Below are 56,650 nucleotides of genomic sequence, written 5' to 3' on the forward strand. Positions count from 1 at the left end.
CCGACGCCGGTGAGGCGATCCTGGTTCCCGGCGCCTCCGCGCTGGTGCTGCTGGCGCCGCTGAGCCTGGCCGTACTGGCGCTGGGGGCGGCGCTGTCGATCTCCGGCCCGGTGTTCCGACTGGTGTTCGGCGTGCTGGCGGGGGCGTGCTCCGTGTTCCTCGGCTGGTCGACGCTGCAACTCCTGCTCGCGATTCCCGAGTCGGCGATCGCGCCGACGGTGACCGAGGTCACCGGGCTCGCGGGCCCCGCTGCGCTGTCGGGCGTCGTCGAGAGCGTCATACCGTCGGCATGGCCGGTGATCGCGCTCGTCGGGTGGGTCATCCTGCTCGGCTCCTCCGTGCTGGTGCTGGTCACCTGGCGCCGCTGGAAGGCCGGGGGGCGCCGCTACCGCACGACGGCCGACGACGCTGCCGTCCACGACGGCCCGGTCGACGCGATCGATTCGTGGGACGACCTGTCCCGTGGCACCGACCCGACGCGCTGACCCCGATAGACTGACACCCGATCCCGCTGTCGTCCCCGGAGGAGAACATGACCAACCCGATCGCTGACCCCGGCCACGGACACTCGCCGGCGGCGTGGACCGCCGTGATCATCATGCTCGCCGGTTTCACGATCGGCACGCTGGGCTACTGCCTGGCGGAGTTCAGCCCGATCTGGGTCGCGTTCATCTGGGTCGGCGTCGCACTGATCCCGATCGGCGCTGCCGTCGGGTGGGTGCTCGCCAAGGCCGGTTACGGTGTGAGAGGCCCCAAGTACTCGCCGAAGGCGCACTGATGGTCCTCGCCGACCTCACGGCCGGCGCTGTCGCCGACGCAGAGCGTCGTTCTCTGACCCGGCCGCTGGCCGATGTCGAGCGGGTCGCCCTCGCACGCCCAGCGGCGAAAGACGCCCTCGCGGCCCTCGCTCCGGCCGACCGGGTCAAGATCATCGCCGAGGTGAAGCGCGCGAGCCCGTCACGCGGTGCTCTGGCCGCCATCCCGGATCCGGCGCTTCAGGCATCGCTGTACGAGACCGGAGGGGCGTCTGCGATCAGCGTCCTCACCGAGGAGCGCCGATTCGGCGGCAGCCTCGCCGACCTCGAGGCCGTGACCGCCCGCGTGTCGGTGCCGGTGCTGCGCAAGGACTTCATCGCCACGCGCTATCAGGTGCTCGAAGCCCGAGCGGCCGGCGCCGACCTGGTGCTGCTGATCGTCGCCGGACTCGACCGCGACGTGCTGCGTGAGCTCTTCGGATTCATCACCGAGCTCGGCATGACCCCGCTGGTCGAGACGCATTCCGCAGACGAGTTGGAGGTCGCGATCGACCTCGGTGCGCCGCTGATCGGGGTGAACGCCCGCGACCTGACCACCCTCGAACTCGACCGCGACCTGTTCGGCCGACTGTCGGACCGCATCCCCGCGACCGCCGTCAAGATCGCGGAGTCCGCGGTGCTCACCCCCGATGACGTCGCCCACTACCGCGCGGCCGGTGCCGACGCGGTGCTGATCGGCGAGGCGCTCGTCACCGGCGACCCGATCGCCACTCTTGCTCGCTTCCTGGAGGTCTGATGAGTCTGCGTGACCAGCACGGTCCGTATTTCGGCGACTTCGGCGGACGGTTCATGCCCGAATCGCTGATCGCCGCGATCGACGAACTCGCCGCGGCGTACGAGGAGGCCGTCGCCGACCCGGCGTTCCGTTCCGAGCTCGCCTCGCTGCTGAGCTCTTACGCCGGTCGCCCCTCGGCCATCACCGAGGTCCAGCGCTTCGCGGAGCATGCCGGCGGTGCGCGGGTGTTCCTCAAGCGCGAGGACCTCAATCACACCGGCTCGCACAAGATCAACAACGTGCTCGGACAGGCCCTCCTCACCAAGCGCCTCGGCAAGACCCGCGTGATCGCCGAGACCGGGGCGGGCCAGCACGGCGTCGCCACCGCCACAGCGGCCGCCCTGTTCGGACTGGACTGCACGATCTACATGGGCGAGGTCGATACCGAGCGTCAGGCGCTCAACGTCGCGCGCATGCGTTTGCTCGGGGCCGAGGTCATCGCGGTGACCTCGGGTTCCCGCACGCTCAAGGACGCGATCAACGACGCCTACCGCGACTGGGTCGCCTCGGTCGAGAACACCAACTACATCTTCGGCACGGCCGCGGGTCCGCACCCGTTCCCCGCGATGGTGCGCGACTTCCAGAAGATCATCGGAGAAGAGGCCCGTGAGCAGCTGCTCGCCGAGGTCGGACGCCTGCCGGATGCCGTCGTGGCGTGCGTGGGCGGCGGTTCCAATGCAATCGGCATGTTCAACGCCTTCCTCGACGACGAGGGCGTGAAGCTCTACGGCGTGGAGGCCGCCGGCGACGGCGTCGACACCCCGCGTCACGCGGCATCCATCGAACGCGGGCGCCCGGGCGTGCTGCACGGCGCGCGCACCTACGTGCTGCAGGACGACGACGGCCAGACCGTCGAATCGCACTCGATCTCGGCCGGGCTCGACTACCCCGGCGTCGGACCCGAGCACTCGTGGCTCTCCGATATCGGCCGCGCGGAGTACATCCCCGCGACCGATGACGAGGCCATGCAGGCGCTCCGACTGCTGAGCCGGACCGAGGGGATCATCCCCGCGATCGAGTCCGCGCACGCGCTGGCCGGTGCGATGCGCATCGGGCGGGAGCTCGGACCCGACGCCATCATCGCCATCTGCCTCTCCGGGCGTGGCGACAAGGACATGGACACCGCCGCCCGCTACTTCGACCTGTACGACCGCGCCGCGCTCGAGCACGACGTCGCCGAGGAGAGCCCCGTAGAGGAAGCCGTCTCGAAGGGGGAGCCGCAGCTATGAGCCGTGTCGAAGACGCGATCGTCCGCGCACACGACGCGGGCCGCAGCGCGTTCGTCGGATACCTGCCCGTCGGCTTCCCCGACCTGCAGACGAGCATCGACGCGGCAATCGCCCTCGCCGAGAACGGCGTCAACATCATCGAGCTGGGCCCGCCCTACAGCGACCCGGTCATGGACGGCGCGGTGATCCAGGAGGCCACGACACAGGCTCTGGCAGCCGGTTACAAGACAGCCGATCTCTTCACTGCTCTCCGTGCCATCACGGCCGCCACCGACGTCCCGGTGCTGGTCATGACGTACTGGAACCCGGTGCTGCAGTACGGCGTCGACCGCTATGCCGACGATCTCCTCGCCGCAGGCGGCGCGGGCCTCATCACGCCCGACATCACACCCGAGGTGGCCCAGGAATGGATCGCCGCGAGCGAGCGGACCGGTCTCGACCGTGTCTTCCTCGCCGCGCCCACCTCGTCCGACGAGCGCCTTGAACTCGTGGTGAAGTCGTCCACCGGATTCGTCTACACGGTCTCGACCATGGGCATCACGGGGGAGCGCACCGAGCTCGATCGCGCCGCCCGCACCCTGGTCGGACGCCTGCGCGCGCACGGCGCCGTCCGCGCCTGCGTCGGCATCGGCATCTCGACCGCGGAGCAGATCGCCGGCGTCTCGGAGTACGCCGACGGTGCGATCGTGGGCACGGCCCTCGTCCGCGCCCTGCGCGACGGCGGCATCCCCGCTCTCGCCGAGGTCACCCGCTCCTTGGCGTCGGGCACCTCGTCCGCACGCCCCGTTCCCTCGAACTAGGATCGCACTCATGTCCTTCCCGCTTCACAGCAGCTTCAGCGGCGTGCTCGCCAGCATTCCGAGCCCGCCCGTGTCCTACATCGATCTGGGCCCGCTGCGGATCCACTTCTACGCGCTCTGCATCATCGCCGGCATCATCGCGGCCGTGATCCTCACGAACCACCGCCTGACCAAGCGCGGCGCAGAGCCGTGGGTCGTGATCGACATCTCGATCCTCGCCGTACCGATCGCCATCATCGGCGCGCGCATCTTCCATGTGCTGACGCACCCGAACTTCTACTTCGGCGAGGGCAAGAACACCTGGAACCCCTTCGAGCCCGGCTCTGTCTGGGCGATCTGGGAGGGCGGCATCGCCATCTTCGGCGCGCTCATCGGCGGCGCGGTCGGCGCCTACCTCGGGTGCCGGTGGACCGGCATCCGCTTCTGGACCTTCGCCGACGCGCTGGCCCCCGGACTCCTGCTCGCACAGGCCATGGGCCGCTTCGGCAACTGGTTCAACCACGAGCTCTTCGGTCTTCCGACCGACCTGCCCTGGGGACTCGAGATCGAGTCGACCAACTCCGCCTTCCCGCCCGGGCTTCCCGAGGGGACTCTGTTCCACCCGACGTTCCTCTACGAGGTGCTCTGGAACGGTCTCGGCGTCCTGGTGCTGCTCTGGGTCGGCCGCAAGCTCTACTTCCAGTGGGGTCGTCTGTTCGCGATCTACCTGATCTGGTACAGCGCGGGCCGCGTCGTCTGGGAGTCCATCCGCATCGACCCGAGCGAGATCATCCTCGGTCTGCGCAGCAACGTGTGGGCCGCGATCATCGGCATCATCGTGGGTCTTGCCATCCTGGTGGTGCAGGGCCGGCGTCACCCCGGGCTCGAGCCGTCGCCGTACCAGCCGGGACGCGCGCGGAAGGATCTGGACGCTGATGTACAATCGCAGGACAATCCCCACGAATTCGTGGACGTGAGCGAGCCTCCGTCCGAAGAAGTCACTGCCGGAGCCCCTGCCACAAGCACTGGTCCCACACGCACCGCTCCGTCGAGCGAGGCCGGTTCCCGATAAGCCGCCCTCGTGGCGGAGAACATGAACTGAACGAGCGGGCCGACGTCGTCCCCGGTGTCACTTGAGTATCTGAGGACGGTAACTGGTGTATTTCCAGCCACCTTACGGCGCGTCAGGCGCCTACCCCCCGAAGCAGGGCATGTACAACCCGGCGTTCGAGAAGGACGCCTGCGGCCTGGCCATGGTCGCGACGCTCCGCGGCACCGCGGGGCATGACATCATCGCGCTCGCCCTCGAGGCGCTGCGCAACCTGGAGCACCGCGGGGCCATCGGCTCCGACGCCGGCACCGGTGACGGCGCGGGCATCCTCACGCAGATGCCCGACGAATTCCTCCGTGCGGTGGTGAGCTTCGAGCTCCCGCCGATGGGGGAGTACGCGGCCGGTCTCGCCTTCCTGCCGCGGGATTCGAGTCAGCGTCGCCAGCAGAAGGCGGGGATCGAGCAGATCGCACGCTCCGAGGGCCTGCGCGTCCTCGGCTGGCGCGAGGTCCCCACGATCAACGAGCACCTCGGCAAGCTCGCCGATGAGGCGCGCCCTGCGTTCGAGCAGCTCTTCGTGAGCGCCGGTGGCGCGACCCACGCTGACGCACCGCTGACGGGGATCGCACTCGACCGCGTCGCCTATCGTCTGCGCAAGCGTGCCGGACACGAGCTCGGCGCCTACTTCGTCTCGCTGTCCAGCCGCACCCTCGGGTACAAGGGCATGGTCACCACGCTCCAGCTCGAGCCGTTCTACCCTGATCTGCAGGACGAGCGTTTCGCCTCGGAGCTCGCGGTCGTGCACTCCCGCTACTCCACGAACACCTTCCCGTCGTGGCCCCTCGCGCAGCCGCTGCGCATGCTCGCGCACAACGGCGAGATCAACACCGTCGGCGGAAACCGCAACTGGATGCGCGCGCGTCAGTCGCAGCTCGAGTCCGAGCTGCTCGGCGACGTCACACCGCTGCTGCCCATCTGCACCGACGGCGCGAGTGACTCGGCGTCCTTCGACGAGGTGCTCGAACTGCTGACCCTCACCGGTCGCAGCCTCCCGCACGCCATCATGATGATGGTCCCCGAGGCCTACGAGAAGCAGTCCGATATCTCGCCCGAGCTGCGCTCGTTCTACGAGTACCACTCGAACCAGATGGAGCCGTGGGACGGCCCCGCCGCCCTCATCTTCACCGACGGCACGCTCGTGGGTGCGACGCTCGACCGCAACGGTCTGCGTCCCGGCCGCTGGACCGAGACGACCGACGGTCTCGTCGTGATCGGCTCGGAGACCGGGGTGCTGCACTTCGAGCCCGAGCGCATCAAGCGCCGCGGCCGCCTGCAGCCGGGCAAGATGTTCCTGGTCGACACCGCTCAGGGGCGGATCGTCAGCGACCAGGAGATCAAGCAGGATCTCGCGACGATGCACCCGTGGCAGGAGTGGCTCGACGCCGGTGCCGTCCGGCTCGCCGATCTGCCCGAGCGCGAACACATCGTGCACCCGCCGGCATCCATCACCCGCCGTCAGCGCACCTTCGGCTACACCGAAGAGGAAGTGCGCATCCTGCTCACCCCGATGGGGCAGACCGGCGCCGAGCCGCTCGGCGCGATGGGGTCCGACACCCCGATCGCCGTGCTCAGCAAGCGCCCGCGGCTGCTCTTCGACTACTTCACGCAGCAGTTCGCGCAGGTGACGAACCCGCCGCTGGACTCGATCCGCGAAGAGGTCGTCACGAGCCTCAAGCTGGGGCTCGGTCCCGAGCGCAACCTGCTGTCGTGGGGTCCCGAGCACACCCGCACGGTGTCGCTCGACTTCCCGGTGATCGACAACGACGAGCTCGCGAAGATCCGCCACATCGACAAGGCTCTTCCCGACCGCTCCAGCGTCACGATCCGCGGTCTGTATCACTTCGACTCCGGACCCGACTCGCTGCAGGACCGACTGACCGAGATGTGCGACGAGGTCGATCAGGCCATCGCCGACGGCTCAGAGTTCATCATCCTGTCGGACCGGGATTCGAACAAGGATCTGACCCCGATCCCGTCGCTGCTGATGGTCTCCGCGATCCACCACCACCTGATCCGGCGCGAGAACCGGATGAAGGTCGGTCTGATCGTCGAGGCCGGCGACGTGCGCGAGGTGCACCACGTCGCGACCCTGATCGGTTACGGCGCGTCGGCGATCAACCCGTACCTGGCCATGGAGACGGTGGAGCACCTGGTGCGCACGGGCTACATCACCGGGATCACGACGGAGAAGGCCGTCAAGAACCTGATCTACGCGCTCGGCAAGGGCGTCCTCAAGATTATGTCGAAGATGGGCATCTCGACCGTGTCCTCGTACGCCGGCGCACAGGTGTTCGAAGCCGTGGGCTTGGGCCATGAGTTCATCGACGCGTACTTCACGCGCACCGAGTCCAAGCTCGGCGGCATCGGGATCCAGGAGATCACGGCCGAGAATCAGGCACGACACGACTACGCCTACCCGGAGGATGCCGCGGCTCGCGCCCACGAGCGTCTGTGGACCGGCGGCGAGTACCAGTGGCGTCGCGACGGCTCGCCGCACCTCTTCAGCCCCGAGACGGTGTTCAAGCTGCAGCATGCGACCCGTACCCGCCGCTACGACATCTTCCGCGAGTACACGAAGATGGTCGACGACCAGGCTTCGGAGCTCAAGACCCTGCGCGGGCTGTTCCAGTTGCGCACCGGCACCCGCAAGCCCGTCCCTCTCGACGAGGTCGAGTCGGTGTCCTCCATCGTGAAGCGCTTCTCGACCGGGGCGATGAGCTACGGCTCCATCTCCCGCGAGGCGCACGAGACGCTGGCGATCGCGATGAACCGCATCGGCGGCAAGTCCAACACCGGTGAGGGCGGCGAGGACGACGACCGTCTGGTCGACCCCGAGCGTCGCAGCGCGATCAAGCAGGTCGCCTCCGGTCGGTTCGGCGTCACCAGCCTCTACCTCACCGAGGCGGATGACATCCAGATCAAGCTCGCCCAGGGTGCCAAGCCCGGTGAGGGCGGTCAGCTTCCGCCGACCAAGGTGTACCCGTGGGTGGCACGCACGCGGCACGCGACCGCCGGCGTCGGACTCATCTCCCCGCCGCCGCACCACGACATCTACTCGATCGAGGATCTCAAGCAGCTGATCTTCGACCTGAAGCGCGCGAACCCCGAGGCTCGCATCCACACCAAGCTGGTGAGCCAGTCGGGCATCGGCGCGGTGTCGGCCGGTGTCGCGAAGGCTCTCAGCGACGTCATCCTGGTCTCCGGGCATGACGGCGGCACGGGCGCCAGTCCGATGAACTCGCTCAAGCACGCGGGAACCCCGTGGGAGCTTGGTCTCGCCGAGACCCAGCAGACGCTCATGCTCAACGGCATGCGCGACCGCGTGGTGGTGCAGGTCGACGGCCAGCTGAAGACCGGACGCGATGTCATCATCGGCGCGCTGCTGGGTGCGGAGGAGTTCGGCTTCGCCACGGCTCCGCTCGTGGTCAGCGGCTGCATCATGATGCGCGTCTGCCACCTCGACACGTGCCCGGTGGGCGTCGCGACGCAGAACCCTGCGCTGCGCGAGCGCTTCACCGGCAAGCCCGAGTTCGTCGTGAACTTCATGGAGTTCATCGCCGAGGAGGTCCGAGAGCTGCTGTCGGAACTCGGCTACCGCTCGATCGACGAGATCGTCGGACGCGCCGACCTGCTGCAGGTCAACGAGGCGGTCGAGCACTGGAAGACGGAGGGCCTCGACCTCACGCCGATCCTGGAAGGGCCGGCATTCCCGGCGGGCGAGCCGCGTCGCAGCGCTCGCACGCAGGACCACGAGCTCGACAAACACTTCGACGTGCAGCTGATCGACATCGCCGCGGGTGCGCTCCTGAACGGAGAGCCCGTCGTCGTCGAGCTGCCCATCGCCAACACCGAGCGAGCGGTCGGCACCATGCTCGGGCATCAGGTCACCTCGCGTCACGGAGCCGCAGGGCTTCCGCGAGGCACGATCGACGTGACCCTTCATGGCACGGCCGGTCAGTCGCTCGGCGCCTTCCTGCCCCCGGGCATCGTGCTCCGACTCGAGGGCGACGCCAACGACTACGTGGGCAAGGGGCTCTCCGGCGGCGACATCACCATCCGTCCGCCGCGGGCGTCGACCATCGCCCCCGAGGAGAACGTCATCGCCGGAAACGTGATCGGCTACGGCGCGACCTCCGGCACGATGTTCATCTCGGGCGTCGTGGGCGAGCGGTTCCTCGTGCGCAACTCCGGCGCGACGGCGGTCGTCGAGGGCGTGGGCGACCACGCGCTCGAGTACATGACCGGTGGTCTCGCCGTGATCTTGGGCTCCACCGGGCGCAACTTCGGCGCCGGTATGTCCGGGGGAGTGGCGTACGTTCACGCCCTTGACACCGCCAAGGTGAACGCGCAGTCGCTCGGCAGCGGCGAGCTCCTGCTCGAACAGCTCGACCGCGCCGATCTCGAGGTACTGCGCGGACTGCTGGTCGAGCACGTCGAGCGCACCGCCTCTCCGCTGGCGTCCGACCTGCTCGCGCGGTTCGAGACGACGGCTTCCGAATTCGTGAAGGTCCTCCCGCGTGACTTCGCCGCCGTGCGGAACATGCGCGAAGAGGCCCTCGCTGAGGGGATCGACCCCGACGGCGACATCGTGTGGAACCGCATCCTGGAGGTGACCGGTGGCTGATCCCAAAGGTTTTCTGAAGGTCACCGAGCGTGAGCTGCCACCACGGCGGCCCGTGCCCGTGCGCATCATGGACTGGAAAGAGGTCTATGAGCCCGGTGACCAGGCGGTCCTGAAGCGTCAGGCCGGACGCTGCATGGACTGCGGCGTGCCGTTCTGCCACTCCGGGTGCCCGCTGGGCAACCTGATCCCGGAGTGGAACGATCTGACGTGGCGCGGCGAGGGTCGCGCGGCGATCGATCGCCTGCATGCGACCAACAACTTCCCGGAGTTCACCGGTCGCCTGTGCCCCGCTCCGTGCGAGAGCTCCTGCGTGCTGGGCATCAACCAGCCCGCCGTCACGATCAAGCAGATCGAGGTCTCGATCATCGACGAGGCCTTCGCCAAGGGCTGGGTCGAGCCGCAGCCGCCTGCGCGTCTGACCGGCAAGACGGTCGCGGTCGTGGGGTCCGGCCCGGCCGGCCTCGCTGCCGCGCAGCAGCTCACGCGCGCCGGTCACACCGTCGCCGTGTTCGAGCGCGACGACCGCATCGGCGGCCTGCTGCGCTACGGCATCCCGGACTTCAAGATGGAGAAGGGGCACCTGGAGTCCCGTCTGCGTCAGATGCAGGAGGAGGGCACCCGCTTCCGTGCCGGTGTCGAGATCGGCAAGGACATCTCCTGGGCCGACCTGCGAGCCCGCTACGACGCCGTGGTGATCGCCACCGGGTCGACGGTCCCGCGTGACCTCTCCATCCCCGGTCGCGACCTCGACGGCGTGCACTTCGCGATGGAGTACCTCGTCGAGTCCAACCACGCAGTCGCCGGCGACAAGGTCTCGGAGCAGATCACCGCCGAGGGTAAGCACGTCATCGTGATCGGCGGCGGCGACACCGGTGCCGACTGCATCGGTACCGCGCACCGCCAGGGCGCTCTCAGCGTGACGAACCTCGCGATCGGCAAGCAGCCGAGCTCTGAGCGTCCGGAGAATCAGCCCTGGCCGATGATGCCGACCCTGTTCGAGATCGCGTCGGCGCACGAGGAGGGCGGCGAGCGGATGTTCCTCGCCTCCACGGTCGAGTTCCTCTCGAACGATGTCGGCGAGGTCCGTGCTCTCCGCGTCGCCGAGACCGAGTACATCGACGGACGCCGTGTGCCCAAGAGCGGCACCGAGCGCGAGATCCCCGCCGACCTCGTGCTGATCGCGATGGGCTTCACCGGCCCCGAGCAGGACGGCTACACGGAGGACACCCTCCCGCAGCTGACGGACCGGGGCGCCTTCCAGCGCGGCTCGTCCTACGAATCCACTGTGCCGGGCGTCTTCGTCGCCGGCGACGCGGGTCGCGGTCAGTCGCTCATCGTGTGGGCGATCGCCGAGGGCCGCGCGGCGGCTGCGAACGTCGATCGCTTCCTGATGGGCACCACCGTTCTCCCCGAGCCGGTGCGCCCGAGTGATGTCGCGCTCGGCCTCCAGCCCGCGTAGGCTGAGCCGCGGCACCTCGCCTGATTCACCTTCCCCCACTTTTACTCTGGAGATTCCTGTTGAGACGCGCGAAAATCGTCGCCACCCTGGGCCCCGCAACTTCCACCTATGAGACGGTGCGTGCACTGATCGATGCCGGTGTCGACGTCGCACGCCTGAACCTCAGCCACGGTGACTACTCCGTGCACGAGAACAACTACGCCAACGTGCGCCGTGCCGCGGATGACGCCGGGCGTGCCGTCGCCATCCTCGTCGACCTGCAGGGCCCGAAGATCCGCCTCGGCAAGTTCGAAGACGGCCCCTACGACCTCGCGGTCGGCGACATCTTCAAGATCACGACCGAGGACATCATCGGCAACCGTGAGATCTGCAGCACCACGTTCAAGGGTCTGCCGCAGGACGTCAATCCCGGTGACTTCCTGCTCATCGACGACGGCAAGGTCCGCGTCGAGGTCGTCGAGACCGATGGCGTCGTCGTGACGACCAAGGTCATCGTCGCCGGAGCCGTCTCGAACAACAAGGGCATCAACCTTCCCGGTGTCGCCGTCAACGTCCCCGCGCTGAGCGAGAAGGACGAGGACGACCTGCGCTGGGGGCTGCGCATCGGCGCCGACCTGATCGCGCTCTCGTTCGTGCGCAACGCCTCCGACGTGTCGCGCGTGCACGAGATCATGGCTGAAGAGGGCGTCAAGGTCCCCGTCATCGCCAAGGTCGAGAAGCCGCAGGCCGTCGACGCGCTCGAGGAGATCGTCGACGCGTTCGACGCCATCATGGTCGCCCGTGGTGACCTCGGCGTCGAGCTGCCCCTCGAAGCCGTGCCGATCGTGCAGAAGCGCGCCGTCGAACTCGCGCGTCGCATGGCCAAGCCCGTCATCGTCGCGACGCAGATGCTCGAGTCGATGATCAACAGCCCGGTGCCGACCCGTGCCGAGACCTCCGACGTCGCCAACGCCGTCCTCGACGGTGCCGATGCCGTGATGCTCTCGGGCGAGACCAGCGTGGGCGACTACCCGGTCGTCGTGGTCGAGACCATGGCCCGCATCATCGAGTCGACCGAGGAGCACGGGCTCGAGCGCATCGCGCCGCTCACCACCAAGCCGCGCACCCAGGGTGGCGCCATCACCCTGGCGGCGCTCGAGGTCGCGGAGTTCGTCGAGGCGAAGTTCCTCTGCGTCTTCACGCAGTCGGGTGACTCCGCACGCCGCCTGTCGCGCCTGCGCTCGCGCATCCCGATGCTCGCTTTCACGCCGGAGCCCGACATCCGCCGCCGCATGGCGCTCACCTGGGGCATCCGCTCGACCCTCGTCGACATGGTGCAGCACACCGACCTGATGTATCTGCAGGTCGACGACTACCTGCTCAGCAACGGCCTCGCGACCGTAGGCGACAAGGTCGTCGTGATCTCCGGTTCCCCTCCCGGAATCGTCGGCTCGACCAACGACATCCGCGTCCACAAGGTCGGAGACGCCGTGAACGGCGCGGCTCCGATCTACAAGGAAGCCACGGTCTGACGATCATCCACAGGGGCGGGACTTCGGTCTCGCCCCTTCGGTGTCCCCGCGTCAACCCCCGTGACCGGGTACCGTGCGTCGGATAGCGTTCTGCCATGAGTTCTGAACGCCGCCGTATCATCGTCGACGGCCTGGCGTTCCGTCTCATCGAGAGTCCGAGGCCGAAGGCGACGACAGCCCCGACCGTCGTCCTGGTCCACGGCATCGGGATGTCTCATCGTTATCTCGCGCGGCTGCACGAGGTGCTGGCGGCTTCCACCCGCGTGGTGTCGATCGACCTTCCTGGGTTCGGCGGCCTTCCCAAGCCGCAGCAGATGCTCGACGTGCCGCGCATGGCGCAGCTCCTCGGCGACGTGATCGCGTCGTTGGGCGACACCGAGGTCGTGCTGGTGGGCCACTCGATGGGCGTCCAGTGGGCGATCGAGACAGCGAGGCGGCGCTCTGATCTCGTCCGTTCCGTCGTCGCGATGGGCCCGGTGGTCGATGATCGGCACCGGACGCTCGGCTCCCAGGCGCGGGCGCTCGGCGTGGACACGCTCGGAGAGACGCCGTCGATCAACGCCATCGTCTTCAGCGACTACGTGCGTTGCGGAGTCCCGTGGTATCTGACCCAACTTCGGCACATGCTCGCCTACCCGACGGAGGACAGGGTGCGTGACCTCGCAGTGCCGCTGCTGATCATCCGTGGTGGGTCCGACCCCGTCGCCGGTCGCGAGTGGTGTCGGCGGCTGCGCGACACTGCTCCGCAGGCGCGCCTCGTCGAGGTTCCTCGGCAGCACCACGTCGTCCAGCAGTCCGCCCCGCGCGCCGTCGCTGCGGCGATCCTCTTCCACACCGCCGGCGACTGGCCGGATGACGACCCGCAGATCGGCGGACGGCCGGATCGCAGGGTCCGGTCGTGAGTCCGTTCCACGCAGTCCGGTCCTGGGCCGCCGACTATCTCTACGCCGGCTACTGGCAGGTTCGTGCGTTCTTCGACCGGACAGACCCCGCGTCGTTCGTCGCCGGCGATGCCGCGCACATCGTCGTGCTGCCCGGGGTGTACGAGACCTGGAAGTTCATGCAACCGCTCATCACTGCAATGCATGAGCGCGGTCATCCGGTGCATGTCGTCGAGGCGTTGCGCCACAACCGCTTTCCCGTCGCCGACATGGCGGTGACCGTCGCGGAGTACCTGGAAGCAGAAGGGCTGACCGATGTGATCCTGGTCGCGCACAGCAAGGGAGGACTCGCGGGAAAGCTGGCGATGACAGGCCGCGCGGCGCATCGGATTCGCTCGATGCTCGCCATCGCGACCCCGTTCGGCGGGTCGCGCTGGGCACGCCATCTCCCCGTGCGCACCCTGAGGGCATTCTCGCCGGATGACCCGTCGATTCGAAGTCTGGCGCTCCAGCTCACGGTGAACGAGCGGATCGTGTCGGTCTACCCCGACTTCGATCCGCACATCCCCGAGGGCAGCGAGTTGGCCGGCGCGAAGAACGTACGGCTCGACACGGGGGGCCATTTCCGCGTGCTGGCGCATCCGCGCGTCATGGCGGAGCTCGCCGTTCTCGCCGAATGAGCCGGCGGGAGAGCTGGGCTCGATTGGCCTCTCACACCTGGGCGCCTTCTGTGAATCCCGAGATCCGGCGCTGGGGCCATCGGGGGAGAGTAGCGTCGGGCGTAGATCCCGACCTCTGAACCACCGGCGCATGCGGTACTCCTGTTCGGGTTCCGATCGGAGGCGGGTGGAGATCATGAAGGTCAACAAGGTCAGGTTCGACGGGCAGACGTTCCTTCTCGACGCGGATCAGGACGTCGACACGACCAAGCGAGCCATCGTCACCGCCATGCGGGAGGGTTCCGACTTCGTCGACTTTCGGACGGTCGGTCACGGCACCATCTCGCTGCTCGTCGCCCCCGGCGTCCCGGTGCGGTTCGAGATCGTCGAGCGTTCACCGGAGGAGCTGGAGCGCTACGAGATCGACCCGCTGCCGCTCGATGGTCCGTGGATCGACTTCGACTACTGAAGATCCGTCGATGTGCCGGCGGTGGGACTCGAACCCACACGCCCTTTCGGACAAAGCATTTTGAGTGCTCCGCGTCTGCCATTCCGCCACGCCGGCTCGTGTGTCGTGCGTCTCCGACTTTAGCGCAGGGGGAGTGCCGGCCACGTCACGCGCCGCATGATCGCCGATGCGCGGGGGCTCTCGACTAGGATGGAGCCGTGACCGAGCAAGAACAGGCAGCCGAGCAGCCCACGTCATCCGCACCCCGACGCGTCGTCGTCGCCGAGGACGAATCGCTGATCCGTCTCGACATCGTCGAGATCCTCCGCGACAACGGCTTCGATGTCGTCGGTGAGGCCGGTGACGGCGAGACCGCTGTCGCGCTGGCCACCGAACTGCGTCCTGACCTCGTCATCATGGATGTGAAGATGCCGCAGCTCGACGGTATCAGCGCCGCCGAGAAGCTTCACAAGGGCAACATCGCCCCGGTGGTGCTGCTGACGGCCTTCAGCCAGAAGGAACTGGTGGAGCGCGCGAGCGAGGCCGGGGCACTGGCGTACGTGGTGAAGCCCTTCACTCCGAACGACCTGCTGCCCGCGATCGAGATCGCACTCGCCCGTCACGAGCAGATCATCACGCTCGAGGCCGAGGTCGCCGACATGGTCGAGCGCTTCGAGACACGCAAGCTCGTCGACCGCGCAAAGGGTCTTCTCAACGAGAAGATGGGCCTGAGCGAGCCGGAGGCGTTCCGCTGGATCCAGAAGGCGTCCATGGACCGCCGTCTGACCATGCAGGACGTCGCCAAGGCGATCATCGAGCAGCTCGCGCCGAAGAAGTAGTGTTCGCGCTCGACACCGAGCACACTCTGCGTCCGCTCCGCGAAGGGGACGGCGCGGCCCTGGCGCGGGCCTATCTCGCGAACCGTGAGCACCTGGCCCCCTGGGAGCCTCTGCGTGAGCGCGCGTTCTTCTCTGTCGATGTGCAGGAGCGCGACGTCGCGCGCAGCGTTGCGGACGCGTCCGTCGGCCGCAGTCTGCGCTTCGTGATCGAGTCCTTCGACGGCGAGATCCGCGGACGGATGAACCTCAACAACATCATCCGCGGCGCGTTCTGGAGCGCCGACCTCGGGTACTGGGTCGATGCGGGGCTGCAGGGCCATGGACTCGCGCGCCGGGCCGTCGGGCATGTGGCCGAACACGCGCGTGAGACGCTCGGTCTGCACCGGCTTCAGGCCGCCACGCTCCTGCACAACGCGGGTTCGCAGCGTGTTCTCGACGCCACCGGGTTCGAGCGGATCGGTCTGGCGCCGCGTTACCTCGAGATCGCCGGACGGTGGCAGGATCACGTGCTGTTCCAGAAGCTCCTGGAGGACGACGGAGAAGAGGCCGACGCGCCGGGCTGAGCGCGCCGCGCCCGTCACCGCGGTCGTTGCCTCCTCGGAACGCAGACCGTGTCGGCAACTGACAACTCCGCGGCCTGGCTCGACGAACTCCAGTTCGACCTGGGAGAGGGGCCCTGCTGGGATGCCCTGCGTCTGGCGAAGCCGGTGCACGAGCCGCACCTGCACGGGCGACACGGGCCTGAGCGGTGGCCCGCGTTCGGACGTGCCGTGCAGGAGGGTGACGTCGCCTCGATCTTCGCCTTCCCGCTGACCGTGGGCAGCCTGCGATTCGGCGCCGTCGATCTGTACTCACGCGTGCCGCTCGACCTCGACGAGGTGCAGACCCGGCATGCGAGCGCATTGGCGTCGGTGGTCGCCCGCCGTGTGCTGCGAGACAGCCTCGCGGCGAGCGAGCCGCACGCGGATGAGGTGCTCTCACCCTTCTCACGGCGGCAGGTGCATCAGGCCACGGGCATGGTGCTCGCACAGCTCGACATCGATGCGGAGGATGCGCGGCTGCTGCTCCAGAGCCGTGCCTTCGCCTCGGAGAGCACCGTGATGTCGGTCGCCGAGGACGTGCTGGCGCGCCGTGTGGTGTTCACCAAAGAACACGGCGCGATCGAGGTCCGCTCATGACAGCTCTCGAACGCGACAGCCGGCTGCTGCGCACCTTCACCCAGCTCGCCGACACGCTGGTCGACGACTACGACATCGTCGAGCTCATGCAGGAGCTCGTGGACACCTGTCGAGCGGAGCTGAACGTCTCCGCGGCGGGCCTCCTCCTCGCGGATGCCGCTGGCGAGCTCGAACTTGTCGCGTCGACGAGCGAGGCGGGGAGTGTCGTCGAGGCGCTGCTGCTCGGGGCCTCGGCGCCCACCGCGTCGGTCGTCTCGATCCCGCTGCGTCTGCGCGACAAGACCATCGGATCGCTGACGCTGCTGCTGGAGGCCGGTGCCACCGCGACGACCGAGGACCTGGTGATCGCACGGGCACTGGCCGACATCGCGACCATCGGCATCCTGCACGAGCGCGCGATGCGCGAGACCGAGGCTCTGAGTCAGCAGCTGCAGCACGCCCTCAACAGCCGTGTCGTGATCGAACAGGCCAAGGGCGTGGTGTCGCATCGGCAGGGTGTGCCGATGGACGACGCCTTCGCACTGATCCGCGCCTACGCGCGAGAGAACGGCGTGCGACTCGGCGAGGTCGCTCGCCGCATCGTGGCGCGACAGCTCACCCTCGACTGACTCACGATCTCATCTGGCGTCACCACCCGCGTCGCCCTGACGGCGGGTAGACTCGGTCACGCGCCCCAGACCCCGGCGATCTCGACTTTCGATCGAACGCGGGGGTTCCCATGAAACGGGTCATCACATCCTTCGGTGCTTTCTGTACCGGAGACGCTGTCGCCGACGCCGTCAGCCGGTACGCCCTGGCTCTCGCACGGGCGCACGACACGGACCTCGTCGAGATCCCGTACATCGACGACGAGTACGTGGCGCGCCGCCTCGAGCTGCGGATCGGGTGGCTTGTCGAGATCGGGATCGTGGCTGAGCCCGGGCACGATCAGGAGCTCCTCGATCCGGGCACCGTGGAGCAGCTCGATGAGCTCAGGCAGGCGTTGGCGCACGGCCGCCCGTCCGAGGACCACGTCTCTCCGTCGTGGTCGTCCTGGGACTACGAGCTCTGATGCCCCGACCGCGACGTCAGGCGGCGGGAGCGTCCTTGATCATGTTCGTGATCCGGATGGTCGAGCAGCGGCGTCCCTGATCGTCACTCACGACGATCTCATGCACGGCGATGCTTCGTCCCAGATGTACGGGCGTACACACGCCGGTGACGACACCCGACGTGGCGGAGCGCGTGTGCGTCGCGTTGATGTCGACCCCGACCGCCAGACGCCCGGCGCCCGCGTGCAGGTTCGCGGCCATGGAGCCCAGCGACTCGCCCAGCACGACGTAGGCGCCGCCGTGCATGAGTCCGACGGGCTGCGTGTTGCCTTCGACGGGCATGGTCGCGACGCAGCGCTCGAGGGTGAACTCGGTGAACTCCATGCCCATCTTCTCGGCCAGTGCACCCATCCCGCGGGCCGTGGCCCACTCGAGTCCCTCGTTTGCGGCGACGTCGCTCATGCATGCTCCTCAGCGGGTGTCTGTGGTCCTCGTTAGGCTGACAGGGTGACGGACTCCGCAAAGCCTACCCTCATGGTCATCGACGGCCATTCTCTCGCCTACCGTGCCTTCTTCGCCCTTCCGGTGGAGAACTTCACGACCAAGGACAACCAGCACACGAACGCCATCTATGGCTTCCTCTCGATGCTGGTCAACCTGATCAAAGCCGAGAAGCCCACGCACATGGCGATCGCCTTCGACACCTCGAGGCACTCGTTCCGCACAGACGAGTACCCCGAATACAAGGCCACGCGCTCGGAGACCCCGCAGGAGTTCCGCGGCCAGATCCCGCTGCTGCAGGACTGCCTCGCGGCCATGTCCATCCCGGTTCTCACGAAGGAGGGCATCGAGGCCGACGACATCCTCGCGACGCTCTCGACGCAGGGAGCCGAGCAGGGGTTCTCCGTTCTCGTCGTGTCGGGCGACCGGGACTCGATCCAGCTCGTCGATGACGACGTGACGCTGCTCTACCCCTCGGTGCAGGGCGTATCACAGCTCAAGCGATACGACCCCACGACGGTGCAGGAGCGCTACGGCGTGCGCCCCGAGCAGTACCCCGACATCGCCGCCCTGGTGGGCGAGACCAGCGACAACCTCCCCGGTGTGCCGAAGGTGGGGGAGAAGACCGCGGTGAAGTGGCTCACGCAGTTCGGCAGCCTCGACGAGCTGCTCGACCGGGCCGGCGAGATCAAGGGCGTGGTGGGCGGCAACCTGCGCGATCACATCGACGACGTGCGACGCAACCGCAAGCTCAACCGCCTGCTGCGCGACGTGGAGCTCGAATACGCGCCGACCGACCTCGCCGTCGCTCCGATCGACGCGCAGGCTGTGCGCGACATCTTCGCCCGGCTGGAGTTCCGCACCCTGCTGCCGCGCGTGTTCGAGGCGGTCGGAGCCGGAGAGGTCGCCGATGATCCCGCCGCGGTCGTCGTGCTGCCCGAGCCTGTTCAGGTCACCACCGCAGACTTCGTCGCCTGGGCTTCGGCCGTCGACGAAGACATCGCCGTGCGAATCGTGACGCAGGGCGGCGTGCCCGTGCGTCTGGGCGCCGCGACCGAGAGCGAACTGCGCGAGACGGACTGGACGCCGGAGGTCGCCGACGAGCTGAAGCAGTGGCTCGCCTCGGATGCGCCCAAGGTGCTTCACGACGCCAAGCCTCAGGTGAAGGCATTGCGTCGTCAGGGTGCCCGCATCGGCGGGCTGGTGTACGACACGAGCCTCGCCGGCTGGCTGCTGCGCCCGAGCTTCCCCGACAAGACACTCGGCGACCTCGTCGAGCGCTACCTCGGCGAGAAGCTGCCCGAGGCCGATCCCTCGCAGCTCGTGCCCGAGACCGAGGGCGCGACCCCTTCGCAGGAGGCCTGGTTCATCCTGCGCGTGGCGAACGCCCTGCGCGAGGACATCCCCGAGTCCGTGGCCGAGGTGCTCACCGACATCGAGCTTCCGACCCTCCTGACGCTCGCCGACATGGAGGTCGCCGGGGTCGCGGTGTCGCATGAAGTGCTCTCGACGTTCTCGGGCGAGCTCGCAACGCGGGCCGATGGTCTGGCGGCCGAGGCGTTCTCCGTGGTCGGCCGCGAGTTCAACCTCGGCTCCCCGAAGCAGCTCCAGGAGGTTCTGTTCGAAGACCTGCAGCTGCCGAAGACGCGCAAGACCAAGACCGGGTACTCCACGGACGCCGCGGTTCTCGCCGACCTGCAGGAGACGCATCCGCACCCGTTCCTCCGCCTCCTGCTGCAGCACCGTGAGGCGACGAAGCTCCGCCAGATCATCGAGTCCCTCGACGCGGCGATCGGAGACGACCACCGGGTGCACACCACGTACGTGCAGACCGGCAGCCAGACGGGTCGACTCTCGAGCACCGACCCGAACCTGCAGAACATCCCGGTCCGAACCGAGGAGTCGCGGCGCATCCGCAGCGCCTTCCAGGTCGGCGAGGGATACGAGGCGCTCCTCACGGCCGACTACTCCCAGATCGAGATGCGCATCATGGCGCACCTATCGGGTGATGAGGGTCTGATCGAGGCGTTCAACAGCGGCGAGGACCTGCACCGGTTCGTGGGCGCCCGGGTCTTCGGCGTCGAGCCGAGCGAGGTGTCTGCCGCGATGCGCACCAAGGTCAAGGCGATGTCGTACGGTCTCGTGTACGGCCTGTCGGCGTTCGGCCTGTCCAAGCAGCTGCGCATCGAGCAGTCCGAGGCAAAACAGCTGATGGTCGAGTATTTCGCGCGCTTCGGCGCGGTGCGCGATTATCTGCGCGCGTCCGTCATGAAGGCGAAGGAAGTCGGCTACACCGAGACGATCTTCGGTCGTCGCCGCCCGTTCCCCGACCTCTCGAGCCCGAACCGCGTGCTGCGCGAGAACGCGGAACGCGCGGCGCTCAACGCCCCGATCCAGGGCAGCGCCGCCGACATCATGAAGATCGCGCTGCTGCACATCCACGACGACCTCCGCGCCGAGGGGCTCGGCTCCCGCGTGCTGCTGCAGATCCACGACGAGCTCGTGGTCGAGGTGGCTCCGGGGGAGTGGGACGCCGCCGAGCGCATCGTGCGCACCCGCATGGGCGACGCCGCGGCGCTGTCCGTGCCGCTCGATGTGCAGGTCGGGCGCGGCCAGGATTGGAACGAGGCGGCGCACTGATCCTGCGCCTTCGAGCGTGCCACCCGCCCCGCGCCGCAGGCACCCTGCGGCGCGGGGATCGGCACGGTTAGGGTGGGTTCCATGACGTCATCCCCGCGCACTCCCACTGCCATCGACAAGGTCGCCGATGAATGGGTCGACACGATCGCCGTGCTCGCCCCGACTCTCGGCACCTACATCGGCCGCAGCGAGGTGAACGACCGTTTCGGAGACCTGAGCCCCGCCGGTCACGAGGAGATCGCCGCAGCGACCCGCACGGCGCTCGATGCGCTCACGGCGCTGGAGCCCGCCGATGCAATCGACGAGGTGACCAAGGCCGATCTGAGCTCCGAACTCCGTCTGGACCTCGAGTTCCACGAGGCGAAGTGGCATCTGCGCGACCTGAACGTCATCGCGTCGGTCCCGCAGGACGTGCGGTCCGCCTTCGATCTGATGCCCACCTCCACCGCCGACGACTGGTCGGTCATCGCCACCCGTCTCGCCGCGGTTCCCCGCGCGCTGCGCGGATACGTCGAGACCCTGCGCACCGGAATCGCCGAGGGTGTGACGCCCGCGCGCCGGCAGGTGAAGGAGGTCGCCACCCAGATCGACCGCTACACCGCGGATGACGGCTTCTTCGCCGCCTTCGTCGCAGAAGCGACATCCGAAGAGGGTCAGCTTCCGGCATCGCTCGCTCGCACGCTGGCCGACAACTCCGCCGCTGCGCGCGTGGCGTACGGCGAGCTTCGACGCTTCCTCACGGAAGAGCTGCTTCCCGCAGCGAACGAGACCGATGCCGTGGGCCGCGATGTTTACGCCCTGCACTCACGCCGGTTCCTGGGCGCCACGATCGACCTCGATGAGACGTACGAGTGGGGGCGTGAAGAACTCGCTCGTATGGTCGCCGAGCAGACGGCGATCGCGAACGAGATCCTCCCCGGTGCATCCGTCGAGGAGGCGGTCGCGCACCTCGAGTCCGACCCCGCCCGAAAGCTCGTCGGCACCGACGCGCTTCAGCGCTGGATGCAGGAGACCAGCGACCGAGCAGTCGCCGAGCTGTGCGAATCGCACTTCGACATCCCTCAGGCCATCCGCACCCTCGAGTGCATGATCGCGCCCACTCAGGAGGGCGGGATCTACTACACGGGGCCGACCGACGACTTCTCGCGACCGGGTCGCATGTGGTGGTCCGTCCCCGAGGGAGTGACGGAGTTCGACACCTGGCGTGAGCTCACGACCGTGTACCACGAGGGCGTCCCGGGGCACCACCTGCAGATCGCGCAGGCCGTGCACAATCGGGCCGAACTGAACTCCTGGCGGCGTCTGCTCGCCGGCACATCCGGGCACGCTGAAGGGTGGGCGCTGTACGCCGAGCGTCTGATGCAGCAGCTCGGGTACCTCGATGATCCGGCCGATCGCCTCGGCATGCTCGACGGCCAGCGCATGCGTGCGGCCCGCGTCGTGCTCGACATCGGCGTGCACCTCGGCAAGCCCCGTCTCGACGGTGACGGCGTGTGGGACGCCCCGTACGCACTCGACTTCATGCGCAAGAACGTGAACATGTCGGACCAGTTCGTGCAGTTCGAGGTGAACCGCTATCTCGGCTGGCCGGGTCAAGCTCCTTCGTACAAGGTCGGTCAGCGGATCTGGGAGCAGGTGCGCGATGCCGTCCAGGCCGCGGAGGGCGACGAGTTCTCCTTCAAGAGCTTCCACAAGCGCGCGCTCGACATGGGCGGCGTCGGCCTCGACACCCTGCGGACGGCTCTGCTCCCGCGCTGAGGGAATGCGCCGACGCCACTTCGTGTTCATGCACCTGAATGGAAAGGGCTGACATGGCTATCGAGTTCGGACTGGACACCTTCGGCGACATCACCCGCGATGCGGATGGCGAGCTCCTGACCGGGGCGCAGACCATCCGCAACGTCATCGCGCAGGCGGAGCTCGCCGACGCCGTCGGCGTGGACTTCTTCGGGGTGGGGGAGCACCATCGCCCCGAGTTCGCGGTGTCGGCACCCGAGATGGTGCTCGCAGCCATCGCGGGACGCACGGAGCGCATCCGGCTCGGCACGGCCGTGACGGTGCTGTCATCCGACGACCCGGTGCGGGTGTTCGAGCGCTTCGCGACTCTCGACGCCGTCTCGGACGGCCGCGCCGAGGTGGTGCTGGGTCGAGGTTCCTTCATCGAGTCGTTCCCGCTGTTCGGCTACGACCTGCGTGACTACGAGGCTCTCTTCGAACAGAAGCTCGAGCTGTTCGTCGAGCTTCTGAAGGAGGAGCCCGTCACATGGTCGGGGACGATGCGCGCTTCGCTCGAGAACGCGAATGTCTTCCCCAAGACCGAGAACGGTCTGCGCACATGGGTGGGCGTGGGCGGGAGCCCGGAATCCGTGGTGCGCGTCGCGCGGCACGGCCTGGGGCTCATGCTCGCGATCATCGGCGGCTCCGCAGCGCGTTTCCGCCCATTCGTCGACCTCTACCACCGCTCGGTCGCCTCTTTCGGCACGACCGCGCATCCGGTGTCGGTGCATTCCCCGGGCCACATCGCCGACACCGACGCCGAGGCGTGGGACTCGGCGTACTCGGGCTTCGAGGCGATGAACAACACCATCGGTCGCGAACGCGGCTGGCCTGCGTACAGCCGAGCGCGTTTCCAGAACGATCTCGGTCCCGAGGGGGCGCTGTACGTCGGATCGCCCGATCGCGTGGCCGCGAAGATCGCCGACACGATCACGACTCTGGGTCTCGGGCGCTTCGACCTCAAGTACGCGACCGGCACGCTGTCGCACGAAGCCATGATGCGCAGCATCGAGCTCTATGGCACCGAGGTCATCCCGCGGGTGCGGGCGCTGCTCGACGCCCGGACCTGAGCCGTCACACCGCGCTGATGCGCTCCGGGGCGGCCGTACGATGAGATTCATGGCCATCTCCGCCCCACCGAGCCGTGCCTCGCTGGCTTCGCGCCTCGACGACCTCCCGTTCACTCGACGCCACTTCCGGCTGCTGGGTGGATCCGGCATCGGCTGGGCTCTCGACGCGATGGACGTGGGTCTGATCTCCTTCATCCTCGCTGCACTGACCCAGCAGTGGGGTCTGACGAAGATGGAAGCGGGGTGGATCGCGTCGGTCGGCTTCATCGGGATGGCGCTGGGAGCGACGCTCGGAGGTCTGCTGGCCGACCGCTTCGGACGCCGGCAGGTCTTCGCGCTCACCCTGCTCGTCTACGGTGTCGCCACGGGGGCGAGCGCGCTCGTCGGGGGAGTCGCGGCGCTGCTGGTGCTGCGGTTCCTGGTCGGACTGGGCCTCGGCGCGGAGTTGCCCGTCGCCTCGACCTACGTCAGCGAGTTCGCGCCCGCGCGCATCCGCGGGCGTCTCATCGTGATCCTCGAGGCGTTCTGGGCCCTCGGGTGGACCGCCGCGGCGCTGATCGCCTTCTTCGTCATCCCGACCTCCGATGATGGATGGCGATGGGCCTTCGCACTCGGCGCGATCCCCACCGTGTACGCCCTGATCGTGCGGTGGGGGCTGCCCGAGTCTCCGCGGTGGCTGGCCTCCAAGGGGCGGATCGCCGAGGCCGACCGCATCGTGTCGGCCTTCGAAGCCGATGCCGGCGTCGTCCGCGGGCCCGAGATCCGCCGAGAGCCGGAGGCCCGTCCGATCGCCGCGACGGCTCGCGCACGCGTGACCACGCTCTGGAACGCGGAGTTCCGCGTGCGGACGCTCTGCCTCTGGGTTGTCTGGCTGTGCGTAAACTTCGCGTACTACGGGGCGTTCATCTGGATCCCGAGCATCCTCGTCGACGCCGGGTTCGACCTGGTGCGATCGTTCGGGTTCACTCTGATCATCACGCTCGCCCAGCTGCCGGGGTACGCGGTCGCGGCCTGGCTGATCGAGAAGTGGGGGAGGCGAGCCACCCTGTCGGTGTTCCTGGTCGGCTCCGCGGTGTCGGCTGTCTTCTTCGGCACGGCGTCGACGGAGGTGGCGATCATCGCCTCTGGGATGGCGCTCTCGTTCTTCAACCTCGGCGCGTGGGGCGCCCTGTACGCGGTGACACCGGAGCTCTATCCGACCTCTGTGCGGGCCACCGGCGCCGGATGGTCGGCGGGAGTGGGGCGCATCGCCTCGATCGTGGCCCCGCTGGCGGTGCCCGTGCTTCTGCTCGCCGGTGGGGCGCCGTTGCTCTTCGTGGTGTTCGGCGCGTGCTTCCTGATCGCGGCGGGAGCGGCCTGGGGTCTGAAAGACCGGGGCGGACTCGCGCTCGACGACCGCTAGGCGTGCCGGGTGATCGGGCCCTCCACGCACACCAATATGCTGGTTGGGTGACAGACGTACGGTACGTGGCCATCGGCGATTCCTTCACCGAAGGAGTGGGCGATCCGCTCTCCGACGGCGGTGAGCGGGGATGGGCGGACCTCGTCGCCCAGGGCTGGGCGAATGCCGCGGGCCAGACGATCCAGTACGCGAATCTGGCCATCCGCGGCAAGCTCGCCTGGCCGATCGTCGATCAGCAGCTGGAGTTCGCACTGTCGCTGCACCCCACGCACCTGTCGTTCAACGGCGGAGGCAACGACATGCTGCGGCCGCGCGCCGACCTCGAGCACGTGGCCGATGCATTCAGCCGGGTTCTGCGTCGCTGTGACGATGAGGGCGTGCGGGTGATCCTGCTCTCGGGCGCGAACCCCAGCGGTCAGCTGCCGATGGGGGACCTCGTGCAGCGGCGGGGGGACCAGCTCTCCGCGGCCGTTCTGCGACGGATCGAGAACCGTCCCGACGTCGTGCGGGCACTGAACTGGCCGGATCGCGAGCTCGCGAAGCCGATGTATTGGTCCGAGGACCGCCTGCACATGAACGCGGCGGGGCATCATCGTGTGGCAGCGCGCGTGCTCGACGCTCTCGGATTCGAGCCGCCGGAGTCCTGGTGGTCGCTGCCGGACCCGCCGCAGGGTGGAGTCGCAGGCTTCGCCTACTACCGCCAGTTCGTCGGTCCCTGGGTGCGGCGACGAGTCACCCGCACGTCGTCCGGAGACGGTCGGGCAGCCAAGTACCCGGTGTGGGTGGAGCGGTCGCCGTCGACGCATGAGTGACATCCAGATGCAGCGGATCGCCGCCGGCCAGGTCACGCTGCACGATGCCCGACGCAAGATCGAGCGCACGGTCACGCTGGAGCCGTTCGAGATCGGTGTGTACCCCGTCACCGAGGAGCAGCTCGCCGAGGTTCTGGCTGTTCCCTCGCGTCACCCCGATCATCCCGCAGCGGACATCAGCTGGCTGCGCGCCGTGCATCTCTGTAACGCCGTGTCGGAGTGGGAAGGTCTCGACACGGTGTACCGCTTCGACGGCGAAGAGGTCGCCTGGGACGCCACCGCTGACGGCTACCGGCTGCCGACCGAGGCCGAGTGGGAGTTCGCCTGCCGGGCCGGTTCACGCGGTCCGCACTACGCACCGCTGGCCGACGCCGCCTGGACCAGCGCTGACGGGGTGAGCGCGCCGCAGAACGTCGGCGGCAAGCTGCCGAATCTCAACGGGCTCTTCGACACGCTCGGCAATGTGTGGGAATGGTGCTGGGATCTGCTCGACCCCGCGCGCTACGACGACTATCGCGTGTTCCGCGGAGGAGGTTTCGCTGACGACGCCTGGAGCGTTCGGGCATCGGTGCGCCGCGGGGGAGGGCCCCGCATGCATCACGAGGATGTCGGCGTGCGACTGGCACGAGGAGCCTTCGACGTGCCCGACGAGGCACAGGGGTGGTCGGCCGCCGCCGATCGCGAGCGCGCGGCGTTCGACGGGCCTGTGCCGACCGGTTGGACTCCGCGCCGCGCGTGAGTCAGGCCGCTCGGCGGTGACGCGGACGCTCGGGGTCCAGTCCCATCCGGATGCGGGTGCGCTTGCGCTCGACGAGGATGAACACGACACCCACGATCCACAGCGGCACGGGCATCAGGAACGCCACACGGAAGGCGTCGAGTCTGTACGTCTCCGGGGTTCCGGCTCCCTGGATGTCGAGCGCGAGACCGATCAGGAAGATCGCGATGAGTGCGGCGATGAACCCGCCGGCGTTCGTGAGCCCGGTCGCCGTGCTGAGACGATGCGAGGGATTGTGCGTGCGGGCGTGGTCGAAGGCGATCATCGACGCAGGACCGCCGGTCGCGATCGCGGCGGCGAGCACGTAGAGCAGCCAGATCGGCGCGGGATCCGGGAGGGCGATCACGACGAGCCACGCCGCCATCTGCACGCCCACCGCAGGAAGCACCAGAGCGAGGGAGCGCTGATTGGGCAGTCGGCGGGACAGGTAGCCGATGACCGGGCCGAGTGCCATGCCGGCGACCACGTAGACCGAGATGATGCCGGCGGCGTGGGCGGTGTCAAGCCCCTGCGCAGCGGTGAGGAACGGCATGCCCCAGAGGAGCACGAACGCGGTGCCGGCGAAGGGCGTGGTGAAGTGGGACCAGAAGGCGAGTCGCGTGCCCGGATGCGCCCATGCCGCTCGGATCCCGACCCCGGTGTCGATGGCCGAGGTGACGACGCGGATCACGCCGGTGTCGGTGTTGACGGTCACGTCGGCGTCACGCTCGGGCGGGTGATTGCGGATCACCAGCGCGACCAGGATCGTGAACAGGACTCCGAGCCCGGCGATGCTGCCGAACGTGACCGACCAGGTGGTCGCGTGCAGCAGGGCGGCCACGGGCACGAGCGCGATCAGCTGACCGGCTTGACCGAGGATGCCCGTGAACTGCACCATCAGCGGACCGCGCTGCGCCGGGAACCACGTGGCCACGAGTCGCAGCACAGCGGGGAAGATCGCCGCGTCGCCGGCACCGAGCAGCACGCGCGCGAGAATCGCGATGCCGATGCTGGGGGAGAGGGCCATGGTGAGCTGACCGGCGGCCATCAGCAGCATTCCGACCGTCATGATCGGTCGTGACCCGAAGCGGTCGAGCAGCACCCCGATCGGGATCTGCATGCCGCCGTAGACCGCGAGCTGCACCACCGCGAACAGGGCGAGAGTCGAGGCATCCGCCTGGAACCGGTCCGCCGCCTCGACGCCCACCGCGCCGAGCGATGTGCGGTTCGTGATGGCCAGCACGTAGGCCGCGACCCCGACGGACCAGATCACCCATGCCCGCCACCCCGGCGTCGACACAGGGGAGAGGGGAACGCGCTGCACCCTTCCACGCTACTCCTGCGTCGACGCGGTCGACGTCACGGGGGAACGGAGAAGGCCCGCTCGACCGGGCGGTCGAGGGGGCCTTCTGAGCGCTGAGCCATCAGCGCAGTGTGTGCATCAGCGCGGTGTGGTGCGGTGATCAGCCGTTGCAGAGCTCGCCGATCGCGAGTGCGGATTCCTGCACGTCGGCCGACACGGTGGCCATCTCGGCAGCGGCAGCCTGGTCGCCGTCGACGAGGACCTTCGAGAGCACGTCGCGCATCGCGCCGAAGTCCTCGTAGACCGCGGTGACCGCGTCCTTGACCTCGGGGTTGCTGATCGACTCGGCGGCGGCACCGATCGCGTCGACGGACTGCGTGAAGGTGTCGACCGTGCCCTGCGGGTCAGCGGCGGCAGCCGACACGTCGAGCGAGCCGAGCTCGCTGGTCGCGGCCTGGACCTGCGTGGCGGCGCTGGCGCACGCGTCGGCGACGCTCTGGTCGGAGCTCGGTGCGGAGCTCTGCTCGGCTGGTGCGGAGCTCTCCGGAGCCGACGTGCTCTCAGAGGCGCTGGGCGAGCCTGAGCAGGCCGTGAGGCCGAGGATGGCGACAGCGGCGATCGTGAGAGCTGCGAAACGACGATTCATAAAGATTTCCCCCTGATCAAGGTGCCGCCATTCGACAGCACCGTTTGGCAAACGGGACACAGTCAACCACATCGGTGTGGAGGCTGCCGGAGATCGGTGCGACCGATCTCCCAGCCGGAATATCGGAATACGCCTCCGAACTGGCATTTTCTGCCGATCAAGCATGTAGATTGCTCAGTGCCAATGCGGCTGCGTCGAGACGCGAGCCACCCACATCATGAATGCCAGGAAAGGCGAGATGTCTGCGCAACATGCAATCGATCGCGTGATTCGAGAGATCTTCTCTCTGTTCGATGCTGACAAAGACGGACGAGTCACTCGCAACGACTTCCTTCTGATGCACAGCAAGGTGACGGATGCGTTCAACATGGATCCGTCCCATCCGAAGGCAGAGGCACTCGCTCAGCGTTACGACGCCGCGTGGCGCCAACTCGCCCTCCTCGATCGAAGCGGCGACGGCAGCGTCACTCGGGAGGAGTACTTCCGAGCCGTAGCAGCCAGGGCAGACTCGCCCCGCCTCGGCAATGGCCTCGATGCGGAGTTCACCATCGCCGATGCAGATGATGACGGCGAGATCGACCTCGATGGTTTCGCGACGTTGATGGTCGCCTTCGGGTTCAGTGAGACAACCGCTCGGGCGGCATTCCGGCGATTGGACACTGATGGATCCGGGAGACTCGACCGTCGTGAGTACGCAGAGGCGTGGGAGACACTGCTCGCGATGCCCGATGGTGCGGCGTTGAGCCTTCTCGAGACCGACGCGTGACTCGCAGAACCAACGACGAAGACGGGAACATCATGCCATTGCTTTTCGCGCTCATGCTGGGCAACCACAACAACAACTCCGCGACCAGACCGGCGACCCCGCCACTGCCACCGAGCGACAAAAAACAGTGAGAGAGCGACCTGTCGATGTGCTCGTCGTCGGGCGTGGTGTCATCGGCCTGTCGATCGCATTCGAGTTAGCGCAACGCGCCCCCACACTGAGTATCGGCATCCTGGGCAGACCCGAACAGCAGGGGAGTGCCTCGTACGCCGCCGGGGCGATGTTGAACACGTTCGCCGAGGTCGGACCTTCCACCCTCCCCACTGCCGCAGGGCGCGCGAAGCTGGAGCTCTGCATTCGAGCTCTAGACCGCTGGGATGAGTGGCTCGGCCGCCTGGAGGCCTTTGCTCGGATCGGGGAGCGGCGCCACCATCGCGTCACCGGTACGAGTGTTCTGCACAACACGAGATCCGGGCGCATCGACGACGACAGCATCAACGCCATTCGGGCAGCCCTCATCGCGTATGACGAGCCGTTCGAGGTCCTTGAGGCCGCAGACATTCTCGGGCTGGATGCGGCGGTGGACGCGCGGCCACTGCAGGCAATCCACATCCCTCGCGAGGGAGCGGTAGATGCTCGTCACGTCCTAGGCGCTCTGTCGACGGCGACGGATCGAGTAGGAGTGCGTTCGATCACCGGAACGGCTGTCAAGGTCGCGGCCGAGGGCCACCGCGTGGCAGGAGTCGTGCTGGCCGACGGCTCCACGATCCGCGCCGAACGAGTGGTGCTGGCCGCCGGCGTGGAGACCGAGAATCTGTTGGACAAGACGCTCGAGCCCGGTTCGATTCCGCTTCTCTACGCCGGGAAGGGGAATGCCGCGCTGGTGAAACGCACGGGCGGAATCGATGTGGATCATGTGGTGCGCACACCGAACAGGTCCGGCTCCTGCGGGCTCCATGTCATCCCGATAGGTGACTCCCGGTACTACCTGGGGGCGTCCAACGTGCTATCCCGGCAGGCTACGACATCGACAGACCTCGGGATGAGTCAGCTCCTGATCCGATCGATCTGCGAGCAGATCGATCGGCGTCTGTTTCATGCGGCCCTCGAGCGCTGGGTGGTCGGGAACCGTCCCGTGACGATTGACGGTTTCCCCCTTATCGGAGAGACGAGCGTAAGGGGCCTGTTCATCGTGACCGGAACCTACCGGGACGGATTTCACACCGCACCGGAAATCGCCCGGCTCGTGGCCGACCATCTGCTCGGCATCTCGGCGCTGTCATCGACTGTCTCCATCTTCGCTCCGGAACGTGCACCGATTCAGACGCAGTCGCGTTCGGAATCCGTCAACACGTTCGCGGCGCACGGTGTCGCTGCGACAGTCGAAGCGAATGCGCGGCTTCCTGAGAACGACACGACGATGGTGGAATACTTCCACCGGTCGTTGATCAACGTCTTCTACGAAGAGCTGCCGGGCGACTTGAGCTTCTCGCCCGAGATCGTCGCGGCGACGATGAGCGGGGAGGGGAAGCCGCACGCTCACCTCCTGCAGTACGTGACGGACGTGGCTCGGCGATGGGGACCGGCACTTCCGATGATCTGACATAATGTGCATTATCGGTGTTGTTACGGGGCAGCAATCGTCATCATCTGAACGCACGGCCGTCGCAGCTCACGGCATCCACGAATTCGTCGCGACGCACCGCGGATCTCACCCCCGTCGTGTAGCTGACCTGCGGAATGACAGCGACTTCCACCGTCGAGGCGGATCGCAGGTCAGCGGCGTCCGCGCAGGCTGCGACCACTACCCATTCGTCGTATCCGGCCGCATCCGAAAACGATGCCGGTACACCGACCCGCGGCGAGACGTCTTGGATCAACAGAGTCGATGCCTCGGGCACCTGGTCTGCCACGAGCGTGAGCGAACGACCCACCGCGTCGTTTGTCGCCATCTGAGCCTGGGCGACGCACCCGGCCAACGACGCATACAGGCAAAGGGCTAGGCCGCTCACCAGAATCTGTTCTTTCAGAGCCCGCACGAGATTCCGGCACTGGAGGGGTTGAACGCCCGAGTGGTGCCGAGACTCACCTCGATCGTTCTTGTCGCCATTTTTCCTCGGGTGATTGTGCAGACGCCCCCGCTCGTCGTGATCTTGCAGTTCGCGATCACACCGCCGACGGCATTCGACTTGGTCATGACATTGAGCACGTTGTAGCGGTACACCGCCGCCTCAGCGGTTTGAGTCGATCCCAGGCTCAGAAGGACCACACACAGGGCGCCCACGAGGGGTGTGTAGCGCAGGCGATTGGCGTCGTTCATCCGCACGGCTGTCTGTTCCATTCATTCTGAGTCCAATCTTGATCCGCAGCTATCCGTGCTTAGACACTATGCGATGCTGTGTGAGGACACATCCCCTACATGTGACGGATTTAGGCACTCTGGAACCATGGAGCATCCAGGGAACTTCTTGTGGCGAGGCGCTATTTCTCGACCGTTGAAGGGGGCGGCTACCACTATTTGGGAGGCCTATGCTTCCGCGCGTGCTCGATCGGAAGCACCGAAACGGTGAGGAAGAGTCGAGGTCACCGCAGGGAGCAGAGCAGGATCGACGCCTCCTCCGGTTCGGTACCGCCAGGATCAGGCGCCGACGTAGGCAGCCAGGTGCTCGGCTGTGACGGTGGACTTTTGGAATACCAGGTCGGCCGGCGTGCCTTCGAACACCACACGTCCGCCGTCGTGGCCGGCGCCGGGGCCGATGTCGATGATCCAGTCGGCGTGAGCCATGACGGCCTGGTGGTGTTCGATCACGATGACCGTCTTGCCGGAGTCGACCAGACGATCGAGCAGCCCGAGAATCTTGTCGACATCCGCGAGGTGAAGCCCAGTCGTGGGCTCATCGAGTACGTAGATGTCACCCTTCCCGCCCATCTGAATGGCCAGTTTAATGCGCTGGCGTTCGCCGCCGGACAGCGTCGACAACGGCTGCCCGAGCGACAGGTAGCCGAGTCCGACATCATCGAGGCGGCCCAGGATTGCCGTGACGGCAGGAATCTTGGCGTCGCCCTCGGAGAAGAACACGCGAGCCTCGGAGACGGGCAGATCAAGGACTTCCGTGATGTCCTTGCCGGCGAGCTTGTACTCCAGCACGGCGGCCTGGAAGCGCTTGCCACCGCAGTCTTCGCACGGGGTCTCGATCGTGTCCATGAAGCCGAGTTCGGTGATGATCACGCCTGCGCCCTTGCAGGTGGGGCACGCGCCCTCGGAGTTCGCGCTGAACAGGGCCGGCTTCACGCCGTTGGCCTTCGCGAACGCCTTGCGGATGGGTTCCAGCAGACCGGTGTACGTGGCCGGGTTGCTGCGACGTGAGCCCTTGATCGCGCCCTGATCGATTGAGACGACACCCTCGCGACGAGCCACCGAGCCATGGATCAGCGAGCTCTTGCCGGAGCCGGCGACGCCGGTGATGACGCTGAGCACGCCCTTCGGGATGTCGACGTCGACGTGCTGCAGGTTGTTCTCCGTGGCATCGCGCACCTCGATCGCACCGACGCCCGTTCGGACCCTCTCTTTCAACAACGCGCGATCCTCGAGGTGCTCCCCCGTGCGCGTGCCGCTCTTCTTGAGCCCCTCGACCGTGCCCTCGAAGCAGATCTCCCCGCCGGCGCTTCCCGCTCCGGGGCCGAGGTCGACCACGTGGTCGGCGATCACGATCGTCTCGGGTTTGTGCTCCACGACCAGAACCGTGTTGCCCTTGTCCCGCAGCTTCAGCAAGAGGCCGTTCATGCGCTGGATGTCGTGCGGATGCAGACCGATCGTCGGCTCATCGAACACATAGGTGATGTCGGTGAGCGACGACCCGAGGTGGCGCAGCATCTTGATGCGCTGCGCCTCTCCCCCGGACAGCGTGCCCGAGGGGCGCTCAAGGCTGAGGTATCCGAGCCCGAGCGTCACGAAGGCGTCGAGGTTCGCGCTCAGCGCGTCGAGGAGCGGCCCGGCCCCGGAAAGGTCCAGCCCTCGAACCCACTCGGCGAGGTCGGTGACCTGCATACGGCAGGCGTCGGCGATGCTGATCCCGGCGATCATCGACGATCGAGCACCCTCGGTCAGCCGCGTTCCGTCGCACTCCGGGCACACCGCGAACGTCGCGACGCGCTCGACGAACGCGCGAACATGCGGCTGCAGGGCATCGAGATCCTTCGACAGCATCGCTTTGGTGATCTTGGGGATCAGGCCCTCGTACGTCATGTTGATGCCCGCGATCTTCACCTTCGTGACCTCGCCGTAGAGGAAGAGGTGGCGTTGCTTCTCGGTGAACTGCGAGATCGGTCTGTCGCCCGGGTAGAAGCCCGACTGCGAGAACCCCTTCACCATCCAGCCGTCGGCGGTGTAACCCGGGACCATGATGGCGCCCTCGTCGAGCGACTTGGACTCGTCGACGATCTGGGCGAGGTCGAGGTCGGAGACCGCTCCCCTGCCCTCGCAGCGCGGACACATGCCGCCGAGATAGATCGCGTCCTTCACGATCTTCTTCTCGCCGCCGGGACCGGTCATGACCCCGCTCGCCCGCTGCGTCGGGATGTTGAAGGAGAACGCCGTCGGACCGCCGATGTACGGGGTGCCGAGCTTGCTGAAGAGGATTCGCAGCATCGCGTTGGCGTCAGTGACCGTGCCGACCGTCGAGCGCGGGTTCGCGCCCAGCCGCTCCTGGTTCACGATGATCGCGGTGGTCAGGCCCTCGAGCACATCGACGTCCGGGCGTGGCACGGACGGCATGAATCCCTGCACGAATGCGCTGTAGGTCTCATCGATCATGCGTCGAGACTCGGCGGCGATCGTGTCGAACACCAGAGAGCTCTTGCCCGAGCCGGACACACCGGTGAACACCGTCAGCCGCCGCTTGGGGATGTCGACGCTCACCTCTTTGAGGTTGTTCTCGCGCGCGCCCTGAACGCGGATGAGGTCGTGGCTGTCAGCGGCGTGCGCGGCGGGAGTGGACATCGGCATCCTTGAGAGTTCGTGGCTGATGCTCAGCCGGTCTGGTTCATACGGAGAAGATTGCCCGCGGGGTCGCGGAACGCGCAGTCGCGGACGCCATAGGGCTGATCCATCGGCTCCTGCACGACGTCGGCGCCGTGCGCGACGAGTCGGTCGAAGAGGCCGTCGAGATCATCGCTCGCGAGAGTGAGCGCCCCGTAGCTCCCCTTCGCGATCAGTTCGAGGATCGTCTGCCTCTCTGCATCGGTGATGCCCGGATCGGTGGCCGGCGGATGCAGCACGATCGACGTCTCGGGTTGCCCCTCCGGCCCGACGGTGATCCAGCGCAGACCGTCATAGCCGACGTCGTTGCGCACCTCGAATCCGAGGGCGTCGCGATAGAAGCCGAGCGCGGCATCGGCGTCGGTGTGCGGGAGGAACGTGTAATGGATGGTGATCTTCATGGGCTCACGCTAGGTGCGCCTCGATGCGCGGCGCTTCTCGATTCCTGATCGGTCGGGTGACCTGCTTCGCCTGGAACACGGGAATGCCCTCGACGTTCGCGGCTCGTTCACGGTACACGCTGGGTGGGACACCGACGAGCTCGGTGAAGCGGGTGCTGAAGGTGCCCAGCGACGAGCAGCCCACCTCGAAGCACACGTCGGTCACGCTGCGATCGCCGCGTCGCAGCAGGGCCATGGCGCGCTCGATGCGGCGCGTCATGAGATACGAGTACGGCGACTCCCCGTAAGTCTCGCGAAATCGTCGGCTGAGGTGGCCGGCCGACAGGTGTACGCCCTGTGCGAGCGCCTCGACGTCGAGGGGCTGCGCATACTCCCGGTCGATGCGGTCCCGCACACGCCGCATGAGCACGAGATCACGGAGGCGGGAGTCGTCGGGCGTCGTCACGAGATGATCCTGCCACGACCGCTCGTGTCGCGAAACGACCTGCGTGACAGGGGACTCCATCTCTCCCCCACAGCCGCGAACGGGAGCGCTACCCTGAAGGCCTAACAGATATTTCCCAGGAAGGGATTTCCCCATGTCTGACGCACTCCCCGGCGCAACACTGTTCAAGTCCATTCGCATCACTCTCGCCGTCTCGGGCGCGCTCGCGCTCATCGCGGGCCTCGTCCTACTCATCTGGCCCGTCAAGTCCGCCGTCATCGTGACCGCGATCTTCGCGTCGTACCTCGTGATCGCCGGGCTCGTCTACATCGGCCTCGGCATCTTCTCCCACGCCCGGAGCGGCTGGGCTCGCGTCGGGCACATCGTGCTCGGCCTGTTCTACATCGCGGCCGGTGTCATCGCCTTCGCGAACCTGACTGCCGCCGCAGCCACGCTCGCCCTCGTGGTGGTCATCTTCATCGGCATCAGCTGGATCATCGACGGCGTCGTGGCACTGTCGTTGCTCGGACAGGACGGGTCCCGCGTCTGGACTCTCCTCTACGCCCTGCTGAGCGTCATCGCGGGAGTCATCGTGCTCTTCTCACCGCTGATCGCCGGGCTGGCCTTCTGGCTGTTCCTCGGCATCTCGCTCGTCGCACTCGGCATCGTGCAGATCGTCCGCGCCATCACGATCGGCAAAGAGGCGAAGGGCCTCGTCGGCGCCACGCGCACCGGAAACCCTGCCTGATCACCGCACGCACAGATAGGCCCCGTCCTGCAGTCCAGGACGGGGCCGATCGCATGTCGCGAACTACTCAGCGGCGAACGCGCTGACGTCGCCGACCAGGCGGGTGTTGTCGGCGGGGACCGGCTCGACCGCAGCCAGAGCGACCTCGGCGGCGAACTCCGACACGTTGTACAGCTTGCCGGCCGACTCACGGCGCTCGGCGATCGCGCCGGGGTTCGCTCGCTCGAGCAGCGTGGCGGTGATCGTGCCCTCGATCATGTCGCCGGAGACGACCGTGAAGCCGATCCCCTTCTCGGCGAGGCCGGGGATCAGCTCGCGCAGGGCGTCTTCGCCCGCGCGCTTCGACAGGGCGACCGGCTCGTACTCGGGCATGGTCGGGGTGGTGCGGATGTAGTGGGCCTGGTGGCTGGTGACGAAGACCACGCGCGCGCCGTCTTCCAGCAGAGGCGTCGCGGCGTTCAGCACGTTGACCTGCGCGTCGCGGTTGAGCGTGAGGGCATAGTCCTCGGCCATCCCGGACTCCATTCCGCCGGACGCGTTGAGCACCAGGACGTCCAGACGCCCGTACTCCGCGCGGACCGCCTCGAACATCTGCGCGATGGAGGCGGGGTCGGTCAGGTCTGCGCCGACGACGAGCGCCCGGCCGCCCAGCTCGCGGAGCTCTGCGGCCAGCTTCTCGGCGCGAGGCGCCTTGTTGCGGAAATTGATGACGACATCGGCACCCGCCTGAGCGAGGTAGCGCACCGTGTCTGCTCCGATCCCCCGCGATGAGCCGGTGACAAGAGCGACCTTGCCGTCGAGAGATCCTGCGGGAAGAACGTCGGTCACGGTGACTCCTCTTGATACGTGAAAAGCCGCGGTGACGCGGCGTTCTCCACACTATCAAGAGTGCCCCGCGCCGCCCCTGCGGTATATCGGCCGCATGATAGGTTGACGCCAAAGGAGGCCGCATGGACAACTTCGCGACATTCGTACAGTTCATCGACCAATGGGCATGGATCGGGTGGCTCATCCTGATCGCCGTCTTCCTCGTGATCGAGATGCTGTCCCTCGACTTCACCTTCCTGATGCTCAGCTTCGGCGCCGCAGTCGGACTCGTCACCGATGTGGTCGGCCTCCCGTTCTGGGTGCAGGTGATCGTCGCCGCCGCAGCGGCAGCCCTCTTCATCCTGCTGCTGCGGCCCCCGCTGCTGAAGCGGCTGCGACGCGGCGAAGACCCGACGAAGTCCAACGTCGACGCACTTCTCGACCTCCGCGGCATCGCGCTGCAGGACATCACGCAGATCTCCGGCCAGGCCAAGCTCAGCAACGGCGACACCTGGACCGCCCGCACCGCCACCTCCGTGCCGATCCCGCAGGGGTCGCCGGTCGCCGTCACGGCGATCAACGGAGCGACCGCCACCGTCCGTCCCGTCAACGACTAGGAGTTCCTCGTGAACGACGCCTCGTTCATCCCCACCGCGATCCTCTGGATCCTCGTCGCTGCGGTGATCATCTTCGTGCTGGTCACACTCGCGAGAGCCATCCGGATCATCCCCCAAGCGAGCTCCGGCGTCGTGGAGCGGCTGGGCCGATATCACAAGACCCTCATGCCGGGACTGAACATCCTGGTCCCGTTCATCGACCGGTTGCGCCCGCTCATCGACATGCGCGAGCAGGTCGTGTCGTTCCCGCCGCAGCCGGTGATCACCGAGGACAACCTCGTGGTCTCCATCGACACCGTCGTCTACTTCCAGGTCACCGACGCCCGCGCCGCGACCTATGAGATCGCGAACTACCTCGGCGCCGTCGAGCAGCTGACCACGACCACGCTGCGCAACGTCGTCGGTGGTCTCAACCTCGAGGAAGCACTCACCAGCCGCGACAACATCAACGGTCAGTTGCGCGTGGTGCTCGACGAGGCGACCGGCAAGTGGGGCATCCGTGTCGGTCGCGTCGAGCTGAAGGCGATCGATCCGCCCATCTCCATCCAGGACTCGATGGAGAAGCAGATGCGCGCCGAGCGTGACCGCCGTGCGGCGATCCTGACCGCCGAGGGTACGAAGCAGTCGGCGATCCTCGAGGCCGAGGGTGCCCGCCAGGCGGAGATCCTCCGCGCCGAGGGCGACAAGCAGGCTGCGGTGCTGCGGGCCCAGGGCGAGGCCGAGGCCATCCAGAACGTCTTCACCGCCATTCACCAGGGCGCACCGGACGACAAGCTGCTCGCGTACCAGTACCTGCAGATGCTGCCCAAGATCAGCGAGGGCCAGTCCAACAAGCTCTGGATCATCCCGAGCGAGCTCACCGAGGCGCTGAAGGGCATCGGATCGGCGTTCACGCCGAAGCCGGGCCAACAGCCGCCGACGAACCCCCCGCACGGCGTGTGACGCACCCGTACTTCGCCCGCACGCGGCATCCTCGAGTCCTCGCTCACCGCGGTCTTCTGACCTCGGTGGGCGAGGACTCCGGCGTGTGGGACAACTCGGCCGCCGCCTTCGCCGCAGCGCATGCGGTCGGAGCCGAGTACATCGAGACCGACTGCCAGGTCACGGCTGACGGCGACGTCGTGCTCTTCCACGACGCCACACTGCAGCGTCTCGCCGGTGATCCACGCGCGGTGAAGGACGTGCGCACGCGCGAGCTCGCGGGGATCCTCGCCGATCACGGCGGTCTGCTCAGCGTGAGCGAAGCGCTGAGCTCGTTCCCCGGGTGCCGATTCAACATCGATGTGAAGACGGACGCGGCCGTGGAGCCACTGGGACCGATCCTGGCGGAACACACGCATCGGGTCCTCGTTACGAGCTTCTCCGATGCGCGACGTCGGGCCACGGTGGCCGCGGTTCTGCGTGCCGGCGCGCCGCTGCGGCCGGCGACCTCCGGCGGCCGGGGCACGATCGCGGCGGCCCGCGCACTCTCATCGTTGCGCCTCTCCCCCGCGCGGGTGTTCCGCGAAATCGACGCCCTGCAGATCCCCGAGCGACACGCGGGGGTCCGGGTGCTCACGCGCGGGCTGTTGACAGCCGCGCATCGTCACGCGGTGGAGGTGCACGTGTGGACGGTCAACGAGGCCGATGACATGCGCCGGCTCCTGCAGGCGGGAGTCGACGGCATCGTCACGGACCGAGCGGATGTCGCTGTCGCCGTCGCCGCAGAGAACTCGGATCCGCCACGCCGCCCATAACCTCCCGCGCTGGGATTCGGCTGTGAATACCGCTCAGATGTCGCTCGCGTGGATGAAGCGCACAGGCTGGAGCGTTATACCTGACAGCGACGAGAGGACCACACAATGGCAGATCGCAGCCTGCGCGGCATCCGACTCGGCGCCCAGAGCCTACAGAGCGAAGAGGGCGTCGTTTTCATGGAGCGCCGTGAGACCACCTATTCCTGTGACACGTGCGGCCACGTCACGAACCTGATGTTCGCGGCCGACGCCGAGCCGCCTCAGACCTGGGAGTGCCGCTCCTGTGGTGCGGAGGCCCGACTCAACGTCGATGGCCACGCCGTCACGCTCGAGGCGTCCGACGAGAAGGCCGCCCGCACGCACTGGGACATGCTCCTGGAGCGTCGCTCGCGCGCCGAGCTCGAAGAGCTGCTCGAAGAGCGCCTCGCCTTCATCCGCGCCCGACGTGGTGCCGGTGAGGACCCGACCCGGGAGAAGATCGGCGCCTGACACCCTCCCCCCGAACGCGACGGTAGGTCTTAGACCTGTCGTCGCGTTCTGCTGTCCGGGGCGCTCGATCAGGCCGGCGTCCGTCGCCGGGAGCGCCACCCGCCGACGATGAGCAACACCAGCCCACCCCAGAGCAAGAGCTGCTGCACCCACGGGCCGAGGATGACTCCGGCGGTGAGTCCGGAGCGCAGCTCGACATCCTCGAGCATCGCGCCGGCTTCGTCCGCGCTCAGCCGACTCAGGGTCGAGCCATCGGGGCGGATGATCTGACTGGCGCCCACCGTGGAGACGTTCACGACGCTGCGGCCGGTCTCGATGGCGCGCATGCGGGCGAAGGCGAGCTGCTGCAGATTCTCGTCGGTGCCGCGGAAGTCGGCATTGTTCGTCTGGAACACCAGCACCTGGGCGCCGCCGTTGACCCCCTCCAAGATCACATCGTCGTAGATCACGTCGAAGCAGATGGCGAGCCCGACGGCGACCCCGTCGACGTCGATCACGGGCGGGTTCTCCCCGGGCGTGTACTCGCGCCCGATGAGACCGATCAGATCGGGTGCGAGGGCGTTGAAGAACGGGCGGTCGGGCACGTACTCGCCGAACGGCACCGGGTGGCGCTTGTCATGCAGTTGCGTCGCTCCCCCGGCATCGGTCCAGAGCATCGATGTGTTGAAGAAGCGCTCTGCGCGCGCGGTCGCCGCATTGGCGAGCAGCGGTGCTTCGATTCGCGTGGTGATCAGCGTCATGCGTCGCGCGAGCGTCTCGTTCTGGAAGGGATCGGTGTCGAGCCCACCCTCGGGCCAGACGACCAGATCCACATCCTCGCCGTACAGCGGCTCCGTCGCGGCGGTCTGCGCGTCGATGACCGAGAAGGGCTCACGCTCGTCGAAGTATCCAGTCGGACCGTTGCCCTGCACCGCGGCGATTCTCATCGAACCGTCGGAGACGGTCGGGAACGCCGGGCTGACGACGAGGACGAGCACCAGGGCCGCCGGGACCACGAGAGCCAGCGGGCGGCGCCATACTCCGAGTCGCACGGTCTCGATGAGCATGGCGACGACGAGCACCATCAGGAAACCGAGCCCGCTCACGCCCACCCAGGAGGAGACCGTCGCGAGGGGACTCTCGGCCTGACTCATGCCGATGCGCGCCCAGGGAAAACCCCCGTACGGCCAGGTGCCGATGAACAGTTCACGGCCCACCCACAGCGCTGAGACCACGGCGGGCAGCAGGAACAGCCGCGCCGTGGTGCCGGGGAACGCCATGGGGAGCCAGCGGTATGCGAGCGCGATCGGAATCAGCGCGAACGCCGTCAGAGCGCCCTCGAGTCCGCTGAGCGCTGCCCAGGGCACGGGGCCGAGATAACGCGAAGTCCAGGAGACCAGGAGCGCGAAGAACAGGATGCCGTAGAGCGAACCGACCAGCAGCGCGCCGCCGAACCTGCGTCCGATCATCGACAGGAGAACGAGTGCGGTCGCCGGGAACGCCAGGATCCACACCGCCAGGCCCGGGTACGCGAGATACATCAGCACCGCGGCGGCCGCCGCCGCGACGAGTGCCGCCCACAGCGGCAGAAGCGGGCGCTGCGTGAGAAGTGGGCGCGCCGGAGCGTCGGAGTCGGACATCGGCCTGATCCTCACATCGAGGAGTACGAGACGATGCCGCGCCGCACTCCGTCGAGGGCCGCGCGCGCCGTGCGCGCGGTGTCGCCGTCTTCCGCCACGATCGACAGTTGGTCGAGCAGGTCGATGGTCTGCTTCGCCCAGCGGACGAAATCGCCGGCGGCCATGTCGGCCTCGACCAGAACGCGGTCGAGCATGCCGCCGCGCGCCCAGGAGTGCATCGCTCCGGCGAGGCCGGCAGACAGCGGCTCGCTCCCGGGCAGGTGGTGATCCTTCTCGAGATCGTCGAGCTCGGCCCACAGCGTGGTGGTCTTGTCGTACGCCGAGCGGAAAGCGCCGCGTGGCAGGCCCCGCTCACCCGAATTCGCCTCGTCACGCCGGGGCTCGTAGACCAGGCAGCACGCCATCGCGGCGAGCGACGGCGCATCGAGACCGCGCCACAGGTTCTGACGCAGTGACTCCGCGACGAGAAGGTCACGGTCGCCGTAGATCCGGCGCATCGTGCGGCCCGCTTCGGTGAGCGCCGTCTCGCCCGAGTCGTCTGTGACGTAGTCCAGGGTCTCGAGCACCTCGACGACGCGGTCGAACACGCGAGCGACGGTTCCGGTTCGCGTCTCGATCTGGCGCCGGAGCCGATCGGTCTGGCGCTTGAGCTTCCAGTACCGCTCGGCCCACCGCGCGTGGGCCTCGCGATCGGGGCACCGGTGGCACGGGTGTCGCTGCATGCTCGTGCGGAGCGACTGGATGCGCTTGAGCCGCTTGTCGCGGGACGCGCGCGGCTCGTGGGAGTCCTGCCGGTTCTTCTTCTCGAGATCGCTGAGCTCGCGGCGGATCGCGGCGTACTCGGGGTAGTCGCCGTGATCGCAGACCATGGAGGCCTGATAGCCGGCGAGGGATTCCTCGGACTCCCGGACCTGGCGGGCCAGGCCCACGACCGAGCGATCGGCCTGGAACTGCGCGAACGACGATTCCAGGATCTGCCGCGCACGCGGCTTGCCGAACAGATCGATCAGGTTGACGGCCATGTTGTACGTGGGGCGGAAGCTGGAGTTCAGGGGGTAGGTGCGTCGGGACGCCAGCGCGGCGACAGCCTGCGGATCCATCCCCTCGGTCCACTGCACGACGGCATGGCCTTCGACATCGATTCCCCGGCGTCCGGCACGCCCGGTCAGCTGCGTATACTCGCCAGAGGTGATCGCGACCCGGGCCTCGCCGTTGAACTTCTCCATCTTCTCGAGCACCACCGTGCGCGCAGGCATGTTGATGCCCAGAGCCAGGGTCTCGGTGGCGAAGACGGCCTTCACGAGTTTCAGTCGGAAGAGCTCCTCGACGACCTCTTTGAACGCCGGCAGCAGGCCCGCGTGATGCGAGGCGACACCGCGCTCGAGGTTGTCGAGCCAGTCCCAGTAGCCGAGGACACCGAGATCCTCCTCCTGCAGGGTGCGCGTACGCTCCTCGACGATGGCGCGGATCTCGGCCTTCTCCTCGGGAGTCGTCAGGCGGATCCCGGATCTGCGCACCTGCTGCACGGCCGCGTCGCATCCCACCCGGCTGAAGATGAAGAAGATCGCCGGAAGCAGGTTCGCGCGCTCGAGGAGCTTGACGACGTCGGGGCGATCCATGCGTTCGATGCGATGCACGTTGGCCGATCGCACCGGGCGCCGGCCACCGCGCTCGGGTCGTTTGGCCTGACGCCCGGCGTGCCGGTCGCTGTTGTACGCCTGCGCCCGTCGGTTGTTGTCGTAGTGCGAGCCCGTGAACGAGCGGATCCGCATCAGTTCCTGATTCACCTGCGCGGTCGCGAGGCCGGCTCGGTCGTCGAACAGCGGGAGCAGGTCGTCGCGGACCAGGACATGCTGCTCGAGCGGCACCGGACGGATCTCGGAGACGATCACCTCGGTGTCGCCGCGGACAGTGTCGAGCCAGTCGCCGAACTCCTCGGCGTTCGACACGGTGGCGCTCAGACCCACCAGCCGCACATACTGCGGCAGGTGGATGATCACCTCTTCCCACACGGCTCCGCGGAAGCGGTCGGCGAGGTAGTGCACCTCGTCCATCACGACGTAGCGGAGGTCGCGCAGGGCGTCGGAGTCGGCGTAGATCATGTTGCGCAACACCTCGGTGGTCATCACCACGATGCGTGCGTTGCCGTTGATATTCGTGTCGCCCGTGAGCAGCCCGACCTGGTCCGCGCCGTACACTTCGACCAGCTCACGGAACTTCTGATTCGAGAGCGCCTTCATCGGCGTGGTGTAGAACGCCTTGTCGCTCGGCGTCTGCATCGCCAGGTGGATCGCGAACTCGCCCACGATCGTCTTGCCCGCCCCGGTCGGAGCCGCGACCAGCACGCTGTGCCCAGCCTCGAGCGCGTGGCATCCGGCGATCTGGAACGGATCGAGCTCGAACTTCTGCCGAGCGGCGAAGGCCAGGGTGGCGGGGTTCTGGGCGGCGCTGCGAGCAGCCGCGTAGCGCTCCGAAGGAGAGCTCATACGGCTTCAGACAGCAGGCCGTCGGCTGCCTTGCGCTTGCCCTTGCGCCGGTCGAAGAGCAGGGACAGACCGGCGGCGGCGAAGAAGAGGACGATCAGGATGCCTGCGAGCATCAGCATGCTGACCACGTCGGCTGCAGGAGTCGAAAGCGCGGCGAACACGGTCGCGATGACGATCGCCCAGCGCCACCCCTTCAGAATCGCGCGACCCGACATGACGCCGGCGACGTTCAGCGCGACCAGGAACACCGGCAGCACAAAGGACACACCGATGACGATCATCAGCTTGAAGATGAAGTCGTAGTACTCCTGCGCCTGGTAGAAGTTGGTGCCTCCGTCAGGCGTGAAGCTCCACATCAGCTCGATGATGTGCGGCATGATCACGATGCCGAGGTAGCACCCGGCGAAGAACAGGGGCACCGCCGCCACCACGAAACTGATGGTGTAACGGATCTCCTTGCGCGTGAGTCCTGGCATGATGAACGCCCAGATCTGCCACAACCACACCGGTGCGGACAGGAAGATACCGATCGAGAACGCGATGCGCATGCGCATGTCGAACGCCGATGTCACGGTTCCGAAGTTCAGGGCGCTGAGATTGTCTCCGCGCTTCTCGACGATCTCGCGGATCGGCTCGGTGATGATGTTGATGATCGGGTCAGCCACGATGAACGCGATGACCATACCGACCAGCAGCGCGAGCGCTGCGTACATGAGTCGCTTGCGCAGCTCGACGAGGTGCGCGCCCAGCGACATCCTTCGATCTCGCCCCGCCTTCTCTCTGGCGGTCGGCTCGATGACTGCCACGGGCGGTCAGGCGCGAGGAGGAGTCTCAGGATCGATGCCCGAGTCCTTCACCGTGCTGGGCGTGACAGGCGCGGCAGGGTCGACGGCGACCGAGTCGGCGCGAGTGGCGTCGTCGTCCTTCATCGCCTTCATCTCGCCCTTGAACACGCGAGCCGACTGGCCCATGCTCTTGGCGAGTGCCGGCAGCTTCGCTGCGCCGAACAGGAGGAGGATCACGGCGAGCACGATCAGCAGGTGCCAGCCTTGCATTCCAGCGAACATGTCAGAATCCCGTCGTCGGTGGGCGATTGACCTCAAGTCTACAGATCAATGCCCGGCATCGGGCCTGCGGTACAACGCGAGTCCGGCCGCAGCCCATTCCCGCGTCGCTGAGCGGGCGATTCCGGGAGAGAGCACCTCGATGCCGCCGCCGAAGCGAGCTGCGAGGCGTTTGATGCCGCGCGGGTCGGCCAGGTGGAGTTGAGCGGTGACCACGCCGTCCGATGCCTCGAAGCGCGCCGCCGGGAAGAAACCGCCCAGCAGCGCGGCCAGGCGCTCCGGTAGACGGACCTCGACCACGCGCTCGTCGTCGAGCCCGGTGAAGGCCTCGGGCACCTGGTCGCCGGCGTGTGTGCTGGGGATGTCGGTGACGTGCGGGTCGCTGACGCGGTCGAGGTGGAACGTGCGCATGGCCTGCCGCATATGGCACCAGCCCTGCAGATACCACTGCGCGTTGGTGATCAGGACCTGGATCGGATCGACGGTGCGCGTGGTGGGCTCGGCGTCGGGTGCCTGGTAGGTGAAAGAGAGGGCCTTGCCCTCCTGGATGCCTCGGGCCACGGCCTCGCGGACCTCGTCCACGGCGCTCGGTGCGACGACGACGTCAGCGGGAGCGTCGGCGGCGCCGCGCGAGAGCTTCGAGATCAGCCCGGCGACCAGACCGGAGTCCGACACCGCGGGGACCGCCGCGACCATCTGGAGCCCCGCGAGCAGGGCCGCAGCCTCCCGAGCGGTGAAACGCGGCACGCGACGCAGCGCGACGTCGTTCGTGATCTCGATGATGTCCTGCTCGTCGAGCAGATCCCAGTTGATGTCGAACATCTCCTGCGGCTGCTGCCAGTACCCGGACTCGCCGGGCAGACCGATCACCGTCAGCTTCTCGACCATCGCGCGCATCTCGCGTGGAGACACTCCGAACTCCTCGGCCGCCTCAGCCAGCGAGACCTCGCCGTGCTCGAGGAGGTAGGGAACGAGGGTGAGATACAGTCGGACGCGGTCCGCGGCGAGCAGGGGCTTCTGTGTCGCCATCATCGTTCTCCGTCCGGTGACGCATGAGCGGCCACCACGGCACTCAGGCGCGAGATGACCGCATCGCGGAGGGCTGCCGGCTCCACGACCCGCACCTCCGGTCCGTAGGAGGCGATCTCGTCGGCGAGGATGTGCAGGTCGACGAACGGGACGTGGATGCCCTGCGCGGCGGGCGTCGCACGTCGGCCGAGACGAAGTGCGGCCTCCGTGCCGGGCGTGACCTCGAGCAGTGCGGAGTTCTGAGCGGCGACGCGCGCGAGGCCCTGCAATGCCCGCTCCCCCGCGCCGTTGCGCAGAGCAGCGTCGAACGTCGCGGTCGAGATCGACACCTGTCCGACGATCCGGCCCAGCAGGAAGGTGCGATCCTCGTCCACGTCGACGTCGATCCCGTACACGTGCCAGCGCGCTTCGTAGTCGACGAGAGCGAGCGGGCGCATCGTGCGGCGACGCGGGGCGTCCTCCCCCGGCTTGAGGTAGTCGAAGCTCACCACGCGGCTCTGCTCGATGGCCTCCTGCAGCGGCGGGAAAGCGGCGTCGCGCGCCGTGATGCGGGGCGCGAATCCGATGATCGGCTCGTCGCCGTCGATGCCGAGCGCGCGGATCTTGCGCACCCCGGCCTGGGCGTCTCCCGAAGCGGACTCGGCGCTCCAGACGCTTCCGGCGAGTCGAAGCACGGCGAGTTCTGCCGGTGTGAACTCGATGTCGCTGGGCAGGTCGTACTCCGCTTGCGGGATGCGGTACCGCGCCTCACGCAGATCGTTGGGGTCGGCGGCATCGCCGATCGTCTCGATCGGCACGCCCAGCGACCGCAGTTCGTCCTTGTCGCGCTCGAACATCTTCTCGAGCGCATCCGACCGCGTCCCGGCCTCCGCGCGCTGGCGGTAGCCGGAGACGTTGTCGAGGATCTGCTGCTTGGTGAGCCCGATCTCCGTGGCCATCAGCGCCACGACGAGATTCGTCAGGCGCTCCTCCGCGGGGATCCGGGCGGCCATCACGGGGTGGCGGCCGGAACGATGCCGAGGATGTCGACGACCACGGCCGTGGCTGCGGATCCCTCGGCGGCGGGGATCACCACGAGCAGCTGTGAGCCGACCGTCGCGCCGACCAGTTCGTTGGCCGCGGCACCGAGGCTGGCGGTGGCACCCCAGGTGTTGGTGGCGACGGTCTTGTCGTCCCAGTTCACGGCCATGATGTTGTTGACGATCAGGTCGCCCTTCTTCACCACGTCGCCGTCGCCCTTGATCAGGGTCTGCGTGACCGACTCCTTCGGCGCGTCGCTGTCGGGGATGATGATCCCCGGCGTGCCGTCGACGGCACGGACGACCGTGGGCAGGCCGCTGGCGTCGTTGAACTGCAGATCGCCCGACGCCCGGGTCGGGTACACCTCGAGCACATCGATCACGGCGACGACGTTCTCGTCCTCATCCAGGCCGAAGCCCTCGGAGTTCTGCGGGCCGAAGTCTTCGGGGGTGAGCACCGCGAGCACGCGGCTGCCACCGGTGGCGCACTCGAGCACGTCACCGAGGCCGGGAGACTTCTGAGCCCAGAAGTCGATGTTGTTGACGCGGCTGAGATCGCCGTTGAACTCCGAGTTGTAGAGCTTCTCGCCGCTCTTGCCGCCGTAGAAGGCGATGTCGAGCACCACCGGCTGGAAGTCCGACGTGAGCGTGCGGCCGTCGCCGACCGAGACATCGGCGTACGAGGTCTTGTCGACCTTGACCGGGCCGAACACCTCGACGTCGGGCTCGGCGCCCAGATCACCCGACACGGACGCGACGCTGAGCACGGAGTCTCCCCCGCCGGCGCCGGGGCGATCGCAGGTGGCGCCGTCGAAAGCCGGCGCGGCGGTGCATCCCGTCAGAGCGAGGACGGCAAGGCTGAGGGAGGCCAGAACGGCGGACGTTTTACGCACGCCCTCCAGTCTATTCCGTCGGCTGCTCGGATTCGCGCGCCCCCGACGCCAGGCGAGCCCCGTCGGCCGCCTTCGCCGCCTCCCGTGCGCGCTTGCGGAGATTCTTGTCGCTGATCTCCCGATCGCCGACCGCTCCCGGCGTCCACTGCTCGACGTCGTCGTCGCCGTAGCTGCTCTTCGAGGCGCGTCGCTTGACTGACGGCGCCACCGCACCGGGGGCGAGTCGACGTGCCGTCAGTAGGAACCCGGTGTGCGCGACCATGCGGTGATCGGGGCGAACGGCGAGCCCTTCGACGTGCCAGCCGCGCACCATCGTCTCGGAGGCCTCGGGGTCGGTGAACATCCCCGTGCCGCGGATGTACTCCGCGACCCGCGAGAGCTGGGTCGCGGTGGCCACGTAGCAGAGCACCACGCCGCCGGGAGTGAGGGCATCGGCGACGACGTCCATGCACTCCCAGGGAGCGAGCATGTCGAGCACCACACGGTCGACCGTGCCCTCGGCCTGCTCGGTCGGCAGCGCCTCGACCAGGTCTCCGACCACGACTCGCCACGTCGTCGGCGTCTCGCCGAAGAACGTCTCGACGTTGGCGCGCGCCACATCGGCGAACTCCTCGCGACGCTCGAACGACACGAGCGTGCCCGCGGTGCCGATCGCACGCAGCAGGGACAGCGACAGGGCGCCGGATCCGACGCCCGCCTCGACCACGGTCGCTCCGGGGAAGATGTCGGCCTGCATGACGATCTGCGCGGCATCCTTCGGGTAGACGATCGCAGCGCCGCGCGGCATCGACATCGAGAAGTCGCGGAGCAGCGGACGCAGGGCGAGATAGTCATGACCCGAGCTGTTCGCGACGACGGATCCGTCGGGCAGCCCGATCAGATCGCGGTGGCGCAGCACGCCGTGATGCGTGTGCAGCTCGCCGTCCTCACGGAGGGTCACGGTATGCAGGCGCGCCTTGGGGCCCGTCAGCTGGACGCGGTCGCCCACCCGGAACGGCCCGCTCGGACGCGGTGCGGACTGCTCGGTCATCGGGTGGCTCCTGTCGCGGCGGTCTGGCGGTCGAACAGGTCGACGATGTCGGCGACGCCGCGGCCCTCCAGCGTGGGCCAGAGTTCGTGGGCTCCGACGCCGTCGAGTGAGACGATGTGCGGCACGCCGAGCGCGACGGCACCCGACGCGATGCCGGCCCGCAGGCCGGTGGGCGAATCCTCGATCACCACGGCATCCGCGATATCGATGTCGAGGAGGGCAGCGGCCTGCAAGTAGGGCTCGGGGTGAGGCTTGGGGTTGTCGACGTCGTCGCCCGCGACCACGAGATCGAAGGCCTCGAAGTCGATCAGGTCGACCACACCCAGCGCCATGCGGCGCAGCGACATGGTCACGAGCGCCGTCGGGATCCCGGCATCCTTGAGCTCCTGCAGCAGTTCGCGCGCTCCGGGCCGGAACGGCACTCCTGAAGTGCGCAGTGCGTCCTGCACCGAGTCGGTCAGGGTGGAGATGATCGCGTCGGCGTCCATGTCGACGCCCGCGTTCTGCAGGATGATCGCGCTGTCGATGAGACCGTTGCCGACGAGCTGCAGTGCATCCTCATGCGTCCAGGTGCCCCCGAATGACTGGACGAGCGCCGTCTCCGCCGCCATCCAATACGGCTCGGTGTCGACGAGTGTTCCATCCATGTCCCAAAGGACCGCGCGGGGCTGTCTGCTCACTGAATCCATGCTAGCCGGGGCTGCCGCCCACGTCGTGTCCACGCGGACTAGCCTGGAGTGACCCATTCCTCGACCTCGAAGGGAGCCCCGGATGGATGTTCTCGGTTCGCGCATCGTCATCGTCGCCTTCGACGGCTGGAACGATGCCGGTGAAGGAGCGAGCGGTGCTGTCGAAGCGCTGCGCGCCTCGACCGAGTACGACCTGGTGCATTCCGTAGACCCTGAGCTCTACTTCGACTACCAGTACACGCGACCGTCGACGCAGACGGACGCCGAAGGGCGCCGTGAGCTGAAGTGGCCAGAGGCCGGGCTCTGGCGCCCGCGCGTGCCTGCTCCCGACGGCGGCCCGGAGTTCTGGCTGCTCACCGGCGTCGAGCCTGCTCGCACCTGGCAGGCGTTCGCCGCCGAGTTCATCGATGTCGCCCTGCGGGACGACGTGACCGGTTTCGTCACTCTCGGCGCGATGCTGTCGGACGTGCCGCACACGCGCCCGATCTCGATCTTCGCCTCGAGCCAGAACGAGCAGGTCCGGGAGGTCCACGGACTCGAGCGCTCGCTCTACGAGGGGCCCGTGGGAATCCTCAGCGTGTTCGAGCACTTCGCCGAGAGCGCCGGAATCCCCACCGCGAGCCTCTGGGCCAGCGTGCCGCACTACGTCGCCACGGCGACGCCGTCTCCGAAGGTCACGCTCGCACTGCTCGATCGACTGGAAGAGCTGACCGGCGTCGACATCGAGCGGGACCGGCTGCGCACCGACGCCGCCGCGTGGGAGGCGTCGATCGACGCCGCTGCAGCCGACGACGAGGACATGGCGGAGTACATCCGCCAGCTCGAGCGCACCCGTGACACCTGGGACTCCCCCGAGGCATCGGGCGATGCCATCGCCCAGGCCTTCGAGCGCTACCTGCGTCGCCGCGACGACGGCCCCGGGGACCGCAAGCGTTGAGCTCGGGCCCCCGTCCGCGGCATCAGGCCGCGATGACGCCCGTGCCCAGCAGCACCAGCAGCACGGTGCCCAGCAGGATGCGGTAGATCACGAACGGCAGGAAGCTGCGCTTCGAGATCCAGCTCATGAAGAACGCGATCACGCCGAGCGCCACCACGAAGGCGATGCCGGTCGCGGCGAGCGTGTCGCCGAACGAGAAGAACGACGGCTCGCCCCAGCTCTTGTAGACCTGGTAGAAGCCACTGCCGAAGACCGCCGGGATCGCGAGCAGGAACGCGTAGCGTGCGGCCGCCGCACGCTCGTAGCCGAGGAAGAGGCCGATGGTGATCGTGCCGCCCGAGCGGGAGACGCCGGGAACCAGAGCGAGCGCCTGGGCGAAGCCGAAGGCGATGCCGTGCGGGTAGGTGAGGTCGTTCAGCTTGCGGCGCTTGGCGCCCACATGGTCGGCGATGCCGAGCAGGATGCCGAACACGATCAGCATGATCGCCACGATCCACAGTGAGCGCAGCACCGTCTCGATCTGATCCTGGAAGAGCAGGCCGAGCGCGACGATCGGGATGCTGCCGAGGATGATCAGCCAGCCCATGCGGGCATCGGGGTCGTTGCGCGAGACCTTGCCCGTGAGCGACCGGAACCACTGCGACACGATGCGCACGATGTCGCGCCAGAAGAACACCACGACCGCGGCCTCGGTGCCGATCTGCGTGATGGCGGTGAAGGCCGCTCCCGGGTCCTCGCCGGACGGCAGGAAGGTGCCGATGATGCGCAGATGTGCGCTGGAGGAGATCGGGAGGAACTCGGTGAGTCCCTGGACGATCCCGAGGATGAGCGCTTCGAGCAGGTGCATGGAGGTGTGGCCTTCTGAATCGAGGAGGTCGCGCGAGCAGGCGGATGGCGCTCAGTACGTGCGCAGCAGATCGGCCAGCACCCGCTGGCCGAAGACAAGCGATTCTACGGGTACACGCTCGTCGACTCCGTGGAACATGCCTGTGAAGTCCAGGTCGGCCGGCAGCTTGAGCGGTGCGAAGCCGTATCCGGTGATGCCGAGGGACGACAGCGCCTTGTTGTCCGTGCCCGCGCCCAACAGGTACGGGATGACCGGCACGCCCGGGTCGTGGCGACCGATGCTGGCCACCATCGCCTCGACCAGCTGACCCTCGAACGGCGTCTCCATGCCGATGTCACGGACCACGGTCTGGATCTCGATGTGCTCTCCCACGATCTGCTGCAGTTCGGCCAGCACGTCGTCCTCGGTGCCCGGGATCACGCGCACGTCGATCAGCGCCTCGGCCCGCTCGGGGATCACGTTGTGCTTGTAGCCCGCGGTCAGCATCGTCGGATTCGACGTGGTGCGGAAGGTGGAGCGCAGGAACGCCTCGGCCGGTCCGGCTGCGGCCGCGAGGGCGTCAGGGTCGTCGATGCTGCGCCCGGTCAGGGCGCTGAGACCCTCGAGCAGCGCGGTCGTGGTCGGCGTCAGACGGATCGGCCAGCGGGTGCGCCCGATCGCAGCCACCGCCTCGGCGAGATGGGTGACCGCGTTGTCCTCGTGCAGACGGCTGCCGTGCCCGGCACGCCCCTTCGCGACGAGACGAATCCAGATGAGTGCCTTCTCGCCGACCTGCAGGAGATAGGCACGGCGGTCGTCGACCGTGATGGAGTAGCCGCCGACCTCGCTGATCGCCTCCCCCGCACCGGCGAACCATTCGGGCCGCTCCTTCACGACGAGCGCCGAGCCTTCGACACCGCCGTTCTCCTCGTCGGCGAAGAAGACGAGAATCAGATCGCGCTCCGGCTGCTCGCCCGCACGCAGGATGTCGGCGACCGAGGTGAGGATCATGGCGTTCATGTTCTTCATGTCGACCGCGCCGCGGCCCCAGAGCATGCCGTCCTGCACGACACCGGCGAAGGGATCGACGCTCCAGTCCTCGGCCATCGCCGGAACAACGTCGAGATGCCCGTGCACGACCAGCGCCGGCTTGGTGCGATCGCGTCCGCGCACCCGCGCCATGACGTTGGTGCGGCGATCGATCGGCTCGTAGTACTCGACCTCGAGACCGAGGGCGTCGAGGTAGGCGCCGACGTACTCGGCCGCCTCTCGCTCCCCCTTCGCGTTGCCGCCGCCGAAGTTCGAGGTGTCGATGCGGATCAGGTCACTCGCGACGCGCACGACCTCCGGAAGAGAGGAATCGATCATGTGCCCAGGCTACCCAATCGGCGTGCCACGCCCGGGCGTCGCGCTCAGTTCGAGCGCCCGCAGAAGACGTGATAGTGTCATTCTTCGGTCGGCAACGATCGTCCAACACCTGCGCGGGTGGCGGAATGGTAGACGCGCTACGTTGAGGTCGTAGTGCCCGTAAGGGCGTGGGGGTTCAAGTCCCCCTCCGCGCACAGGAAGAAGAAGGCTCCCGAGAGGGGGCCTTCTTCGTTTTCCGGCATCGTTTTCCGCATCGGCTTGCGCGGCGCTGTGGGCGAGCAGACGCTCGCCCACAGCACTCACACGGCGCCGACGCCGAAGAGCAGTCCGAGCAGGTACGTGATCGCCGCAGCGCCGAACCCGATCGCGAGCTGGCGCAGGGCGCGACGCAGGGGCGGTCCCCCGGAGAGGATGCCGACCATCGCGCCGGTCGTCAGCAGCGCGATGCCGACCAGGATCAGGGCGACGATCACGGCGGGTGCTCCTTGAAGGCCGAAGATCCACGGCAGCACGGGGATCACGGCGCCCGAGGAGAACAGCAGGAAGCTCGAGATCGCCGCCGTCCAGTCACTGCCGACGACGTCGTGCTCATCGGCCCGCAGGGTGCTCACCGGGCCGGTGGCCGCGCGACGAACTCCCGCCTGAGCCGCCGTGACGATGCGGTGCGCGCGCGCCAGGGCCTCCTGCGGGTCGACGCCGCGGGCTCGGTAGACCAGAGCGAGCTCGTTCTCGTCGATGTCGAGATCGGCGGCCGACACCTGTGCGTCGTCGTTGGCTTCGGTCGAGGCGAGGAGCTCGCGCTGGGAGCGCACCGAGACGAACTCGCCCGCGCCCATCGACAGAGCACCCGCGAGGAGCCCGGCGATGCCGCTGAACAGCACGAACGACGAACTGACACCGGTCGCGCCGGTTCCGAGCACGAGCGCCAGGTTGCTGACGAGACCGTCGTTGGCGCCGAACACAGCGGCACGGAACGATCCCGACAGGCGGCGTCTGCCGCGGGCAGCCAGCCCACGGACCACTTCGAAGTGCACCTTCTCATCGGCACGCATCGCCGGAGTGGCGTACTGCTCCGCGTCGTACGGCGAGCGGGCTTCGGCGCTCTGGGCGAGCGCGAGCACGAAGATCGAGCCGAAGCGGCCGGCCATCCAGCCGAGCAGCCGTGAGCGGACGCCGGCTCGCGGGAGACGCGTCGGCTGGCCGCCGAGCAGATCGAGCCAGTGCTGTTCGTGTCGGCGCTCCGCTTCGGCGAGGCTGAGGAGGATGTCGCGCTCCTCCCCCGTGCGGCGCGCAGCGAGCCGTTCGTAGACGCGCCCCTCGGCACGTTCCTCGACGAGGTACCGCGCCCAGCGGCGGCGGTCTGCGGCGGTCGGCTCAGCGGCAGCGGGGGCTGTCATGGATCCTCCAGGTCGTGCGGTGCATCGCCACTCTCGGGGCAACCGTTCCACGCTAGTCGCGGGCGTGCCGCAGGGCCCCACCGGGTGCGTGATTGACAGCATTTCGGGGATCCGAAGAGCCGCCGTGTCTCCTCAGGAGCGAACGCGCTTGCGCAGCACTTCAATGCGCGCCTGCAGCTGGGTCACGGTGGCCTGCGCCACGGCCGGGCCGCCGCAGATGCGCCGGAGCTCGGCGTGCACCGCACCGTGCGGCTCACCCTTCTGCCTCGCATACAGCCCGACGAGACTGTTCAGCAGCTGGCGCTGCTCTTTGAGCGTGCGGTGCAGGGGCGCGGGGAGAGTGGTGGTCTCGGTCGGCGTCGCCGAGGACTCGCGCGCCTCGCGCAGACGTGACTGCCGCGACTGCCGCTGCATCAGCAGCTCGTGCACGTGCTCGGGCTCGAGAAGACCGGGGAACCCGATGAACTCCTCTTCCTCCGGCGTGCCCGGTTCGGCGAGCTGTCCGAACTCCTGTCCCTCGAACACGACACGGTCGAAGTGCGCCACCGAGGAGAGCGCCTGGTAGGTGAACTCCTGGGTCAGCGCATCGGACGCGTCGTCTTCACGATTCGCGCTGTCGAGCAGCGAGTCGTCGAGACCGTCGTCGTCGCTCGACTGCCGGTCGAGGGCGTGATCGCGCTGCTTGTCCATCTCGTTCGCGAGCCCCATCAGCACGGGAACCTGCGGCAGGAACACACTCGCGGCCTCGCCCCGGCGGCGTGCCCGCACGAAGCGGCCGATCGCCTGCGCGAAGAACAGCGGGGTCGACGATGACGTCGCATACACGCCCACGGCGAGGCGCGGCACATCCACCCCCTCCGACACCATGCGCACCGCCACCATCCAGCGATCGGTGCCCGCGTTGAACTTCTCGATGCGCTCCGAGGCCGTCGCATCGTCGGAGAGCACGATGGTCGGCTGCTGGCGGGTGATGCTGTGCAGGATCTTGGCGTAGGCACGAGCGACCGTCTGATCCGTCGCGAGGACGAGCCCGCCGGCGTCGGGCACGTGGTGACGGATCTCGGTCAGGCGGCGGTCGGCGGCGGACAGCACGGCCGGCATCCACTCGCCCTCGGGGTCGAGCGCGGTGCGCCAGGCCTGCGAGGTGACGTCTTTCGTGTTGTCCTGCCCCAGGTGCGTCTCGAGCTCGTCGCCCGTGCTCGTGCGCCAGCGCATCTTGCCGGCGTACATGTGGAAGAGCACGGGACGCACGACGCCGTCTGCCAGCGCCCGACCGTAGCCGTAGTTGTAGTCGGTGCGCGAGACGCGCGCCCCGGAATCGTCGGGGTGATATTCCACGAACGGGATCGGCGCGGTGTCGCTGCGGAACGGAGTGCCCGAGAGCAGCAGCCGGCGCTTCGCCGGTCCGTAGGCGTCGCGGATCGCGTCGCCCCAGCTCAGGGCATCACCGCCGTGGTGCACCTCGTCGAGGATCACGAGAGTCTTGGCATCTTCGGTCAGGTGTCGGTGGACCGAGGACTTCGCCGCCACCTGCGCGTAGGTGACGACGGCGCCGTGGTAGTGCCGCGCGGGAGCCCAGTCGCTGTTGCGGAACCGCGGGTCGAGGCGGATGTGCAGGCGGGCCGCCGCATCGGCCCACTGGGTCTTGAGGTGCTCGGTGGGCGCGACCACGATGATGCGGTTCACCTCGCCCGTGCGCATGAGCTCGACGGCGAGCGTCAGGGCGAAGGTCGTCTTGCCGGCGCCGGGTGTGGCGGCGACGAGGAAGTCGCGCTGATCGGCCAGGAAGTACTGGTCGAGGGCCTCCTGCTGCCAGGCGCGCAGCTTGCTCGCGGTTCCCCAAGGGGCACGCTGAGGAAAGGACGGAGAGAGCATCGAGTCAACGATAATCGCTGCCGCCGACACTGCGGTCCGCTCTGCTGAGGAACGCAGACCTGCCCCAGGAGATGTCCTCGGGCGGAGTAGGATCGGTCACTGCGCGACGGCCACCGCTGTCGCCGACTGTTGGTGAGGAGCCCTGGATGACGGACCTGGAATCGACTCGGACCCCCGATGTCGCGAACGAGTCCCCGCATCCGTGGCGGCGTTTCGTCGCGGTCGGCGATTCCTTCACCGAGGGCATCGGGGACCCCGACCCCACTTCGCCCGGGTCGCACCGTGGCTGGGCCGACCGTGTGGCGGAGGTGCTCGCTCAGGACGTCGACGACTTCGCCTACGCCAACCTCGCCGTGCGCGGCAAGCTGATCGCGCAGATCGTCCGCGACCAGATCGAGCCCGCCGTCGCCCTGCACCCCCACCTGGTCTCGATCTGCGCGGGTGGCAACGACGTGATCCGTCCGGGCGCAGATCCCGACGCGATCGCTGTGCAGCTCGAAGACGCGGTCGTCCGCCTGGCCTCCACCGGCGCCGCAGTGCTGCTGTTCACCGGCGTCGACACCGCGTTCTCACCCGTGCTGCGGGCCTTCCGCGGCAAGGTGGCGATCTACAACGAGAATGTGCGCGCCATCGCCGACCGTCATGACTGCATCGTGGCGGACCAGTGGGGCCTCAAGGTCGTGCAGGATTCGCGATTCTTCGACGTCGACCGCCTGCACTACAACGCGCTGGGTCACCATGAGGTCGCACGCATGGTGCTGCGCGCGCTCAACGTGCCGAACTCTCTCGAGGCCATGCAGCCGGAGCCGATTCCGCTGCGGTCGTGGCGCGATGCGCGCGCCGAGGACCTCGGCTGGGCGCGCGAGCACCTCATGCCGTGGGTGCTGCGCCGTCTGCGGCATCAGTCGTCGGGTGACAACCTCGCTGCCAAGCGTCCGCAGCCCTCGCCGATGACCCTGCCGGAGCGAGACTGAGCCGACGTCGCCGCGTCAGGTCGCGGTCAGCGGGTCAGCGCCCAGAGGGCGACTGCAGCCGCCGAGGCGACGTTGAGCGAGTCGACCCCGCCCGCCATCGGGATCGTGACCACGGTGTCGGCGGCGTCGAGCGCGGTGCGAGAGAGTCCGTCGCCCTCGGAGCCCATGACGA

At 67.8% G+C, this 56,650-nt stretch carries 55 protein-coding genes and 2 tRNA genes (2 of these 57 running past the window's edge); 33 read left to right on the top strand and 24 right to left on the bottom strand.

Annotation, left to right across the window (positions count from 1 at the left end):
- The 12 genes from AC2D10_RS02585 to AC2D10_RS02640 form a co-directional block, all read left to right on the top strand.
- Positions 1-485, top strand: the 3' portion of a protein-coding gene (locus tag AC2D10_RS02585) for a Trp biosynthesis-associated membrane protein (RefSeq protein WP_484710283.1). It extends 106 nt beyond the left edge of the window; the window shows 485 of its 591 coding nt (coding positions 107-591); its start codon lies off the left edge, out of view; the stop codon is at positions 483-485.
- 47 nt (positions 486-532) lie between these two features.
- On the top strand, positions 533-778 hold the full coding sequence (locus AC2D10_RS02590; RefSeq protein WP_484710284.1) for an HGxxPAAW family protein: 246 nt from the start codon (positions 533-535) through the stop codon (positions 776-778).
- The gene (gene trpC, locus AC2D10_RS02595; RefSeq protein WP_484710286.1) at positions 778-1,551 is read left to right on the top strand and encodes an indole-3-glycerol phosphate synthase TrpC; all 774 of its coding nucleotides are present in this window, start codon (positions 778-780) and stop codon (positions 1,549-1,551) included. Before AC2D10_RS02590 ends, trpC begins: the two co-directional genes overlap by 1 nt.
- Positions 1,551-2,819, top strand: a complete 1,269-nt coding sequence (trpB, locus tag AC2D10_RS02600) for a tryptophan synthase subunit beta (protein WP_484710287.1) — start codon at positions 1,551-1,553, stop codon at positions 2,817-2,819. The genes trpC and trpB overlap by 1 nt, the downstream gene beginning before the upstream one ends.
- The gene (gene trpA, locus AC2D10_RS02605) at positions 2,816-3,619 is read left to right on the top strand and encodes a tryptophan synthase subunit alpha (protein ID WP_484710288.1); all 804 of its coding nucleotides are present in this window, start codon (positions 2,816-2,818) and stop codon (positions 3,617-3,619) included. The genes trpB and trpA overlap by 4 nt, the downstream gene beginning before the upstream one ends.
- 10 nt (positions 3,620-3,629) lie before the next feature.
- On the top strand, positions 3,630-4,670 hold the full coding sequence (gene lgt, locus AC2D10_RS02610; protein ID WP_484710289.1) for a prolipoprotein diacylglyceryl transferase: 1,041 nt from the start codon (positions 3,630-3,632) through the stop codon (positions 4,668-4,670).
- Positions 4,671-4,809: 139 nt separating this feature from the next.
- Positions 4,810-9,333, top strand: a complete 4,524-nt coding sequence (gene gltB, locus AC2D10_RS02615; protein WP_484711788.1) for a glutamate synthase large subunit — start codon at positions 4,810-4,812, stop codon at positions 9,331-9,333.
- Positions 9,326-10,792 carry a glutamate synthase subunit beta gene (locus AC2D10_RS02620; RefSeq protein WP_484710290.1) on the top strand — a complete coding sequence of 489 codons (1,467 nt, stop codon included), beginning with the start codon at positions 9,326-9,328 and terminating at the stop codon, positions 10,790-10,792. Before gltB ends, AC2D10_RS02620 begins: the two co-directional genes overlap by 8 nt.
- Positions 10,793-10,851: 59 nt before the next feature.
- On the top strand, positions 10,852-12,303 hold the full coding sequence (gene pyk, locus AC2D10_RS02625) for a pyruvate kinase (protein WP_484710291.1): 1,452 nt from the start codon (positions 10,852-10,854) through the stop codon (positions 12,301-12,303).
- A gap of 95 nt (positions 12,304-12,398) precedes the next feature.
- Positions 12,399-13,205, top strand: a complete 807-nt coding sequence (locus AC2D10_RS02630; protein WP_484710292.1) for an alpha/beta fold hydrolase — start codon at positions 12,399-12,401, stop codon at positions 13,203-13,205.
- Positions 13,202-13,864 carry an esterase/lipase family protein gene (locus AC2D10_RS02635; RefSeq protein ID WP_484710293.1) on the top strand — a complete coding sequence of 221 codons (663 nt, stop codon included), beginning with the start codon at positions 13,202-13,204 and terminating at the stop codon, positions 13,862-13,864. Before AC2D10_RS02630 ends, AC2D10_RS02635 begins: the two co-directional genes overlap by 4 nt.
- A 166-nt stretch (positions 13,865-14,030) precedes the next feature.
- The gene (locus AC2D10_RS02640; RefSeq protein WP_484710294.1) at positions 14,031-14,312 is read left to right on the top strand and encodes a hypothetical protein; all 282 of its coding nucleotides are present in this window, start codon (positions 14,031-14,033) and stop codon (positions 14,310-14,312) included.
- A gap of 13 nt (positions 14,313-14,325) precedes the next feature.
- Here the strand turns inward: AC2D10_RS02640 and AC2D10_RS02645 are convergent.
- Positions 14,326-14,408, bottom strand: a tRNA-Leu gene (locus AC2D10_RS02645).
- 101 nt (positions 14,409-14,509) lie between these two features.
- Here AC2D10_RS02645 and AC2D10_RS02650 point away from each other — a divergent pair.
- The 5 genes from AC2D10_RS02650 (at position 14,510) to AC2D10_RS02670 (ending at position 17,359) form a co-directional block, all read left to right on the top strand.
- Positions 14,510-15,130, top strand: a complete 621-nt coding sequence (locus AC2D10_RS02650; RefSeq protein ID WP_042536652.1) for an ANTAR domain-containing response regulator — start codon at positions 14,510-14,512, stop codon at positions 15,128-15,130.
- Complete coding sequence (locus AC2D10_RS02655; RefSeq protein ID WP_484710295.1) at positions 15,130-15,693, top strand: GNAT family N-acetyltransferase; 564 nt, start codon at positions 15,130-15,132, stop codon at positions 15,691-15,693. Before AC2D10_RS02650 ends, AC2D10_RS02655 begins: the two co-directional genes overlap by 1 nt.
- Positions 15,694-15,741: 48 nt before the next feature.
- Positions 15,742-16,308 carry a GAF and ANTAR domain-containing protein gene (locus AC2D10_RS02660; RefSeq protein WP_484710296.1) on the top strand — a complete coding sequence of 189 codons (567 nt, stop codon included), beginning with the start codon at positions 15,742-15,744 and terminating at the stop codon, positions 16,306-16,308.
- Entirely contained in the window at positions 16,305-16,916 is a 612-nt protein-coding gene (locus AC2D10_RS02665; protein WP_484710297.1) for an ANTAR domain-containing response regulator, read from the top strand. The genes AC2D10_RS02660 and AC2D10_RS02665 overlap by 4 nt, the downstream gene beginning before the upstream one ends.
- 110 nt (positions 16,917-17,026) lie before the next feature.
- Positions 17,027-17,359, top strand: coding sequence for a hypothetical protein (locus tag AC2D10_RS02670; protein WP_484710299.1), 333 nt, complete (start codon positions 17,027-17,029; stop codon positions 17,357-17,359).
- Between the two features lie 16 nt (positions 17,360-17,375).
- On the opposite strand, the gene AC2D10_RS02675 is transcribed toward AC2D10_RS02670, so the two are convergent.
- Positions 17,376-17,801, bottom strand: a complete 426-nt coding sequence (locus AC2D10_RS02675) for a hotdog fold thioesterase (protein ID WP_484710300.1) — start codon at positions 17,799-17,801, stop codon at positions 17,376-17,378.
- Between the two features lie 45 nt (positions 17,802-17,846).
- On the opposite strand from AC2D10_RS02675, the gene polA reads away from it, so the two are divergent.
- From polA to AC2D10_RS02705, 6 genes are all read left to right on the top strand, one after another.
- Complete coding sequence (polA, locus tag AC2D10_RS02680) at positions 17,847-20,480, top strand: DNA polymerase I (protein ID WP_484710301.1); 2,634 nt, start codon at positions 17,847-17,849, stop codon at positions 20,478-20,480.
- Between the two features lie 81 nt (positions 20,481-20,561).
- Entirely contained in the window at positions 20,562-22,238 is a 1,677-nt protein-coding gene (locus tag AC2D10_RS02685; RefSeq protein ID WP_484710302.1) for a DUF885 domain-containing protein, read from the top strand.
- Between the two features lie 53 nt (positions 22,239-22,291).
- Positions 22,292-23,326, top strand: a complete 1,035-nt coding sequence (locus AC2D10_RS02690; protein ID WP_484710303.1) for an LLM class flavin-dependent oxidoreductase — start codon at positions 22,292-22,294, stop codon at positions 23,324-23,326.
- A 49-nt stretch (positions 23,327-23,375) separates the two neighbouring features.
- Positions 23,376-24,728 (top strand): MFS transporter, encoded by a 1,353-nt coding sequence (locus AC2D10_RS02695; RefSeq protein ID WP_484710304.1) that lies wholly within the window; start codon positions 23,376-23,378, stop codon positions 24,726-24,728.
- 47 nt (positions 24,729-24,775) lie between these two features.
- Positions 24,776-25,540, top strand: a complete 765-nt coding sequence (locus AC2D10_RS02700) for an SGNH/GDSL hydrolase family protein (protein ID WP_484710305.1) — start codon at positions 24,776-24,778, stop codon at positions 25,538-25,540.
- Complete coding sequence (locus AC2D10_RS02705; RefSeq protein WP_484710306.1) at positions 25,533-26,279, top strand: formylglycine-generating enzyme family protein; 747 nt, start codon at positions 25,533-25,535, stop codon at positions 26,277-26,279. The genes AC2D10_RS02700 and AC2D10_RS02705 overlap by 8 nt, the downstream gene beginning before the upstream one ends.
- Position 26,280: 1 nt before the next feature.
- On the opposite strand, the gene AC2D10_RS02710 is transcribed toward AC2D10_RS02705, so the two are convergent.
- Positions 26,281-27,621: an MFS transporter gene (locus AC2D10_RS02710; RefSeq protein ID WP_484710307.1), complete on the bottom strand. Its 1,341-nt coding sequence runs from the start codon at positions 27,619-27,621 to the stop codon at positions 26,281-26,283.
- A 139-nt stretch (positions 27,622-27,760) separates the two neighbouring features.
- A complete protein-coding gene (locus AC2D10_RS02715; protein ID WP_484710308.1) occupies positions 27,761-28,246 on the bottom strand; it encodes a hypothetical protein in 486 nt (161 codons plus the stop codon).
- A 265-nt stretch (positions 28,247-28,511) separates the two neighbouring features.
- Between AC2D10_RS02715 and AC2D10_RS02720 the strand changes: the two genes are divergently transcribed.
- Positions 28,512-29,012, top strand: a complete 501-nt coding sequence (locus tag AC2D10_RS02720) for an EF-hand domain-containing protein (RefSeq protein ID WP_484710309.1) — start codon at positions 28,512-28,514, stop codon at positions 29,010-29,012.
- Positions 29,013-29,160: 148 nt separating this feature from the next.
- On the top strand, positions 29,161-30,615 hold the full coding sequence (locus tag AC2D10_RS02725; RefSeq protein ID WP_484710310.1) for an NAD(P)/FAD-dependent oxidoreductase: 1,455 nt from the start codon (positions 29,161-29,163) through the stop codon (positions 30,613-30,615).
- Between the two features lie 43 nt (positions 30,616-30,658).
- Here the strand turns inward: AC2D10_RS02725 and AC2D10_RS02730 are convergent, their stop codons facing one another.
- The 5 genes from AC2D10_RS02730 to AC2D10_RS02750 all read right to left on the bottom strand — a co-directional run bounded on the left by AC2D10_RS02730 (position 30,659) and on the right by AC2D10_RS02750 (position 34,854).
- Positions 30,659-30,925, bottom strand: coding sequence for a hypothetical protein (locus AC2D10_RS02730; RefSeq protein ID WP_484710311.1), 267 nt, complete (start codon positions 30,923-30,925; stop codon positions 30,659-30,661).
- 113 nt (positions 30,926-31,038) lie between these two features.
- Positions 31,039-31,353, bottom strand: a complete 315-nt coding sequence (locus tag AC2D10_RS02735; protein WP_484710312.1) for a hypothetical protein — start codon at positions 31,351-31,353, stop codon at positions 31,039-31,041.
- A gap of 297 nt (positions 31,354-31,650) precedes the next feature.
- Entirely contained in the window at positions 31,651-34,011 is a 2,361-nt protein-coding gene (locus tag AC2D10_RS02740; RefSeq protein WP_484710313.1) for an ATP-binding cassette domain-containing protein, read from the bottom strand.
- Between the two features lie 29 nt (positions 34,012-34,040).
- Positions 34,041-34,451: a VOC family protein gene (locus tag AC2D10_RS02745; protein ID WP_484710314.1), complete on the bottom strand. Its 411-nt coding sequence runs from the start codon at positions 34,449-34,451 to the stop codon at positions 34,041-34,043.
- 4 nt (positions 34,452-34,455) lie between these two features.
- Positions 34,456-34,854 carry a helix-turn-helix transcriptional regulator gene (locus AC2D10_RS02750; protein WP_484711789.1) on the bottom strand — a complete coding sequence of 133 codons (399 nt, stop codon included), beginning with the start codon at positions 34,852-34,854 and terminating at the stop codon, positions 34,456-34,458.
- Between the two features lie 175 nt (positions 34,855-35,029).
- On the opposite strand from AC2D10_RS02750, the gene AC2D10_RS02755 reads away from it, so the two are divergent.
- Positions 35,030-35,623 carry an HdeD family acid-resistance protein gene (locus AC2D10_RS02755; RefSeq protein WP_484710316.1) on the top strand — a complete coding sequence of 198 codons (594 nt, stop codon included), beginning with the start codon at positions 35,030-35,032 and terminating at the stop codon, positions 35,621-35,623.
- A gap of 63 nt (positions 35,624-35,686) precedes the next feature.
- Here the strand turns inward: AC2D10_RS02755 and AC2D10_RS02760 are convergent, their stop codons facing one another.
- Complete coding sequence (locus AC2D10_RS02760; RefSeq protein ID WP_484710317.1) at positions 35,687-36,451, bottom strand: SDR family oxidoreductase; 765 nt, start codon at positions 36,449-36,451, stop codon at positions 35,687-35,689.
- 122 nt (positions 36,452-36,573) lie between these two features.
- Here AC2D10_RS02760 and AC2D10_RS02765 point away from each other — a divergent pair, with 122 nt between their 5' ends.
- The 4 genes from AC2D10_RS02765 (at position 36,574) to AC2D10_RS02780 (ending at position 39,272) form a co-directional block, all read left to right on the top strand.
- Positions 36,574-37,047, top strand: coding sequence for an NfeD family protein (locus AC2D10_RS02765; RefSeq protein WP_484710318.1), 474 nt, complete (start codon positions 36,574-36,576; stop codon positions 37,045-37,047).
- A 9-nt stretch (positions 37,048-37,056) separates the two neighbouring features.
- On the top strand, positions 37,057-37,989 hold the full coding sequence (locus tag AC2D10_RS02770; protein WP_484710319.1) for an SPFH domain-containing protein: 933 nt from the start codon (positions 37,057-37,059) through the stop codon (positions 37,987-37,989).
- Positions 37,986-38,783, top strand: coding sequence for a glycerophosphodiester phosphodiesterase family protein (locus AC2D10_RS02775; RefSeq protein ID WP_484710321.1), 798 nt, complete (start codon positions 37,986-37,988; stop codon positions 38,781-38,783). The genes AC2D10_RS02770 and AC2D10_RS02775 overlap by 4 nt, the downstream gene beginning before the upstream one ends.
- Positions 38,784-38,888: 105 nt before the next feature.
- Positions 38,889-39,272 (top strand): RNA polymerase-binding protein RbpA, encoded by a 384-nt coding sequence (locus AC2D10_RS02780; RefSeq protein ID WP_484710322.1) that lies wholly within the window; start codon positions 38,889-38,891, stop codon positions 39,270-39,272.
- 68 nt (positions 39,273-39,340) lie between these two features.
- On the opposite strand, the gene lnt is transcribed toward AC2D10_RS02780, so the two are convergent.
- From lnt to AC2D10_RS02825, 9 genes are read right to left on the bottom strand one after another with little or no spacing between them, the layout of a single operon-like run.
- Positions 39,341-40,891, bottom strand: coding sequence for an apolipoprotein N-acyltransferase (gene lnt / locus AC2D10_RS02785; RefSeq protein WP_484710323.1), 1,551 nt, complete (start codon positions 40,889-40,891; stop codon positions 39,341-39,343).
- An 11-nt stretch (positions 40,892-40,902) separates the two neighbouring features.
- On the bottom strand, positions 40,903-43,377 hold the full coding sequence (locus AC2D10_RS02790) for a DEAD/DEAH box helicase (protein ID WP_484710324.1): 2,475 nt from the start codon (positions 43,375-43,377) through the stop codon (positions 40,903-40,905).
- Positions 43,374-44,132 (bottom strand): twin-arginine translocase subunit TatC, encoded by a 759-nt coding sequence (tatC, locus tag AC2D10_RS02795; protein ID WP_484710326.1) that lies wholly within the window; start codon positions 44,130-44,132, stop codon positions 43,374-43,376. The genes AC2D10_RS02790 and tatC overlap by 4 nt, the downstream gene beginning before the upstream one ends.
- 57 nt (positions 44,133-44,189) lie before the next feature.
- Positions 44,190-44,444, bottom strand: a complete 255-nt coding sequence (tatA, locus tag AC2D10_RS02800) for a Sec-independent protein translocase subunit TatA (RefSeq protein ID WP_484710327.1) — start codon at positions 44,442-44,444, stop codon at positions 44,190-44,192.
- Positions 44,445-44,489: 45 nt separating this feature from the next.
- Positions 44,490-45,473 (bottom strand): helix-turn-helix transcriptional regulator, encoded by a 984-nt coding sequence (locus AC2D10_RS02805; protein ID WP_484710330.1) that lies wholly within the window; start codon positions 45,471-45,473, stop codon positions 44,490-44,492.
- Positions 45,470-46,462 (bottom strand): helix-turn-helix transcriptional regulator, encoded by a 993-nt coding sequence (locus tag AC2D10_RS02810; RefSeq protein ID WP_484710332.1) that lies wholly within the window; start codon positions 46,460-46,462, stop codon positions 45,470-45,472. The genes AC2D10_RS02805 and AC2D10_RS02810 overlap by 4 nt, the downstream gene beginning before the upstream one ends.
- Positions 46,462-47,382: a hypothetical protein gene (locus AC2D10_RS02815; protein WP_484710333.1), complete on the bottom strand. Its 921-nt coding sequence runs from the start codon at positions 47,380-47,382 to the stop codon at positions 46,462-46,464. The genes AC2D10_RS02810 and AC2D10_RS02815 overlap by 1 nt, the downstream gene beginning before the upstream one ends.
- Before the next feature lie 10 nt (positions 47,383-47,392).
- Positions 47,393-48,412 (bottom strand): tRNA (adenine-N1)-methyltransferase, encoded by a 1,020-nt coding sequence (locus tag AC2D10_RS02820; RefSeq protein WP_484710334.1) that lies wholly within the window; start codon positions 48,410-48,412, stop codon positions 47,393-47,395.
- Positions 48,409-49,101, bottom strand: a complete 693-nt coding sequence (locus AC2D10_RS02825; RefSeq protein WP_484711790.1) for an HAD family hydrolase — start codon at positions 49,099-49,101, stop codon at positions 48,409-48,411. The genes AC2D10_RS02820 and AC2D10_RS02825 overlap by 4 nt, the downstream gene beginning before the upstream one ends.
- 82 nt (positions 49,102-49,183) lie before the next feature.
- Here AC2D10_RS02825 and AC2D10_RS02830 point away from each other — a divergent pair, with 82 nt between their 5' ends.
- Entirely contained in the window at positions 49,184-50,038 is an 855-nt protein-coding gene (locus AC2D10_RS02830) for a PAC2 family protein (protein ID WP_484710335.1), read from the top strand.
- Between the two features lie 22 nt (positions 50,039-50,060).
- Here the strand turns inward: AC2D10_RS02830 and AC2D10_RS02835 are convergent, their stop codons facing one another.
- Together AC2D10_RS02835 and AC2D10_RS02840 are read right to left on the bottom strand one after the other, a co-directional pair.
- Complete coding sequence (locus tag AC2D10_RS02835) at positions 50,061-50,885, bottom strand: undecaprenyl-diphosphate phosphatase (RefSeq protein ID WP_484710337.1); 825 nt, start codon at positions 50,883-50,885, stop codon at positions 50,061-50,063.
- Between the two features lie 51 nt (positions 50,886-50,936).
- Positions 50,937-52,232: a M20/M25/M40 family metallo-hydrolase gene (locus tag AC2D10_RS02840; protein ID WP_484710338.1), complete on the bottom strand. Its 1,296-nt coding sequence runs from the start codon at positions 52,230-52,232 to the stop codon at positions 50,937-50,939.
- Positions 52,233-52,343: 111 nt separating this feature from the next.
- Between AC2D10_RS02840 and AC2D10_RS02845 the strand changes: the two genes are divergently transcribed.
- A tRNA-Leu gene (locus tag AC2D10_RS02845) sits at positions 52,344-52,426 on the top strand.
- A 105-nt stretch (positions 52,427-52,531) separates the two neighbouring features.
- Here the strand turns inward: AC2D10_RS02845 and AC2D10_RS02850 are convergent.
- Together AC2D10_RS02850 and AC2D10_RS02855 are read right to left on the bottom strand one after the other, a co-directional pair.
- A complete protein-coding gene (locus AC2D10_RS02850; protein ID WP_484710339.1) occupies positions 52,532-53,629 on the bottom strand; it encodes a VIT1/CCC1 transporter family protein in 1,098 nt (365 codons plus the stop codon).
- A 132-nt stretch (positions 53,630-53,761) separates the two neighbouring features.
- Positions 53,762-55,504 carry a DEAD/DEAH box helicase gene (locus AC2D10_RS02855; protein ID WP_484710340.1) on the bottom strand — a complete coding sequence of 581 codons (1,743 nt, stop codon included), beginning with the start codon at positions 55,502-55,504 and terminating at the stop codon, positions 53,762-53,764.
- 146 nt (positions 55,505-55,650) lie between these two features.
- On the opposite strand from AC2D10_RS02855, the gene AC2D10_RS02860 reads away from it, so the two are divergent.
- The gene (locus tag AC2D10_RS02860) at positions 55,651-56,478 is read left to right on the top strand and encodes an SGNH/GDSL hydrolase family protein (RefSeq protein ID WP_484710342.1); all 828 of its coding nucleotides are present in this window, start codon (positions 55,651-55,653) and stop codon (positions 56,476-56,478) included.
- Positions 56,479-56,504: 26 nt separating this feature from the next.
- On the opposite strand, the gene AC2D10_RS02865 is transcribed toward AC2D10_RS02860, so the two are convergent.
- Positions 56,505-56,650, bottom strand: the 3' end of a protein-coding gene (locus AC2D10_RS02865; protein ID WP_484710343.1) for a TrmH family RNA methyltransferase. The gene runs 655 nt beyond the window's last position; the window shows 146 of its 801 coding nt (coding positions 656-801); its start codon lies beyond the right edge, outside the window; it ends in the stop codon at positions 56,505-56,507.

The organism is Microbacterium sp. PI-SA-G (genome assembly GCF_057215335.1).

What these genes read in the sequence shown, in the direction of transcription:
- AC2D10_RS02590 (WP_484710284.1), top strand. Translation starts at nt 533, where the DNA reads ATGACCAACCCGATCGCTGACCCCGGCCACGGACACTCGCCGGCGGCG.
- trpC (WP_484710286.1), top strand. Translation starts at nt 778, where the DNA reads ATGGTCCTCGCCGACCTCACGGCCGGCGCTGTCGCCGACGCAGAGCGT.
- trpB (WP_484710287.1), top strand. Translation starts at nt 1,551, where the DNA reads ATGAGTCTGCGTGACCAGCACGGTCCGTATTTCGGCGACTTCGGCGGA.
- trpA (WP_484710288.1), top strand. Translation starts at nt 2,816, where the DNA reads ATGAGCCGTGTCGAAGACGCGATCGTCCGCGCACACGACGCGGGCCGC.
- lgt (WP_484710289.1), top strand. Translation starts at nt 3,630, where the DNA reads ATGTCCTTCCCGCTTCACAGCAGCTTCAGCGGCGTGCTCGCCAGCATT.
- gltB (WP_484711788.1), top strand. Translation starts at nt 4,810, where the DNA reads ATGTACAACCCGGCGTTCGAGAAGGACGCCTGCGGCCTGGCCATGGTC.
- AC2D10_RS02630 (WP_484710292.1), top strand. Translation starts at nt 12,399, where the DNA reads ATGAGTTCTGAACGCCGCCGTATCATCGTCGACGGCCTGGCGTTCCGT.
- AC2D10_RS02665 (WP_484710297.1), top strand. Translation starts at nt 16,305, where the DNA reads ATGACAGCTCTCGAACGCGACAGCCGGCTGCTGCGCACCTTCACCCAG.
- AC2D10_RS02670 (WP_484710299.1), top strand. Translation starts at nt 17,027, where the DNA reads ATGAAACGGGTCATCACATCCTTCGGTGCTTTCTGTACCGGAGACGCT.
- AC2D10_RS02675 (WP_484710300.1), bottom strand. Translation starts at nt 17,801, where the DNA reads ATGAGCGACGTCGCCGCAAACGAGGGACTCGAGTGGGCCACGGCCCGC.
- AC2D10_RS02685 (WP_484710302.1), top strand. Translation starts at nt 20,562, where the DNA reads ATGACGTCATCCCCGCGCACTCCCACTGCCATCGACAAGGTCGCCGAT.
- AC2D10_RS02690 (WP_484710303.1), top strand. Translation starts at nt 22,292, where the DNA reads ATGGCTATCGAGTTCGGACTGGACACCTTCGGCGACATCACCCGCGAT.
- AC2D10_RS02695 (WP_484710304.1), top strand. Translation starts at nt 23,376, where the DNA reads ATGGCCATCTCCGCCCCACCGAGCCGTGCCTCGCTGGCTTCGCGCCTC.
- AC2D10_RS02705 (WP_484710306.1), top strand. Translation starts at nt 25,533, where the DNA reads ATGAGTGACATCCAGATGCAGCGGATCGCCGCCGGCCAGGTCACGCTG.
- AC2D10_RS02715 (WP_484710308.1), bottom strand. Translation starts at nt 28,246, where the DNA reads ATGAATCGTCGTTTCGCAGCTCTCACGATCGCCGCTGTCGCCATCCTC.
- AC2D10_RS02735 (WP_484710312.1), bottom strand. Translation starts at nt 31,353, where the DNA reads ATGGAACAGACAGCCGTGCGGATGAACGACGCCAATCGCCTGCGCTAC.
- AC2D10_RS02740 (WP_484710313.1), bottom strand. Translation starts at nt 34,011, where the DNA reads ATGTCCACTCCCGCCGCGCACGCCGCTGACAGCCACGACCTCATCCGC.
- AC2D10_RS02745 (WP_484710314.1), bottom strand. Translation starts at nt 34,451, where the DNA reads ATGAAGATCACCATCCATTACACGTTCCTCCCGCACACCGACGCCGAT.
- AC2D10_RS02750 (WP_484711789.1), bottom strand. Translation starts at nt 34,854, where the DNA reads ATGCGGCGTGTGCGGGACCGCATCGACCGGGAGTATGCGCAGCCCCTC.
- AC2D10_RS02755 (WP_484710316.1), top strand. Translation starts at nt 35,030, where the DNA reads ATGTCTGACGCACTCCCCGGCGCAACACTGTTCAAGTCCATTCGCATC.
- AC2D10_RS02765 (WP_484710318.1), top strand. Translation starts at nt 36,574, where the DNA reads ATGGACAACTTCGCGACATTCGTACAGTTCATCGACCAATGGGCATGG.
- AC2D10_RS02780 (WP_484710322.1), top strand. Translation starts at nt 38,889, where the DNA reads ATGGCAGATCGCAGCCTGCGCGGCATCCGACTCGGCGCCCAGAGCCTA.
- lnt (WP_484710323.1), bottom strand. Translation starts at nt 40,891, where the DNA reads ATGTCCGACTCCGACGCTCCGGCGCGCCCACTTCTCACGCAGCGCCCG.
- AC2D10_RS02790 (WP_484710324.1), bottom strand. Translation starts at nt 43,377, where the DNA reads ATGAGCTCTCCTTCGGAGCGCTACGCGGCTGCTCGCAGCGCCGCCCAG.
- tatC (WP_484710326.1), bottom strand. Translation starts at nt 44,132, where the DNA reads ATGTCGCTGGGCGCGCACCTCGTCGAGCTGCGCAAGCGACTCATGTAC.
- tatA (WP_484710327.1), bottom strand. Translation starts at nt 44,444, where the DNA reads ATGTTCGCTGGAATGCAAGGCTGGCACCTGCTGATCGTGCTCGCCGTG.
- AC2D10_RS02805 (WP_484710330.1), bottom strand. Translation starts at nt 45,473, where the DNA reads ATGATGGCGACACAGAAGCCCCTGCTCGCCGCGGACCGCGTCCGACTG.
- AC2D10_RS02810 (WP_484710332.1), bottom strand. Translation starts at nt 46,462, where the DNA reads ATGGCCGCCCGGATCCCCGCGGAGGAGCGCCTGACGAATCTCGTCGTG.
- AC2D10_RS02820 (WP_484710334.1), bottom strand. Translation starts at nt 48,412, where the DNA reads ATGACCGAGCAGTCCGCACCGCGTCCGAGCGGGCCGTTCCGGGTGGGC.
- AC2D10_RS02825 (WP_484711790.1), bottom strand. Translation starts at nt 49,101, where the DNA reads ATGGATTCAGTGAGCAGACAGCCCCGCGCGGTCCTTTGGGACATGGAT.
- AC2D10_RS02830 (WP_484710335.1), top strand. Translation starts at nt 49,184, where the DNA reads ATGGATGTTCTCGGTTCGCGCATCGTCATCGTCGCCTTCGACGGCTGG.
- AC2D10_RS02835 (WP_484710337.1), bottom strand. Translation starts at nt 50,885, where the DNA reads ATGCACCTGCTCGAAGCGCTCATCCTCGGGATCGTCCAGGGACTCACC.
- AC2D10_RS02840 (WP_484710338.1), bottom strand. Translation starts at nt 52,232, where the DNA reads ATGATCGATTCCTCTCTTCCGGAGGTCGTGCGCGTCGCGAGTGACCTG.
- AC2D10_RS02850 (WP_484710339.1), bottom strand. Translation starts at nt 53,629, where the DNA reads ATGACAGCCCCCGCTGCCGCTGAGCCGACCGCCGCAGACCGCCGCCGC.
- AC2D10_RS02855 (WP_484710340.1), bottom strand. Translation starts at nt 55,504, where the DNA reads ATGCTCTCTCCGTCCTTTCCTCAGCGTGCCCCTTGGGGAACCGCGAGC.
- AC2D10_RS02860 (WP_484710342.1), top strand. Translation starts at nt 55,651, where the DNA reads ATGACGGACCTGGAATCGACTCGGACCCCCGATGTCGCGAACGAGTCC.